Origin of the sequence: Amycolatopsis sp. NPDC049688 (assembly GCF_040674975.1) — a bacterium.
In the GTDB taxonomy this organism is placed as follows: domain Bacteria; phylum Actinomycetota; class Actinomycetes; order Mycobacteriales; family Pseudonocardiaceae; genus Amycolatopsis.
Genome location: NZ_JBFANY010000005.1, coordinates 55786 through 113456, shown reverse-complemented (window position 1 = coordinate 113456; position 57671 = coordinate 55786). Strand labels below are relative to the sequence as shown.

General features: G+C 71.9%; 51 protein-coding genes (1 of these 51 running past the window's edge). 22 read left to right on the top strand and 29 right to left on the bottom strand.

The window, feature by feature from the left end:
* Positions 1-61 carry the 5' portion of a hypothetical protein gene (locus tag AB0J55_RS19485; protein ID WP_364249843.1) on the bottom strand. The gene continues 386 nt to the left of window position 1, outside the view, so the window shows 61 of its 447 coding nt (coding positions 1-61); the start codon lies at positions 59-61; its stop codon lies off the left edge, out of view.
* Positions 62-102: 41 nt separating this feature from the next.
* Positions 103-1083: a heme o synthase gene (locus AB0J55_RS19480; RefSeq protein WP_364249840.1), complete on the bottom strand. Its 981-nt coding sequence runs from the start codon at positions 1081-1083 to the stop codon at positions 103-105.
* 283 nt (positions 1084-1366) lie between these two features.
* On the opposite strand from AB0J55_RS19480, the gene tkt reads away from it, so the two are divergent.
* The 6 genes from tkt to pgl are packed head-to-tail and all read left to right on the top strand — an operon-like array spanning position 1367 to position 9527.
* Positions 1367-3469, top strand: a complete 2103-nt coding sequence (gene tkt / locus AB0J55_RS19475) for a transketolase (RefSeq protein ID WP_364249837.1) — start codon at positions 1367-1369, stop codon at positions 3467-3469.
* Between the two features lie 14 nt (positions 3470-3483).
* Complete coding sequence (tal, locus tag AB0J55_RS19470) at positions 3484-4596, top strand: transaldolase (RefSeq protein ID WP_364249834.1); 1113 nt, start codon at positions 3484-3486, stop codon at positions 4594-4596.
* An 8-nt stretch (positions 4597-4604) separates the two neighbouring features.
* Complete coding sequence (locus AB0J55_RS19465) at positions 4605-6227, top strand: glucose-6-phosphate isomerase (protein ID WP_364249831.1); 1623 nt, start codon at positions 4605-4607, stop codon at positions 6225-6227.
* The gene (gene zwf / locus AB0J55_RS19460) at positions 6224-7747 is read left to right on the top strand and encodes a glucose-6-phosphate dehydrogenase (RefSeq protein ID WP_364249829.1); all 1524 of its coding nucleotides are present in this window, start codon (positions 6224-6226) and stop codon (positions 7745-7747) included. The genes AB0J55_RS19465 and zwf overlap by 4 nt, the downstream gene beginning before the upstream one ends.
* The gene (gene opcA / locus AB0J55_RS19455; RefSeq protein ID WP_364249827.1) at positions 7744-8751 is read left to right on the top strand and encodes a glucose-6-phosphate dehydrogenase assembly protein OpcA; all 1008 of its coding nucleotides are present in this window, start codon (positions 7744-7746) and stop codon (positions 8749-8751) included. The genes zwf and opcA overlap by 4 nt, the downstream gene beginning before the upstream one ends.
* A complete protein-coding gene (gene pgl / locus AB0J55_RS19450) occupies positions 8748-9527 on the top strand; it encodes a 6-phosphogluconolactonase (protein ID WP_364249824.1) in 780 nt (259 codons plus the stop codon). The genes opcA and pgl overlap by 4 nt, the downstream gene beginning before the upstream one ends.
* 143 nt (positions 9528-9670) lie before the next feature.
* On the opposite strand, the gene AB0J55_RS19445 is transcribed toward pgl, so the two are convergent.
* Positions 9671-10231: a TetR family transcriptional regulator gene (locus AB0J55_RS19445; protein WP_364249822.1), complete on the bottom strand. Its 561-nt coding sequence runs from the start codon at positions 10229-10231 to the stop codon at positions 9671-9673.
* Positions 10232-10357: 126 nt separating this feature from the next.
* On the opposite strand from AB0J55_RS19445, the gene AB0J55_RS19440 reads away from it, so the two are divergent.
* Both AB0J55_RS19440 and AB0J55_RS19435 read left to right on the top strand, forming a co-directional pair.
* Positions 10358-11446 carry an NAD(P)/FAD-dependent oxidoreductase gene (locus tag AB0J55_RS19440; protein WP_364249819.1) on the top strand — a complete coding sequence of 363 codons (1089 nt, stop codon included), beginning with the start codon at positions 10358-10360 and terminating at the stop codon, positions 11444-11446.
* A gap of 294 nt (positions 11447-11740) precedes the next feature.
* Positions 11741-12940 (top strand): histidine kinase, encoded by a 1200-nt coding sequence (locus tag AB0J55_RS19435; protein ID WP_364249816.1) that lies wholly within the window; start codon positions 11741-11743, stop codon positions 12938-12940.
* Positions 12941-13200: 260 nt separating this feature from the next.
* On the opposite strand, the gene AB0J55_RS19430 is transcribed toward AB0J55_RS19435, so the two are convergent.
* From AB0J55_RS19430 to AB0J55_RS19405, 6 genes are all read right to left on the bottom strand, one after another.
* The gene (locus tag AB0J55_RS19430; RefSeq protein ID WP_033262808.1) at positions 13201-13545 is read right to left on the bottom strand and encodes an RNA polymerase-binding protein RbpA; all 345 of its coding nucleotides are present in this window, start codon (positions 13543-13545) and stop codon (positions 13201-13203) included.
* Between the two features lie 108 nt (positions 13546-13653).
* A complete protein-coding gene (secG, locus tag AB0J55_RS19425) occupies positions 13654-13884 on the bottom strand; it encodes a preprotein translocase subunit SecG (protein ID WP_003071471.1) in 231 nt (76 codons plus the stop codon).
* 127 nt (positions 13885-14011) lie between these two features.
* Entirely contained in the window at positions 14012-14797 is a 786-nt protein-coding gene (gene tpiA, locus AB0J55_RS19420; RefSeq protein ID WP_364249812.1) for a triose-phosphate isomerase, read from the bottom strand.
* Positions 14797-16011, bottom strand: a complete 1215-nt coding sequence (locus AB0J55_RS19415) for a phosphoglycerate kinase (protein ID WP_364249809.1) — start codon at positions 16009-16011, stop codon at positions 14797-14799. Before AB0J55_RS19415 ends, tpiA begins: the two co-directional genes overlap by 1 nt.
* A gap of 4 nt (positions 16012-16015) precedes the next feature.
* Positions 16016-17020, bottom strand: a complete 1005-nt coding sequence (gene gap / locus AB0J55_RS19410) for a type I glyceraldehyde-3-phosphate dehydrogenase (protein WP_364249806.1) — start codon at positions 17018-17020, stop codon at positions 16016-16018.
* Between the two features lie 418 nt (positions 17021-17438).
* On the bottom strand, positions 17439-18635 hold the full coding sequence (locus AB0J55_RS19405; RefSeq protein ID WP_364249804.1) for a winged helix DNA-binding domain-containing protein: 1197 nt from the start codon (positions 18633-18635) through the stop codon (positions 17439-17441).
* Between the two features lie 72 nt (positions 18636-18707).
* On the opposite strand from AB0J55_RS19405, the gene AB0J55_RS19400 reads away from it, so the two are divergent.
* Positions 18708-19352, top strand: coding sequence for a LysE family translocator (locus AB0J55_RS19400; protein WP_364249801.1), 645 nt, complete (start codon positions 18708-18710; stop codon positions 19350-19352).
* Here the strand turns inward: AB0J55_RS19400 and AB0J55_RS19395 are convergent.
* A complete protein-coding gene (locus AB0J55_RS19395; RefSeq protein ID WP_364249798.1) occupies positions 19333-19677 on the bottom strand; it encodes a helix-turn-helix domain-containing protein in 345 nt (114 codons plus the stop codon). The genes AB0J55_RS19400 and AB0J55_RS19395 overlap by 20 nt on opposite strands.
* A gap of 119 nt (positions 19678-19796) precedes the next feature.
* Here AB0J55_RS19395 and AB0J55_RS19390 point away from each other — a divergent pair, with 119 nt between their 5' ends.
* Positions 19797-20195 carry a nuclear transport factor 2 family protein gene (locus AB0J55_RS19390; RefSeq protein WP_364250773.1) on the top strand — a complete coding sequence of 133 codons (399 nt, stop codon included), beginning with the start codon at positions 19797-19799 and terminating at the stop codon, positions 20193-20195.
* On the opposite strand, the gene AB0J55_RS19385 is transcribed toward AB0J55_RS19390, so the two are convergent.
* From AB0J55_RS19385 to AB0J55_RS19370, 4 genes are read right to left on the bottom strand one after another with little or no spacing between them, the layout of a single operon-like run.
* Positions 20192-20977 carry a TIGR03620 family F420-dependent LLM class oxidoreductase gene (locus AB0J55_RS19385; RefSeq protein ID WP_364249795.1) on the bottom strand — a complete coding sequence of 262 codons (786 nt, stop codon included), beginning with the start codon at positions 20975-20977 and terminating at the stop codon, positions 20192-20194. The two genes, AB0J55_RS19390 and AB0J55_RS19385, sit on opposite strands and share 4 nt — an antisense overlap.
* Before the next feature lie 37 nt (positions 20978-21014).
* A complete protein-coding gene (locus AB0J55_RS19380) occupies positions 21015-25475 on the bottom strand; it encodes a hypothetical protein (protein WP_364249792.1) in 4461 nt (1486 codons plus the stop codon).
* Between the two features lie 10 nt (positions 25476-25485).
* Positions 25486-26286: a hypothetical protein gene (locus AB0J55_RS19375; RefSeq protein WP_072477950.1), complete on the bottom strand. Its 801-nt coding sequence runs from the start codon at positions 26284-26286 to the stop codon at positions 25486-25488.
* Positions 26286-27761: a hypothetical protein gene (locus AB0J55_RS19370; protein WP_364249789.1), complete on the bottom strand. Its 1476-nt coding sequence runs from the start codon at positions 27759-27761 to the stop codon at positions 26286-26288. Before AB0J55_RS19370 ends, AB0J55_RS19375 begins: the two co-directional genes overlap by 1 nt.
* Before the next feature lie 62 nt (positions 27762-27823).
* Between AB0J55_RS19370 and AB0J55_RS19365 the strand changes: the two genes are divergently transcribed.
* The 3 genes from AB0J55_RS19365 to AB0J55_RS19355 all read left to right on the top strand — a co-directional run bounded on the left by AB0J55_RS19365 (position 27824) and on the right by AB0J55_RS19355 (position 32163).
* Positions 27824-28261 carry a PPOX class F420-dependent oxidoreductase gene (locus tag AB0J55_RS19365; protein ID WP_364249786.1) on the top strand — a complete coding sequence of 146 codons (438 nt, stop codon included), beginning with the start codon at positions 27824-27826 and terminating at the stop codon, positions 28259-28261.
* 39 nt (positions 28262-28300) lie between these two features.
* Positions 28301-29134 (top strand): coproporphyrinogen III oxidase, encoded by an 834-nt coding sequence (locus AB0J55_RS19360; protein ID WP_364249783.1) that lies wholly within the window; start codon positions 28301-28303, stop codon positions 29132-29134.
* 464 nt (positions 29135-29598) lie between these two features.
* Complete coding sequence (locus AB0J55_RS19355) at positions 29599-32163, top strand: PQQ-dependent sugar dehydrogenase (RefSeq protein WP_364249780.1); 2565 nt, start codon at positions 29599-29601, stop codon at positions 32161-32163.
* A 48-nt stretch (positions 32164-32211) separates the two neighbouring features.
* On the opposite strand, the gene AB0J55_RS19350 is transcribed toward AB0J55_RS19355, so the two are convergent.
* Together AB0J55_RS19350 and AB0J55_RS19345 are read right to left on the bottom strand one after the other, a co-directional pair.
* A complete protein-coding gene (locus tag AB0J55_RS19350; protein WP_004560651.1) occupies positions 32212-32580 on the bottom strand; it encodes a hypothetical protein in 369 nt (122 codons plus the stop codon).
* Between the two features lie 182 nt (positions 32581-32762).
* Positions 32763-33371 carry a TetR/AcrR family transcriptional regulator gene (locus AB0J55_RS19345; protein WP_364249776.1) on the bottom strand — a complete coding sequence of 203 codons (609 nt, stop codon included), beginning with the start codon at positions 33369-33371 and terminating at the stop codon, positions 32763-32765.
* A 69-nt stretch (positions 33372-33440) separates the two neighbouring features.
* On the opposite strand from AB0J55_RS19345, the gene AB0J55_RS19340 reads away from it, so the two are divergent.
* On the top strand, positions 33441-34301 hold the full coding sequence (locus AB0J55_RS19340) for a sterol desaturase family protein (RefSeq protein ID WP_364249773.1): 861 nt from the start codon (positions 33441-33443) through the stop codon (positions 34299-34301).
* Between the two features lies 1 nt (position 34302).
* Here AB0J55_RS19340 and AB0J55_RS19335 read toward each other — a convergent pair whose 3' ends face one another.
* Positions 34303-35262, bottom strand: coding sequence for a glucosyl-3-phosphoglycerate synthase (locus tag AB0J55_RS19335; RefSeq protein WP_364249770.1), 960 nt, complete (start codon positions 35260-35262; stop codon positions 34303-34305).
* A 161-nt stretch (positions 35263-35423) separates the two neighbouring features.
* Between AB0J55_RS19335 and AB0J55_RS19330 the strand changes: the two genes are divergently transcribed.
* Positions 35424-36290 (top strand): hypothetical protein, encoded by an 867-nt coding sequence (locus tag AB0J55_RS19330; RefSeq protein ID WP_364249767.1) that lies wholly within the window; start codon positions 35424-35426, stop codon positions 36288-36290.
* On the opposite strand, the gene whiA is transcribed toward AB0J55_RS19330, so the two are convergent.
* Genes whiA through uvrC form a run of 4 tightly spaced genes read right to left on the bottom strand, consistent with a single transcriptional unit; the run spans position 36256 to position 41091 of the window.
* On the bottom strand, positions 36256-37248 hold the full coding sequence (gene whiA / locus AB0J55_RS19325) for a DNA-binding protein WhiA (protein ID WP_043788299.1): 993 nt from the start codon (positions 37246-37248) through the stop codon (positions 36256-36258). The genes AB0J55_RS19330 and whiA overlap by 35 nt on opposite strands.
* Complete coding sequence (gene yvcK, locus AB0J55_RS19320) at positions 37248-38234, bottom strand: uridine diphosphate-N-acetylglucosamine-binding protein YvcK (protein ID WP_364249764.1); 987 nt, start codon at positions 38232-38234, stop codon at positions 37248-37250. The genes whiA and yvcK overlap by 1 nt, the downstream gene beginning before the upstream one ends.
* A gap of 1 nt (position 38235) precedes the next feature.
* Positions 38236-39093: an RNase adapter RapZ gene (rapZ, locus tag AB0J55_RS19315; RefSeq protein WP_003101350.1), complete on the bottom strand. Its 858-nt coding sequence runs from the start codon at positions 39091-39093 to the stop codon at positions 38236-38238.
* A gap of 42 nt (positions 39094-39135) precedes the next feature.
* Positions 39136-41091 (bottom strand): excinuclease ABC subunit UvrC, encoded by a 1956-nt coding sequence (uvrC, locus tag AB0J55_RS19310; RefSeq protein WP_364249761.1) that lies wholly within the window; start codon positions 41089-41091, stop codon positions 39136-39138.
* Between the two features lie 163 nt (positions 41092-41254).
* Between uvrC and AB0J55_RS19305 the strand changes: the two genes are divergently transcribed.
* On the top strand, positions 41255-41977 hold the full coding sequence (locus AB0J55_RS19305; RefSeq protein WP_364249758.1) for a trypsin-like serine protease: 723 nt from the start codon (positions 41255-41257) through the stop codon (positions 41975-41977).
* Positions 41978-42041: 64 nt separating this feature from the next.
* A complete protein-coding gene (locus AB0J55_RS19300; protein WP_364249755.1) occupies positions 42042-42818 on the top strand; it encodes an exodeoxyribonuclease III in 777 nt (258 codons plus the stop codon).
* 17 nt (positions 42819-42835) lie between these two features.
* On the opposite strand, the gene AB0J55_RS19295 is transcribed toward AB0J55_RS19300, so the two are convergent.
* From AB0J55_RS19295 to rpe, 5 genes are all read right to left on the bottom strand, one after another.
* On the bottom strand, positions 42836-43279 hold the full coding sequence (locus tag AB0J55_RS19295; RefSeq protein WP_191314254.1) for a PH domain-containing protein: 444 nt from the start codon (positions 43277-43279) through the stop codon (positions 42836-42838).
* A complete protein-coding gene (ribH, locus tag AB0J55_RS19290; RefSeq protein ID WP_364249752.1) occupies positions 43276-43782 on the bottom strand; it encodes a 6,7-dimethyl-8-ribityllumazine synthase in 507 nt (168 codons plus the stop codon). Before ribH ends, AB0J55_RS19295 begins: the two co-directional genes overlap by 4 nt.
* A complete protein-coding gene (locus tag AB0J55_RS19285) occupies positions 43779-45107 on the bottom strand; it encodes a bifunctional 3,4-dihydroxy-2-butanone-4-phosphate synthase/GTP cyclohydrolase II (protein ID WP_364249749.1) in 1329 nt (442 codons plus the stop codon). The genes ribH and AB0J55_RS19285 overlap by 4 nt, the downstream gene beginning before the upstream one ends.
* Positions 45104-45733 (bottom strand): riboflavin synthase, encoded by a 630-nt coding sequence (locus AB0J55_RS19280; RefSeq protein WP_364249746.1) that lies wholly within the window; start codon positions 45731-45733, stop codon positions 45104-45106. Before AB0J55_RS19280 ends, AB0J55_RS19285 begins: the two co-directional genes overlap by 4 nt.
* Before the next feature lie 80 nt (positions 45734-45813).
* Positions 45814-46485 (bottom strand): ribulose-phosphate 3-epimerase, encoded by a 672-nt coding sequence (rpe, locus tag AB0J55_RS19275; protein ID WP_364250770.1) that lies wholly within the window; start codon positions 46483-46485, stop codon positions 45814-45816.
* A 121-nt stretch (positions 46486-46606) separates the two neighbouring features.
* Between rpe and AB0J55_RS19270 the strand changes: the two genes are divergently transcribed.
* The 5 genes from AB0J55_RS19270 (at position 46607) to AB0J55_RS19250 (ending at position 54607) form a co-directional block, all read left to right on the top strand.
* Positions 46607-47806 (top strand): histidine kinase, encoded by a 1200-nt coding sequence (locus tag AB0J55_RS19270; RefSeq protein ID WP_364249743.1) that lies wholly within the window; start codon positions 46607-46609, stop codon positions 47804-47806.
* Positions 47803-48462, top strand: coding sequence for a response regulator transcription factor (locus AB0J55_RS19265; RefSeq protein WP_364249740.1), 660 nt, complete (start codon positions 47803-47805; stop codon positions 48460-48462). The genes AB0J55_RS19270 and AB0J55_RS19265 overlap by 4 nt, the downstream gene beginning before the upstream one ends.
* Positions 48463-48627: 165 nt before the next feature.
* Positions 48628-50022 carry an alkaline phosphatase gene (gene phoA, locus AB0J55_RS19260; protein WP_364249737.1) on the top strand — a complete coding sequence of 465 codons (1395 nt, stop codon included), beginning with the start codon at positions 48628-48630 and terminating at the stop codon, positions 50020-50022.
* Between the two features lie 102 nt (positions 50023-50124).
* The gene (locus AB0J55_RS19255; RefSeq protein WP_364249734.1) at positions 50125-51219 is read left to right on the top strand and encodes a serine hydrolase domain-containing protein; all 1095 of its coding nucleotides are present in this window, start codon (positions 50125-50127) and stop codon (positions 51217-51219) included.
* A gap of 418 nt (positions 51220-51637) precedes the next feature.
* Positions 51638-54607, top strand: coding sequence for a hypothetical protein (locus AB0J55_RS19250; RefSeq protein WP_364249731.1), 2970 nt, complete (start codon positions 51638-51640; stop codon positions 54605-54607).
* A 1-nt stretch (position 54608) separates the two neighbouring features.
* On the opposite strand, the gene AB0J55_RS19245 is transcribed toward AB0J55_RS19250, so the two are convergent.
* Genes AB0J55_RS19245 through fmt form a run of 3 tightly spaced genes read right to left on the bottom strand, consistent with a single transcriptional unit; the run spans position 54609 to position 57459 of the window.
* Positions 54609-55115: a flavoprotein gene (locus AB0J55_RS19245; RefSeq protein ID WP_364249728.1), complete on the bottom strand. Its 507-nt coding sequence runs from the start codon at positions 55113-55115 to the stop codon at positions 54609-54611.
* A complete protein-coding gene (locus AB0J55_RS19240) occupies positions 55112-56536 on the bottom strand; it encodes a transcription antitermination factor NusB (protein ID WP_364249725.1) in 1425 nt (474 codons plus the stop codon). Before AB0J55_RS19240 ends, AB0J55_RS19245 begins: the two co-directional genes overlap by 4 nt.
* On the bottom strand, positions 56533-57459 hold the full coding sequence (gene fmt, locus AB0J55_RS19235) for a methionyl-tRNA formyltransferase (RefSeq protein ID WP_364249722.1): 927 nt from the start codon (positions 57457-57459) through the stop codon (positions 56533-56535). The genes AB0J55_RS19240 and fmt overlap by 4 nt, the downstream gene beginning before the upstream one ends.
* Between the last annotated feature and the right edge of the window lie 212 nt (positions 57460-57671).

The window sequence follows — 57671 nt, the reverse complement described above, 5'->3', positions numbered from 1 at the left end:
AGTCGTCGCCGAGCAGTTCGGCCACCTGCTCGGGTGACCACGTGCGGTCGGCACCGAGCACGGTGCCGGACTCGACGACGTCCGCGAAGAACGCCGCCGGGCTCAGAACGGCAGGCCGAGGGTCGGCAGCCCGATGGCGGAGTCGACGGCCAGCGCCACGAACACGACCATCAGGTACGTGTTCGACCGGTGGAACAGCGCCATCGGCTTGGTCTCCTCGCCCCGCCGCACCGCCGCCTGCAGGCTGTGCGCGTAGAAGAGGAACCAGCCACCCGCGAGGATCGCGAACGTGCCGTACAGCCACGACGTCACGGGGAGCAGCAGCAGTGTCCACGCCACCATCACCCACGAGTAGATGACGATCTGGCGGGCGACGTGCTGGGCGGTGGCGACCACCGGCAGCATCGGGACGCCGGCGCGCTCGTAGTCGTCGCGGTACTTCATTCCCAGCGCCCACGTGTGCGGCGGGGTCCAGAAGAAGATCACGCCGAACATCACGAACGCCGGCCACTGGACCGTGCCGGTGACGGCCGCCCAGCCGATCACGACCGGCATGCAGCCCGCCGCGCCGCCCCAGACCACGTTCTGTGACGTGCGCCGCTTGAGGCCCAGCGTGTAGACGAAGATGTAGAAGAGGATCGTCGCGATCGCGAGGATCGCCGAGAGCAGGTTCACCGTGAGGTAGAGCACGGCGGCCGAGGCGACGCCCATGACTAAGCCGAAGATCAGCGCGCCGCGGCGGGGCACCGAGTCCTTGACCAGCGGGCGGCGCTTCGTGCGGTTCATCACCTTGTCGATGTCCGCGTCGATCACGCAGTTGAGCGCGTTCGCGCTGCCCGCGGCCATCGTCCCGCCGACCAGCGTGGCCAGGACCAGCCACGGCGACGGGATCTGACGGCCGGCGAGGAACATCGCCGGGATGGTGGTCACCAGGAGGAGCTCGATCACCCGGGGCTTGGCCAGCGCGGCGTAGGCGCCGACGACCCGGCGGAGGCTGCGCCGCTCACCGTGCGGTCGTTCCCCGGTCGGGTGCACGGCGCTGGTGTCTTCACTGCGTCCGTGCGCAGCGTTCACCGGCGACATTTCACTCCCTGCGTCAGGTTCGGGCGGGACCAGTCCGGGTAGCCGAAGAACCAGCCCTACTGAACCCTCGAACGATGTTAGACGTGGTGAATCCCGTGGGTGATCGCGGGTCCTCGACCGGCCCAAGCACTAGGCTGGCCGCGACGGGCCGCGATTGCCCCTGCGCATGGCCGCGAGCAGGAATATCGTCCCTTCGGGATCGATTGAGATAAGTAGCCGCGCGCACGGGTAACCGGAACGAGGAAGACCAGCCGCAACCATCATGACCGGGAGTTGGAGTTCAGTGTCCGAAACCGCCACTACCAGCGAGAACAACCCGCTCCTCCGGCGTAACGTCCCCGCCGACTGGACCGACACCGACACCCGCGCCGTGGACACCGTCCGGGTGCTGGCCGCCGACGCGGTCGAGAACTGTGGCAGCGGCCACCCCGGCACCGCGATGAGCCTGGCGCCGCTGGCCTACACGCTGTTCCAGCGCACCATGCGGCACGACCCGAACGACCAGCACTGGCCGGGCCGCGACCGGTTCGTCCTGTCGGCCGGGCACTCCAGCCTGACCCTCTACATCCAGCTGTTCCTCGCCGGCTACGGCCTCGAGCTCGAGGACCTCAAGCAGCTGCGCAAGTGGGGCTCCAAGACCCCGGGTCACCCGGAGTACCGCCACACCGACGGCGTCGAGACGACCACCGGCCCGCTGGGCCAGGGCCTGGCGAACGCCGTGGGCATGGCGATGGCCGCCCGCCGCGAGCGCGGCCTGCTGGACCCGGACGCCGCGCCGGGCGAGAGCATCTTCGACCACCACATCTACGTGATCGCCTCCGACGGCGACATCGAAGAGGGCGTCACCTCCGAGGCCTCGTCCATCGCGGGCCGCCAGGAGCTGGGCAACCTGATCGTCTTCTACGACGACAACAAGATCTCGATCGAGGACGACACCAACATCGCGCTGTCCGAGGACACCGTGAAGCGCTACGAGGCCTACGGGTGGCACACCCAGGTCGTCGAGGGCGGCGAGGACGTCGTCGCGATCGAGGAGGCCATCAAGGCCGCCAAGGCCGAGACGCAGCGGCCGTCGTTCATCGCGCTGCGGACCGTCATCGGCTACCCGGCGCCGAAGAAGATGGGCACCGGCAAGGCGCACGGCGCCGCGCTGGGCGGCGAAGAGGTCGCCGCGGTGAAGAAGATCCTCGGCTTCGACCCGGACCAGTCGTTCGTGGTCGAGGACGACGTGCTCAAGCACACCCGCCAGGCGGCCGAGCGCGGCCGGGCCGCCCACGCCGAGTGGCAGGAGAAGTACGACGCCTGGGGCCGGGCCAACCCGGAGCGCAAGAAGATCGGCGACCGGATGGCCACCCGCACGCTGCCCGAGGGCTTCGCCGACAACCTGCCGAAGTGGGAGCCGGACGCCAAGGGCATCGCGACCCGCAAGGCCTCCGGTGAGGTGCTCAACGCCCTCGCCGAGCCGCTGCCGGAGCTGTGGGGCGGTTCGGCCGACCTGGCCGAGAGCAACAACACGACGATGAAGGGCGCCGACTCGTTCGGCCCCGAGAAGGCCGCCACCGACATGTGGCAGGCCAACCCGTACGGCCGGACGCTGCACTTCGGCGTCCGCGAGCACGCCATGGGCTCGATCCTCAACGGGATCGCGCTGCACGGCGGCACCCGCCCGTACGGTGCGACGTTCCTCATCTTCTCCGACTACATGCGCCCGCCGGTCCGGCTGGCCGCGCTGATGAAGGCGCCGGTCACCTACGTGTGGACGCACGACTCGATCGGCCTCGGCGAGGACGGCCCGACGCACCAGCCGATCGAGCAGCTTTCCGCGCTGCGCGCGATCCCGGGCCTCAACGTCGTCCGCCCGGCGGACGCCAACGAGACCGCGTACGCCTGGAAGGCCGTGCTGGAGGACACCGACCACCCGTCGGGCCTGGCGCTCACCCGCCAGAACGTGCCGGTGCTCGAGGGCACCAGCGCCGAGGGCGTCAAGAAGGGCGGGTACGTCCTGGCCGACTCCGACGGCACCCCGGACGTGGTCCTCATCGCCACCGGGTCCGAGGTCCAGCTGGCGGTCGAGGCGAAGAAGACCCTGGACGCCGACGGCGTCAAGGCGCGCGTCGTGTCCATGCCGTGTGTCGAATGGTTCGACGCGCAGGACGCGGCCTACCGCGAATCCGTCATCCCGGCCGGTGTGAAGGCCCGCGTGTCCGTCGAGGCGGGGATCGCCCAGTCGTGGCACCGCTTCACCGGTGACGCCGGGGTGAACGTTTCGATCGAGCACTTCGGCGCCTCCGCCGATGCCGCCACACTGTTCCGTGAGTTCGGGTTCACCGCGGAAGCAGTCGTCGAGGCCGCCCGCCGCTCGATCCAGAACACCAAGAATTCCTGAAGGGGATGACACCAATGAGCAACGACAAGCTCGCGGCTCTGTCCGAAGCCGGCGTCTCGATCTGGCTCGACGACCTTTCGCGTGAACGCCTGAACACCGGCAACCTCGCCGGCCTGATCCGTGACAAGCACGTCGTGGGCGTGACGACCAACCCGACGATCTTCGCGAACGCGATGTCGAAGGGCGACGCCTACGACGAGCGGACCCGGGAGCTCGCCGCCCAGGGCGCCGACGTCGAGGCGACCATCCGCGACCTGACCACGACCGACGTGCGCAACGCCGCGGACCTGTTCCGCGACGTCTACAACGCGACCAACGGCGTCGACGGCCGCGTCTCGATCGAGGTCGACCCGCGGCTGGCCAAAGACTCCGACAAGACGGTCGTCGAGGCGCAGGACCTCTGGAAGACCGTGGACCGGCCGAACGTGCTGATCAAGATCCCGGCCACCCAGGAGGGCCTGCCGGCGATCACGAAGACCCTGGCCGAGGGCATCAGCGTCAACGTCACGCTGATCTTCTCGGTCGAGCGCTACCAGAAGGTCATCGAGGCCTTCTTCGCCGGCCTGGAGCAGGCGAAGGCCAACGGCCACGACCTGCGCGGCATCCACTCGGTGGCGTCGTTCTTCGTGTCCCGGGTGGACACCGAGATCGACAAGCGCCTGGAGGCCATCGGCACCGACGAAGCGCTGGCCCTGCGCGGGAAGGCGGCCGTCGCCAACGCCCGCCTCGCCTACGCGGCCTTCCAGGAGCTGTTCTCCTCCGACCGCTGGAAGGCCCTCGCGGCCGACGGCGCCAACGCGCAGCGTCCGCTGTGGGCCTCGACCGGCGTGAAGAACCCGGACTACTCCCCCACGCTGTACGTCGACGACCTGGTCGTGAAGGACACGGTCAACACGATGCCGGAGAAGACCCTCGACGCGGTCGCGGAGCACTCCGAGTTCAAGGGTGACCAGGTGACCGGGCGCGCCGCCGAGGCGCAGGAGGTCTTCGACAAGCTCACCGCGGTGGGCATCGACATCACCGACGTGTTCCTGGTGCTGGAGAACGAGGGCGTCGAGAAGTTCGAGAAGTCGTGGACCGAGCTTCTGGACACCGTGAACGGGCAGCTCGAGAAGGCGAAGGGCTGAAGCACGACATGACGACAGGCGAAAAGACCGGCGTCGAGATCGTGGACGCCGCACTGGCGGAGCGTGCGACACCGCTGGCCGAGCAGCTGGTCGCCGACCAGGCTGCTTCGAAGCTGGCGGCGCAGGACGCGACGCTCTGGGGGCCGGACGCCGAATCCGAAGCGTCGATCCGGCTGTCGTGGACGACGCTGCACAAGTCGTCGCGGCCGCTGATCGGCGAGATCGAGGCGCTGCGGACCGAACTGCGGTCCGAGGGCGTCGACCGGGTCGTGCTGGCCGGCATGGGCGGCTCGTCGCTGGCGCCGGAGGTGATCACCGCGACCGACGGCGTCGCGCTGACCGTCCTCGACACCACCGACCCGGGCCAGGTCGCGGACGCGCTCGCGGGCGACCTCGAGCGCACCGTGATCGTGGTGTCGTCGAAGTCGGGCGGCACCGTCGAGACCGACAGCCACCGGCGGATCTTCGCGAAAGCGTTCGCCGACGCGGGCATCGACGCGGCGCGGCGGATCGTGGTCGTCACCGACCCGGGCTCGCCGTTCCAGCAACTGTCCGAAAAGGAGGGTTACCGCAAGACCTTCCTGGCCGACCCGCACGTCGGCGGCCGCTACTCGGCGCTGACGGCGTTCGGGCTCGTCCCGGCCGGGCTGGCCGGCGCGGACGTCGCCCGGCTGCTCGACCAGGCCGCTTCGGTGGCCGAAGAGCTCGCCGCGGACTCCGCGGACAACCCGGCGGTCAAGCTGGCCGCCGCGTGGGCCGCCGCGCACGAGGCCGGCGCCGAGAAGGTCGTCCTCGCGGACACCGGCTCGGGCATCAAGGGCTTCCCGGACTGGGCCGAGCAGCTGATCGCCGAGTCCACCGGCAAGCAGGGCACCGGCCTGCTGCCGGTCGCGGTCGAGGGACCCGAAGCGGCCGGTTTCGTGGACGCCGGGGACGACGCCACGGCCACTGCGGTCGGTGCCCCGCAGGGCTCGGCGAAGATCGCCGTCACCGGCTCGCTCGGCGCGCAGTTCCTGCTCTGGGAGTTCGCCACGGCACTGGCCGGCCGGCTGATCGGGATCAATCCCTTCGACCAGCCCGACGTCGAAGCCGCGAAGAAGGCGGCCCGCGCGCTGCTGGACGACCCGGAGAAGCTGAAGGGCGGCGAGGAACCGTCCGGTGTGGACGGTCCGGTCGAGATCTTCGGCTCCGACGGGGTTTCCACCGACGGCAGCCTGACCGACGTCATCCGCGCGTTCTTCGCGTCGGTGCCGGACGCGGGCTACATCGCGGTGCAGGCCTACCTCGACCGGCTCGACGACGCGTCGACGGCGGTGCTGCGCGGCGAGATCGCCAAGCGCACCGGCAAGCAGACGACGTTCGGCTGGGGCCCGCGGTTCCTGCACTCCACCGGCCAGTACCACAAGGGCGGCCACCAGAACGGCGTCTTCCTGCAGCTCACCGGCGCCGTCGAGCAGGACCTCGACGTGCCGGACCGGCCGTACACGCTGGGGCAGCTGCAGCACGCCCAGGCCCTCGGCGACGGGCAGGTGCTCGCCGAGCACGGCCGCCCGGTGCTGCGCCTGCACCTGACCGACCGGGCCGCGGGCCTCGCGGCCGTCGTCCGCGCGGTACAGGAGGCAGGCGCATGACCTGGACCAATCCCCTGCGCGACCCGCGGGACAAGCGGCTCCCGCGGATCGCCGGGCCGTCCAGCCTGGTGATCTTCGGGGTCACCGGCGACCTGGCCCGCAAGAAGCTGATGCCCGCCATCTACGACCTGGCTAACCGCGGGCTGCTGCCCGCGGGCTTCTCGCTCGTCGGGTTCGCCCGGCGCGACTGGGAGCACCAGGACTTCGGCGAGCTCGTGCACGACTCGGTCAAGGAGCACGCGCGGACGCCGTTCAAGGAGTCGGTGTGGAACCGGCTCGCCGAAGGCATCCGGTTCGTGCAGGGCACCTTCGACGACGACGACGCCTTCGACCGGCTCGCGCAGACGGTCCGCGACCTCGACGCCGAACGCGGCACCGGCGGCAACACCGCGTTCTACCTGTCGATCCCGCCCGGCGCGTTCCCGGTGGTGACCAAGCAGCTGGCCCGCTCGGGGCTGGCGAACGCCGACGAGAACACCTGGCGGCGCGTCGTCATCGAGAAGCCCTTCGGGCACGACCTGAAGAGCGCCGAAGAGCTCAACGCGATCGTCAACGACGTCTTCCCCGAGGAGTCGGTGTTCCGCATCGACCACTACCTCGGCAAGGAGACGGTGCAGAACATCCTGGCGCTGCGCTTCGCGAACCAGCTGTTCGAGCCGATCTGGAACGCCAACTACGTCGACCACGTGCAGATCACCATGGCCGAGGACATCGGCCTCGGCGGCCGCGCGGGGTACTACGACGGCATCGGCGCCGCCCGGGACGTCATCCAGAACCACCTGCTGCAGCTGCTGGCCTTCACCGCGATGGAGGAGCCGCTGTCGTTCGAGCCGCGGGCCCTGCGCGCGGAGAAGATCAAGGTGCTCTCGGGGGTCACGCCGGTCGGGCCGCTGAGCAAGACGACGGCTCGCGGGCAGTACGCGGGCGGCTGGCAGGGCGGCACGAAGGTGCCGGGCCTGCTGCAGGAAGAGGGCTTCGCGAAGGATTCGAAGACCGAGACGTACGCGGCGGTCACCCTCGAGGTGCAGAACCGCCGCTGGGCCGGGGTGCCGTTCTACCTGCGCACCGGCAAGCGGCTCGGCCGGCGCGTCACGGAGATCGCCGTCGTGTTCAAGCGGGCGCCGCATCTGCCGTTCGACTCGACGTCGACCGAGGAGCTGGGGCAGAACGCCCTGGTCATCCGGGTCCAGCCGGACGAGGGCATCACGCTGCGGTTCGGCTCGAAGGTGCCGGGGACCACGATGGAGGTCCGCGACGTCACGATGGACTTCGGGTACGGGCACGCGTTCACCGAGTCCTCCCCCGAGGCCTACGAACGCCTGATCCTGGACGTCCTGCTGGGCGAGCCGTCGCTGTTCCCGGTGAACGAAGAGGTCGAGCTGTCCTGGAAGATCCTGGACCCGATCCTCGACCACTGGGCGAAGGAAGGCGCGCCGGAGCAGTACGCGCCCGGCACGTGGGGCCCGGCGTCCGCCGACGAAATGCTGGAGCGCACCGGCCGGAAATGGAGGCGCCCGTGATCATCGACCTGCCGTCCACGACGACTTCGGCACTCAACAAGAAGCTGGTGGAGATCCGCGAACAGGGCGGCCAGGTCGCGCTCGGGCGCGTCCTGACGCTGGTGATCGTGGCCGACGACGACGCCAAGCTCGAAGAGGCCATCGAGGCGGCCAACGGCGCCAGCCGCGAGCACCCGTCGCGGGTGATCGTGGTGGCCAAGGGCGCCCGCACCGCGGCCCCCCGCATCGACGGCCAGATCCGGGTCGGCGGCGACGCCGGCGCGAGCGAGGTCATCGTGCTGCGCCTGTACGGCCCGCTGGCCGCGCAGGGCCAGAGCGCGGTGGTGCCGCTGCTGCTGCCGGACGCGCCGATCGTGTGCTGGTGGCCCGGCGCCGGTCCGAAGGACCCGGACAAGGACCCGCTCGGCGAGCTGGCCCAGCGCCGGATCACCGACTCGGCCGCGGAGAAGAACCCGGTCAAGGCGCTGACCACCCGGGCGAAGGCGTACACCGAAGGCGACACCGACCTGGCCTGGACGCGCCTGACGCACTGGCGCGCCCAGCTCGTGTCGGCGCTGGACCTGCCGCCGTACGAGAAGATCACCGGCGCGACGGTGACCGGCGAAGCCGACTCGCCGTCGACGGAGCTGCTGGCGGCCTGGCTGGCCGAGTACCTGAAGGTGCCGGTCAAGCGGGTCAAGAGCTCGGGCGCGGCCGGGATCATCTCGGTGACGCTCGACCGCCGCTCGGGCCCGGTGGAGCTGCACCGCCCGGACGGCCGCGTGGGCACGCTGACCCAGCCGGGCCAGCCGACTCGCCGGATCGCGTTGCAGCGGCGCAGCACGCAGGACTGCCTCGTCGAGGAGCTCCGCCGGCTGGACCCCGACGAGGTCTACGAAGCGGCCCTGCAGGGTCTGGGCAAGATCACGTCGGGCACGAACGGCAAGACGGGAGCTCCGCCCAAGGCGGACGTGACGTCACCGGCTGCGGCCGCCGGTTCGGCTGCATCGGGTGCCACGAAATGAGCAAGACGGAAGTCGTCGTCTACGCGAACCAGGACCTCCTGGCGGCCGCGGCGGCGGCCCGGCTGGTCACCCGGCTGGTGGACGTCCAGGCCGCCAAGGGCTCGGCGTCCCTGGTGCTGACCGGCGGCGGCACGGGCATCGCGGTCCTGTCGGAGCTGCGGACCTCTTCGGCCCGCGACGCGATCGACTGGTCCCGGCTGGACATCTACTGGGGCGACGAGCGGTTCGTCCCGGCGGATTCGGACGAGCGGAACGAGAAGCAGGCCCGCGAGGCGCTGCTGGACCACGTCCCGCTCGACCCGAAGCGGGTCCACGCGATGGCCCCGTCGGACGGCGAGTTCGGTTCCGACGTGGACGCGGCGGCCGCGGCTTACGCTTCGGTGCTGGCGTCGAACGCGGGCCCGGAGGACCACGGCGACGTCCCGTCGTTCGACATCATGCTGCTGGGCCTCGGCGGCGAGGGCCACACGGCATCGGTGTTCCCGGAGTCCCCGGCGGTGTACGAGGCGGAGCGTTCGGTGGTGGCGGTGCGCAACTGCCCCAAGCCACCTCCGACGCGGATTTCCCTGACGCTGCCGGCGATCCGGCGGGCCCGCGACGTGTGGCTGATGACGGCCGGCGAGGCGAAGGCGGACGCGGTGGCGTTGGCTTTGGCGGGTGCCGGCGAGGTACAGCTGCCGGTGGCCGGGGCGCGAGGGCACCGGCGGACGTTGTGGCTGCTGGACCGGGCTGCGGCGGGGAAGCTGACGAAGGTGTACCAGCCGCCTACGGCCTGAGATTGCTTGTCGGGTGAAGGCCCTCTGCTTCGGCAGGGGGCCTTCACTCGTCGGCGAGTTCTCGCCAGGACGCGAGGGCGGCTCGTAGGCGACAAGCTCCGGCCGCAGGGACACGCCCGCCATCACCCCGGACGGAGCAGGTGTCACTCCGTCCGCCAGCCCCGCTCCAGGCGGGCGAAGATCTCCTCCGCCGCCCGCCGCCGGTGGGGGTGGGCGAGGATCAGCTCCCGGGACGCCAGCGCGAACCGCGCCAGGGCCGCGCATGCGATGTCGTCCTCCGGTGCGCCCGACTCCTGGGCGATCGCCCGGGCCAGGGCCGTCTCGTGGCGCATCCACATGCGCCTCGCGTAGTCGCGCAGGGCCGGGGTGCTTTCGATCAGCCGGATGAATTCCTCGCCGGGGCCGCCTTCGCTCACCCGCAGCATGTGCTCGCGCAGCGCGTCCACGATCGTGTGCGCCGGCGGGCGGCCGTGCACCGCCTGGACCAGCGCCGTCTCGATGTCGTCGTCCTGGTCGAACACCAGGGCTTCCTTGCTCGGGAAGTGCTTGAACAACGTCGTCACGGAAACGTCGGCCGCGTCCGCGACCTCCTTCACGCCGACCTGGTCGTAGCCGCGCTCCAGGAACAGGGCGAGCGCCGCGTCGGCCAGCGCTTGGCGGGTCTGCGCCTTCTTGCGCTCGCGGCGCCCGGTCACTTCCGTCATGGCCGCCAGCCTACGTGATGGTGGACTCACTTCAAAAGTTAAGTCATTGCACTTTTGTAGTCGCTATGGTTTTCTCGGGTCAGGCCGCCGGACGAGCCGGGGGCCCCGAACCTCCAGGGGGAAGCCATGAACTCCATCGCGATCGTCGGCGCCGGCCTCGGCGGGCTCGCCTGTGCGCGCGTCCTGCAGCTGCACGGCGTCGACGTCACCGTCTTCGAACAGGAAGCCTCGGCCGGCGCCCGGCCCCAGGGCGGCACCCTCGACATGCACGGCGACACCGGCCAGGTCGCCCTCCGCACCGCCGGCCTATACGAAGAGTTCCGCGAACTCGCGAGGCCGGAGGGCCAGCAGATGCGCGCCCTCGATCCGCACACCGGCGAGGTCGTCGTCGACGAAGCACCCGAGGGCGACTTCCGCCCCGAGATCGACCGCGGCCAGCTCCGTGGGATTTTGCTGGACTCCCTCACCCCCGGCACCGTCCGGTGGGGCCGTCCGGTCGTCGACGTCGCCAGGACCGGCGCCCGGCTGACGTTCGCCGACGGCACCTCCGCCGACTTCGACCTGGTCGTCGGCGCGGACGGCGCGTGGTCCCGCGTCCGGCGCGCGCTCACCGGCGTCCGGCCCGGGTACAGCGGCGTCACGTTCGTCGAGTTCGGCCTCGACGACGCGGATCGCCGTCACCCGGCGCTGGCCGCGCGGACGGGCCTGGGCACGATGATGACGAAGGCGGGCGGGAAGGCGATCGTCGCCCAGCGCACCAGCAGCGGGCACATCCGCTGCTACGCGACGTTCTACGCGCCCGAAGACTGGGCCACCGGCCTCGACTTCGATGACGCGTCCGCGGTGCGCGCGCACCTGCTGGAGCGCTACACCGGCTGGCACCCGGACGTGCTCGAGTACGTGCGGGACCACGACGGCGGGTTCGCACACCGGCCGCTGTACGTCCTGCCCGTCCCGCACGCCTGGACGACGACGTCCGGGCTCACGCTGCTCGGCGACGCGGCCCACCTGATGCCGCCGCTCGGGGTCGGCGCGAACCTGGCCATGCTCGACGGCACCGAGCTGGCGACGGCTCTGGCCACGGCGCCGAGCGTCGAGGAGGCGGTCCGGACGTACGAGACCGGAATGCTGCCGCGGTCGATCGAGACCGCGAAAGCGTGCGCGTCGGGCCTGCACGACCTGCTGAGCGACGACCTCCGGTCGATGGCGGCCTGAGAACTGTGCCCCAAAGGCGACCACATCGTGGGTAACATGTTTCCCACGATGTGGTCGTCTTGGCGCACCCTGGGAAACGAAGCTCCCACCCTGAGTAGCACCCCTCGCCGACGAACCCCCGGACGGCCCAGCCGATTACGGAATCCGGACGCCGGAGCACCGGCCGCGGGTGAAACTAACCGTCTCCGTACGCCACCTCGTTAGCATCCGCACATTTGTCGGCGGCCGCGCGTCCCGATCGGGCCCTGAGTGCCTCTCACCAACAAGTCCACAAGACGAATGGGGTCGCCAGCGATGAGTACAGAGGGACTCTCGATTCCAGGCATCTCGATCGCGAGCTCGGGGCCGTCGGCCGCCGAGCGGGTGCGAAAGCGCGGGCTGAGCGTGTTCGGCTCGGTTCCGCGCCCCGCTGTCGTCACGTTCGCCATCGAGGCGGCCGCGGTCATCCTGGCCGTGCTCGACGTCTGGCTGGTGATCCCCGAGAAGGCCCAGCCGTACTCGATCTGGCTGTCCGGCGCCGCCTGTCTCGCGGTGGTGTTCCGGCGCAAGTTCCCGTTCCTCGCCGTGCTCGTCGCGGTCCCCGGGTTCCTGGCCGGCTGGGCCCAGCTCGCGTCGATGATCACGCTCGGCATGCTCGCCACCCGCCGCCAGCTGCACTGGCAGGTCTGGGTCGGCGCGGCGCTGGTGTGGATGTGCCGGTTCGTGCAGTGGCCGCTGGAGGACTTCGCCCAGCTCAGCTGGCGCGAGCACATCCTCGACGGCATCTACGGCGTGCTGGTCGCCGGCATGCCGATCGCGATCGGCCTGCTCATCGGGGCGCGCACCGAGCTCGCGAACAAGCTCGCCGAGCTGGCCACGAGCCGCGACCGCGAGCGCCGCTTCCACGCCGACGCCGTCCGCGCGGAGGAACGCGCCCGGCTGGCCCGCGAGATGCACGACGTCGTCTCCCACCAGATCACGCTGATCGCCATGCAGGCGGGCGCGCTGCAGGCCCAGACCACCGACGACCGCGCGCAGGAGACGGCGCAGGTCATCCGGACGTTGTCGAAGCGGACGCTGGAGGAGCTGCGTTCCCTGCTGAGCGTCCTGCGCGCGGGCCCCGACGACGACGGCCCCCGGCCGGGCATCAACGACCTGGACCGGCTGATCCGGACCTCGGAGGTCCCGGTGCACCTGTCGGTGGAGCACCTCCCGGAGGCCCTCCCCAACCAGGTGTCGGCGGCGGCGTACCGGACGGTCCAGGAGTGCCTGACCAACGTCCACAAGCACGCCCCCGGCGCGACGGCGACGATCCGCATCCAGGGTGAGCACGGCGCGCTCAAGATCGAGGTCCGCAACGAGCGCGCGAACCGCCCGGGCGAAGCGTTGCCCTCGGGCGGCCACGGCCTGACGGGCCTGGCCGAGCGAGCGCGATTGCTCGGCGGAAGCTTCGAGACCTCGGGAACGGAGGACGGCGGCTTCCGCGTGCGGGCGCGGTATCCGCTGGACCGCTGACCTCCGGCCCCCGGTATCCAGCTTACCGGCGGGGACCGACGATTCCGGACTGCGCGCTGCCGCGAGCGGCGGATTCCGGTCGTTTCCGGCCGGAATCCGCCGTTCGCGGTGGTCGCCGCCCGGGAATTGTCGGTGCCGCCCGATAGCGTTGAAACCGGGGGCTGCTCAGCCCGCTGGATGCGTGCTGATACCGGGTTGAGCGCGCGAAAAGCCACCTCGACGGGGTCCGCATCCCTCGGGGTGGCGTTCGGCTGGAACGGTTAGATGATTTCCCGGCGCTTGCGCAGGCGGTCGAGCGCCTCCGCCAGGATGGCCTCGCCGTCGGCGTCGCTGCGCCGCTCCTTCACGTACGCGAGGTGCGTCTTGTAGGGCTCGGTCCGCGGCGCGGCCGGCGGGTTCTTCTCGTCCTGCCCGCCCGGGAGCCCGCAGCGGGGGCAGTCCCACTCGTCGGGGATCTCCGCGTCGAGCGCGAACGACGGGCGAGCCTCGTGCCCGTTGGCACACCAGTAGGAGATGCGGCGGCGCGGCGCCGACTCACCCCGTTCCGATTCGCCCGTAGGACCGGCACCCACCCGGGTGCCTCGAATCGCGTTACCGCCAACCATGAATCCTCACACCTAGGAATCGGCGGCGCGCCCCCCAATAGGCACGCCGAATCGCTGCGCCCCGCCGCCTGAGACCCGGTCGCGGCCGACGACGGAACGCCGGACGCCTCACACCTTGAGCAGCAGACCCAGGCCCACGATGCTGATCAGCCAGACCGCGCCCAGCAGCAGGGTGATCCGGTCGAGGTTCTTCTCGGCCACGCTCGACCCGGCCAGGCTCGACTGCATCCCGCCGCCGAACAGCGACGACAGGCCACCGCCCCGGCCGCGGTGCAGCAGCACGGCGACCACCAGCAGGACGCTGGAGACGATCAACAGGATTTGCAGGAACAGCTTCATGTCATCCTCTGGGCTCTAGGAGAATGCAGGGGTACGGCATGGTCGTTTCCGACCACCACCGTACCCCTGGACTCGTCCACTGCTGTGTGACGGACCGGATACACAGGCTACCCGGTCGTGGCCTCGATCAGGGCAGCGGCCCGCCCGCAGCGAGTGCGCAGAGTTTCGTGAACTCCTCGCCGTCGAGGCTCGCTCCGCCGACCAGGGCACCGTCGATGTTCTCGCAGCCCACCAGCTCGCTGATGTTGCCCGATTTGACCGATCCCCCGTAGAGCACCCGGACGGACGAAGCGACGTCGTCGCCGTACTTCTCCTGGAGGGTCGCCCGGATGGCCTTGCAGACCTCTTCGGCGTCCGCGGACGACGCGACCTTGCCGGTGCCGATCGCCCAGACCGGCTCGTACGCGATCACCACGTCCTTGACCTGTTCGGCCTTGAGGCCCTTCAGGCCCTCGATCAGCTGCGTCGTGGTGTGGTGGATGTGCTCGCCGGCCTCGCGGACCTCGAGCTTCTCCCCGATGCAGAGGATCGGCGTGATGCCGTGCTTGAGCGCGGCCTTGACCTTCTTGTTGACCAGTTCGTCGGACTCGGCGTGGTATTCGCGCCGCTCCGAGTGCCCGACCGTGACGAACTTGCAGCCCAGCTTGGCCAGCATCGGCCCCGAGATGTCGCCGGTGTACGCGCCCGAGTCCTGCGGCGCGAGGTCCTGCGCGCCGTAGGTCAGCGACAGCTTGTCGCCGTCGACCAGGGTCTGCACGCTGCGGATGTCGGTGAACGGCGGCAGCACCGCCACGTCGACCTTCGCGTAGTACTTCTCCGGCAGCGCGAAGGCGATCTTCTGCACCAGCGCGATCGCCTCGAGGTGGTTCTGGTTCATCTTCCAGTTGCCGGCGATGAACGGCTTGCGTGCCACTAGTTCTGTCCCTCCAGGGCCACGACGCCCGGCAGTTCCTTGCCCTCGAGGTACTCGAGGGAGGCCCCGCCGCCGGTGGAGATGTGCGAGAAGCCGTCCTCGGGCAGGCCCAGCTGCCGCACCGCGGCCGCCGAGTCGCCGCCGCCGACCACGGTGAACGCGTCGCTCTTCACCAGCGCCTCGGCCACGGCACGCGTGCCGCCCGAGAACGCCTCGAACTCGAACACGCCCATCGGGCCGTTCCAGAACACCGTCTGCGCGTCGGCCAGCTTGCTCGCGAACAGCTCGCGCGAACGCGGGCCGATGTCGAGGCCCTGGCGGTCGGCCGGGATCGCGGTCGTGTCGACGACCTCGTGCTCGGCGTCGGCCGAGAACTCCGTCGCGGCCAGCACGTCCACCGGCAGCACCAGTTCGACGCCGCGCTTCTCCGCCTCGGCGAGGAAGCCCTTGACCTGGTCGAGCTGGTCTTCCTGCAGCAGCGACTGGCCGACCTCGTGGCCCTGGGCCTTGAGGAAGGTGTACGCCATGCCGCCGCCGACGAGCAGCCTGTCGACCTTCGTCAGCAGGTTCGCGATGACGCCGAGCTTGTCGGACACCTTCGCGCCGCCGAGCACGACCACGTACGGCCGCCGGACGTCATCGGTCAGCTTCTTCAGCACGTCCAGCTCGGCCAGCACCAGGCCGCCCGCGTACGCCGGGAGCACCGAAGCGACCTCGTAGACCGAGGCCTGCTTGCGGTGGACGACGCCGAAGCCGTCGGAGACGAACGCGCCGCCCGGGACGAGCGCGCCCAGCTCGGCGGCCAGCTCGGAGCGGTCCACGGCGTCCTTGCTGGTCTCGCGCGCGTCGAAGCGCACGTTCTCCAGCAGGACGACCCCGCCGTCGGCCAGGCCGCCGGTCAGCGCCTTCGCGGACTCGCCGACCAGGTCACCGGCCAGCGCGACCTCGGCACCGAGCAGCTCGGACAGCCGCTTCGCGACGGGCGCGAGGGTGTACTTCGGGTCCGGCTCGCCCTTCGGACGGCCCAGGTGCGCGGTGACGACGACCTTCGCGCCCGCGTCGGCGAGCTTCTTGATCGTCGGCAGCGCGGCGCGGACCCGGCCGTCGTCGGTGATGCGCTCCCCGTCGAGCGGGACGTTCAGGTCGGAACGCACGAGGACGTACCGGCCCTGAACGCCCTCGCCCAGCAGGTCGTCGAGGTTCTTGACGCTCATCGGGTCAGGACAGCTTCGAACCGACGAGCTTGACCAGGTCGGCGAGGCGGTTGGAGTAGCCCCACTCGTTGTCGTACCAGCCGACGACCTTGACCTGGTTGCCGATGACCTTGGTCAGCGGCGCGTCGTAGATGCAGGACGCCGGGTCGGTGACGATGTCCGCCGAAACGATCGGGTCGTCCGAGTAGCGCAGGATGCCGGCCAGCGGGCCCTCGGCGGCGGCCTTGTAGGCGGCGTTGATCTCCTCGACCGTGGCGGCCTTGGACAGCGTCACGGTGAGGTCGGTGGCCGAGCCGGTCGGGACCGGGACGCGCAGCGCGTAGCCGTCCAGCTTGCCCTGCAGCTCCGGCAGGACCAGGCCGATGGCCTTGGCGGCGCCGGTCGAGGTCGGGACGACGCTCAGGGCGGCGGCGCGGGCGCGGCGCAGGTCCTTGTGCGGGGCGTCCTGCAGGTTCTGGTCCTGGGTGTAGGCGTGGACCGTGGTCATCAGGCCCTGCTCGATGCCGAAGGCGTCGTGGAGGACCTTGGCCAGCGGGCCGAGGCAGTTGGTGGTGCAGGACGCGTTCGAGATGATGACCTGCGAGCCGTCGTACTTGTCGTCGTTGACGCCGAGGACGACGGTCAGGTCCTCGCCCTTGGCGGGCGCGGAGATGATGACCTTCTTGGCGCCACCGGCGATGTGCGCCTTGGCCGCGTCGGCGTTGGTGAAGAAGCCGGTCGACTCGAGGACGACGTCGACGCCCAGGTCGCCCCAGGGCAGGTTGGCCGGGTCGCGCTCGGCGAGGGCCTTGATGGTCTTGCCGTCGACGACGATGCCCTCGTCGCTGACGCTGACCTCACCCGGGAACCGGCCCAGGATGGAGTCGTACTTCAGCAGGTGGGCCATGGTGGCGACGTCGCCGAGGTCGTTGAAGGCGACGACCTCGATGTCCTGGCCGCTGGCCTGCACGGCGCGGAAGAAGTTGCGGCCGATGCGGCCGAAGCCGTTGACACCTACGCGAACGGTCACTGCTGCCACTCCTCTGAGGATCGGCCGGCACTCCGGCCGTGATGACTTGCGGGCTCGCGGTCACCCTAGCGTGCGGGCATGCGCGTCCCTGACTGCCCTGACGAGACTTCCACCACTTGGCGAACGGGTCAAGAATCGATTAAGAAGCGACTCCGCTCCGGAGCGTTCCGGCCGGGTGGACCACGGCGGACCGGCCGGGGTGGCCGGACCGGCCGCCGGGACCGGTTCCGGCTGATCGCGCCGGGTGCGGCCCCGCGAACGGCGGCCGCGGCGCGGACGTTCTTGAGCGATTCAGCCCATTGGGTCCCCCAGACGGCTTCGAAGGCGCTGCGGGAGGCCGCTCCACGGCCGACGTGAGGTCGATGACTCGACCGATCCAGCGACCCGGCCCGGCCGCCTGCCGCCGGCGTCGACCCGGTCATCCGGCCAGCTCCCGTTCCAGCGGCGTGCGGAACCGCGGCACCGCGCGCACCTCGCCGAACCAGGCCGCGCACTTCGCCGCCTCCGCCTCGATCGCCGTCTCCGTCTCCGAGCCGACGTCCTCCAGGAGGCGGTACGCGATCTCCCCCGAGGGGCGTTGCGCCCAGCCGCCGACGATCCGCCCGGCGGCCCAGATCGTCGGGCCGACGTTGCCGCTCCGGTCGAACAGGGCCGCCCGGTGGGGGCCGAGGAACCAGTCGCGGTCCTGCCAGCCCATCGGCGTCGGGTCCAGGGCCGGCAGGAACGCCACCCACGGTGGTGGCGACGGCACCGGATCCACGTCGTCCGCCAGGACCACTCCCGGCACACCGTCGAGGTCGACCTCCGCCGGGGACAGCGCCGCCAGCGCCTTCTTCGTCTGGGCCGCCGTCCAGCCCGTCCACCACCGCAGGTCGGTGACCGGGGCCGGGCCGTACGCCCGCAGCCAGCGGCGGGCCAGCTCGGCCCGGGCTTCCTCCGGCTCCCACGCGCGCAGGCCGCCCCGGACCCATTCGTCGAGGGGGTGCCAGACGTACTGCGTGCTGGTCCACCCGCCGCGGGGCCGGCCCCGTGCGATGCGGCCGCCCGCGGCCAGCAGGAACAGCACGCGGCTCGTCACGTTGCCGATCGCCTCGTAGGGTTTGCCCGCCGCCATCAGCAGCTGCTGGCGCAGGCGGGGTTCGTCCTCGCTCAGCTGCTGCGCCGTCGCCGAGCCGCGGGCCCGCAGCGCCGCCTCGGCCGACGCCTCGACCTCCTTCAGCCACGCGGCCGGCTCCGGGACGTTCTCCGGGTACCCCTGCTGCCCCAGGTGCTGCTCCAGGAGCTTCCGCTGCTTCACGAGGATGTCCGCCGAGCAGCCCGCCTGCACGAGCGCCGCCGTGTCCAGGTCCGTCACGAACACCGTGCGGCGCATACCCAGCAGGCGCAACAGGGAACGCTCCTCGTACAGCGCCCGCTCGACGTCGGACACCGCGGGGCGGCCGAGCCGCGCCGACGCCGAAAGGTGGACGGTCGCCGGGTCGGTGGCGTGCAGCGCGACGACCCCGGCGACGGCGTCCGTCACCGAGGCCGCGGGCGCGGCCAGGTGGTGCCGGACGGCGAGGCGGGCCCGGCGCTGGCCGGTGCTGATCTCAAGACGGCTGATCTTCGGAGGCACCCGTTTTTCCTACCACCCGCCACCGACAAAAACGCCTGGTCGTGCCGGGCGACCAGGCGATAGCCTCGCGCCATGGTCTCCGGTGCGCATTTCGCGGCCTTCGCCGCGCTGACGTTCCTCATGGTCGTCGTCCCCGGGCCGAGCGTGCTGTTCACGATCAGCCGCGCGCTCACGGTCGGGCGGCGCGACGCCCTGCTCACCGTCGTCGGCAACGCCACGGGGGTGTACACGCAGGTCGTCGCGGTGGCGTTCGGGCTCGGCGCGCTCGTGACGACGTCGGCGGCGGTGTTCACCGCGATCAAGGTCGCCGGCGCGCTCTACCTGGTGTACCTGGGCATCCAGGCGGTGCGCCACCGCCGGAAGCTGACCGACGCGATGGCCGCGAAGGTGCGCGCGACGCCGGGACGCGTGCTGACCGTGCTGCGCGACGGCTTCGTCGTCGGCTTCGCGAACCCGAAGTCGATCGTGTTCCTGGCGGCGCTGCTGCCCCAGTTCGTCGACCCCGCCGCCGGTTCGGTGCCGGCCCAGATGCTGCTCCTCGGGCTGTGCCTGCCCGCGATCGCGCTGGCCACCGACAGCGCGTGGGCGCTGGTCGCCGGCACCGCCCGCGCGTGGTTCGCCCGCTCGCCGAAGCGCCTGGAAATGGTCGGCGGCACCGGCGGCCTGGTGATGATCGGCCTGGGCACCACCCTGGCCTTCACCGGCCGGGGTGACTGAGCACCAGGTCGAGCAAGCCGGGGAACGCCACGTCGAATTCGGGACGGCGCAGGCGGTTCAGCCGCCGCGGGCCTTCGTCGCGCTGTTCGATCAGGCCGGCCGCGCGCAGGACCCCGAAGTGATGGCTGAGCGTCGCCTTCGCGACCGGCAGGTCGAAGGTGCCGCACGCCTTCGTCCACTCCGGCACGGCCGCCAGCTCGCGCAGGATGCTGCGGCGCACCGGGTCGGCGACCGCGGCGAGCGCGTCCTGCAGGGTGACCTCGCCCGGCGGGACGTGGGTGAGCCCGCGCGCTCGCGCGGTGTTCGATGATTCTCGTACACTCATCTGGTCGACCTCCATCGAACACTCTAGGAGCACTCGTGCCGCGACTCCTCGACGCGACCTTCGGACTCGACGCGCGCAACCGGCTCGACGAGGCCGGGTAGCCGGGCCGCGAAGGCGCGCTGGCCGCGCTCGAAACCTTCTACTACGCCTTCAACCAGCGTGATCTCGACGTGTTCCGCCGCGTCTGGACGACCGATCCCCTGGCCCAGCTGAACAACCCGCTCGGCGGCATCCTCCGCGGCGGCGAAGCGATCACCGAGCTGTACGACCGCGTCTTCCACGGCCCGGCGCGCGTCACCGTCACGCTGGGGGACATCGTCGAGTACTCCGGTGACGGTCACGCGGTGTTCGCCGGCCGCGAGACCGGCGAATACCGCGTGACCGGAACCGTGCCGCTGAGCATCCGCACGACGCGGTTCTTCGCCTACGAGGACGGCCGCTGGGTGCAGGTCCACCACCACGGCAGCATCGACGACGCCGGCGCGCTCGCCGCGTACCAGCAGGCGATCCGCGGTTAGGCCAAGGCCTTCACCAGCTCCGGCCACCACTCCCGCGGCAGGCCGTCGAGCGGGACGACGACCTGGTCGGCGCCCGCGGCCCGGTACTCCCGCAAGCGCGCGGCGACGGCGTCGAAGCCACCCCACACGGTGAGGCCGTCGACCAGCCGGTCGGACCGGTCCGCGATGTCGGCGTCGGTGAAGCCCATCCGGCGGAAGTTGGCCGCGTAGCCCGGCATCCCGGCCAGGAAACCCAGCGAACCACCGCGCACGACCTCGCGCACCCGGGCCACATCGGTTTCCGCCACCACGTTGAGCAGCACCGCGAGCTGCCGGTCCGCGCCCAGGATCTCCCGCGCCGAGGCGACGTAGTCCGTCGTCACCAGGTACGGGTAGGCGCCCGAAGCGCGATCGCGCGCCAGCTCGAGCATCCGCGGGCCGAGCGCCGACAGGATCCGCGCGGACGGCGGCACGACGTCCTCGATCTCGTCGAGGTAGTCGCCGAGGGTGGCCAGCGGACGCGCCCCGTGCGCCCCGCCCAGGCCGACGACGAACCGCTCCGCGGGCAGCTCCGCGTACGCCGAGGTCACCGCGGCCGGCGGCACCCGGTCGACCGAGAGGATCCCGCTCGCCACCTGGATCCGCGAAGTCGCGCGGACGACCTCGGTGATCTGCGGCAGGTTGTTCCCCTGCCCACCGGCCAGCCACAGCGTGTCGTAGCCGAGCTCCTCCAGCTCGGCCGCCACGGCGGTGTCGGTGTCCAGTGCGGTGTGGGTGGCCCCCAGCGGCCCCAGTGTCGTCATGCGCCCGGCAACCACGGAACCCGGGAAGATGTTCCCGTCACGCGGTCTGTTCGTCCTCGGCGGAATCGGCGGGGGCTTCGGCCGCGCGCGTGAACATCCGGGTCGCCGACAGCCGCGCGACGCCGTCGGGCTCGCCCAGCTCCTCCAGCGAGTTCCGGATCGTCGAGTCGACCGACAGGTACTTCCGGCCCGCCCGCAGGTCGGCGTCGTTGCGCAGCCGCACGATGAGCGGGAACTCCGACAGCGCGCCCGCGTCGAACAGGCCCGTCGTGTAGATCAGCTGCACGCCCAGCGCCTCGGCCACCGCCCGCTGCAGCTCCAGGAGGTACCCGGCCGACGCGCGGCCGATCGGGTTGTCCAGGAACAGTACGCCCGAGTGCCGGTTGCGGACCTTGCCGCGGTTGTTGGCCCGCAGGGCGGCGAGGGTGCAGTACAGGATGATCGCCGCGGTCAGCTGCTGGCCGCCCGAAAACACGTCCCTGATCTCGGAGACGCGCTGGCGTTCGGTCCGCAGCACCGAGTCCGGCTTGAGCATGTCGACGCGGAAGCCCTTGGGCGCGGCGGCCCGGACTCCGCACAGCACCAGCGAAAGCCCGTCGCGCTTGACGTCCCGGCCGTCGGCCGTCTTGCCGACGGCGGCCTCGTCGACGACCTCGCCGAGCTTCTCGGTCAGCGCGTTGTCCTCCAGCTCGGTGAAGCGGATGCGGAGGAACTCCTGCCCGGACCAGTCGCCGAGGCCGTCCGGCAGCCGGGACACGCGCTGGGCCGAACGCAACGTCCGGAGCGCGCCGTCGACCATGCCCTGCAGCCGCGTGATGATGCCGCCGCGGTGCCGGTCGATCTGCGCGAGGTCGTCGGTGAGCGACCGCAGCCGCGGCCGCAGCGCTTCGGCCCACTCGCCTGCGTGCGCGGGCAGCTGGTCGCGTTTGACCGAGATGACCTGCTGCCGCACCGGCGTGCTCAGCTTCTCGAACCGCTTCTCCGTCGCGTACTGCGCGAGCTGGTCCGCGGCCGCGCGCACCCGCCGGTCGCCGGCGTCGGCGGCTTCCTGGGCTTCGGTGAAGGTCGTGTTCAACCGCGCGTGCTGGGCGCGCGCGGTCTCGACGTCGCCGTCGTAGGCGGCCGTGTCGGTGTCGGTCACCAGGTGGGCCATCGACTCCGCGAGCAGCGAGAACCCCGAGGCGGAACTGCGCGCGGACTCCAGGGTCGCTTCGGCCGCGGCCCGGCGTTCCTGCAGCTCTTCCCACTTCCGCGCGGCCGCCGAGGCCTCCAGCCCGGCCGCGTCGATCAGCTCCAGGCCGTGCTCGATGTCCCGCGGCTTTTCGCCGTTGACGCCGTTCTGCAGCGGCAGCGCGTCCAGTTCCGCGCGCCGGGTCGAGACGAGCCCGATGGCCTCGGTCCGCTCGTCTTCCAGGCCGTCGACGACCCGGCGGGCGCGGGCCAGCGCGGCCGCGCGGGCCGACGCGTCGGAGCCGTCGGGTGTCTCCAGGAGTTCGGCGGCCCGGGCCCGGACGGCCTCGTCCAGCGACTCGACGGCCGAGCCCGCGGCGGCCTCGGCGGCCTCGGCCTGTTCCAGCTCGCTGCGCAGGTCGCTGCCGACCTCCACCTTCGCGTAGGCGTCGGACGCCGACGCGTACGTCCGGCGCAGCGCGTCGACCGGCTCGGCCGGTGCCGGGCCGCCGGTGGCGTCGGCCGCTCCGGGCACTTCGGCGAGCTCGGCGCGTGCGGTGGTCGCGGTCCGGCGGTGGCCGTCGGCGGTGCGCTGCTCCTCCCCCGCCTGCTCCCGCAGCCGGGCGGCCTTGCCCGCCGCATCGGACGCCTGGAGGTCGGCCCGCTCGGCGATCTCGGTGGCGCGTTCGGCTTCTTCGGCCCACTCGGCGATCCGCGCGCTGCGGACGCCCAGTTCGCCGAGCCGCCGGGCCTTTTCCTCGGCCTCGGCGGCGGCCGCCCGCAGCTCCGGGACGCGCTCGCGCAGCGACGCGGCTTTTTCGCTCAACCGCGCGAACTCCGCCTCGGCCTGCTCCAGCGCGGTCCGGGCGGTCTCCCGCGCGGTCCGGGCGGCCTGGGCCTGCTCGGCGAGGGTCGCGACGGCGCCGGGCGGGTAGTCCTCGCGCCACGTCGTGAGCTTCCACGTCAAGGCGCCGTCGGCGGACAGCTTGGCGGACAACGCCTCCAGCCGCCGCTGCCGCTCGGTGTGCCGTCGCGCGACGGCTTCCCGCTCGGCGTCGGCGGCTTCTTCGTCGTACATCGCGGGGTTCGGCGGCACGAGGAACTCGACGCCGGGCGCGGACGGCACGTCGGCCTGCAGCGCCTCGGTCGTCCCGACGGCGATGATCGCGCTCGGCAGCAGCCGCCGCTTCGCCAGCACCTCGCGCGCGCGATCGGCGTGCGCGGCGTCGTTGAGCAGCACCCCGGAAACGAGCTGCGGCAGGCTCTCCAGCACCTCGGCGCGCCGGGAAGCGTCCAGTTTGGACAGATAGCGCCAGCCGGACCACGCGGTGATCCCGGCCTCTTCCAGGGCGTCCAGGGCCGCCTGGACGTCTTCGGGCGGCGGCAGGAGGCCACCGGAGCCCAGCGCGGCCAGGGCCCGCTCGTCGGCGGACTCCTCCATCCGCAGCGCGGTCTGCTCCTTCTCGACGGCCGCGCTCGCCTCGCGCAGCCGTTCCAGCAGCACCGGGAGGTCGCTTTCCAGGGTGACGTCGTCGGCGCCCAGCAGCTCGACCAGGCGGCCCTCGGCGGCGAGGGCGTCGGTCCGGCGGTGAGCCCGGTCGAGGTCCTCGGTGGCGCGTTCCAGGCGGTCCTGGGTGGTGCCGGCGAGCTGGTGCGCCTCGTTCACGGCCCGTTGCGCCGCCTGGAGGTCCGCCGCGACGCGGTCCAGTTCCTGCTCGCGCCGCGCGAGCTCGGCGGTGGCCGCTTCGGCGGCGCTACGGGCGGCGCGGGATGCTTCGGCGACATCGGCGCCCGAAGGCAGCAACCCGGCGCGTACGGCGGCCTGGACCTCTTCGCGCAGCTCCGAGATCCGCCCGGTGAGGCCCCGCGCTTCGGCTCGGCGGGCGGCCGCGAGGTTCGCGGCTTCGTCGCGCTCGGTCTGCGCCTTCTCGGCTTCGGCCCGCAACGCACCCGCGTGCGCTTCGGCCTTGTCGGCCTGCCGCTGGGCGTCCTGCGCCAGCGCGTGCAACCCGCGTGCCAGCGCCGAGGCAGCGTCGTTACGCGCCTTCAGAGCAGGACGCGCCTTTTCCTCGCGGCTGCCGACGAGCTCGCGCAGGTCCTTCGCCTTGCGCGCCGCGTTCAGCGAGTTGAGGACGGTCGCCGTCTCGCGCCAGGCTTCGGCCTCGGTCTTCGCCGAAGCGAGCTCGGCGTCGACGCGCTTGCGGGCCTCCTGGGCCTCGTCCAGGCGCAGCACCGCGACCAGGCGGCGCAGTTCGGTGACGGCCGCGGCGAGCCGCCGGTGGTCGCCCTCGGCGAGCTTCTCCGCGGACTTGACCTCGGTGACGTGCTCTTCGAGACCGGACAGCCGGGCGTTCTCGAGCTCGTTGCGCGCGACGACCCGGCCGGCCAGCTCGGCCATCGCGGCCTTGGCGGCCGCGGCGATCTTCCGCGACTCCGCGGCGACGCCTTCTTCGGCGGCCAGCGGGCCCAGCAGGTCCAGGGCGCCCGCGACGAAATCGCGTTCCGACAGCAGATCCCCGCGCTGGGCCAGGTTGTGCGCGTAGGTCGCGACGACCTCGGCGAGGTCCTTCGGCTCTTCTTCGGAGATCACCGCGCGCAGCAGGAACTCGACGAACGCGTCGTCGGTGCCGAAGGCGAACGCGTCCGCCGCCTCGCCTTCGCCGGCGTTCATCGCGCGCTGGTAGCGGAACAGCTCGGTGTCGAGGCCGAGGCTGTCGAGGCGGCCGGTCCACTCGTGGTGGCGGCGGGTCCAGGACAGTTCCAGCTCGGGTTCGGCCAGCTGGGCCGCGGTGAGCTTGTCGTGGAAGCCGGACATGGTGAGCAGCCGGCCGTCTTGGGTCATCGGCAGCGACTCCAGGCCGAGCGCGGCGGTCGGGCGGAAGCAGTACCAGGAGTCGACGAGGTTCTCGGAGTCCGCGGACACGACGTGGCCCCGCCATTCCGACACCTTGCCGGTGATGATCCGGTGGCCGCTTTCGACGTGCAGCCACTCCAGCACGACGTGCGAGACGTCCTTGGCGGCGACGAACTTCTCCAGGACCTTGGTGCTGGTGGTGCCGACGACCTGGCGGCGGCCGGGCAGCATCACCGAGAAGATCAGCTTGATGAGGACGGACTTCCCGCCGCCGTTTTCGAGGAACAGCACGCTCGCCGGGGACGGGCGGCGCAGCTCGGCCGGGCCGGTCGCGTGGATGCCCGCGCTGAACAGGGCGTCCTGCTTCGGCGCGGTGATCTTGGCGCCGACGCCGCTGAAGTCGAGCACGACGTCCTGGTAGCGGGCGCCCGCCGGGCCCACCGAGTGCAGGCGGACCCGCGAAAGCTCGTACATCGTTTCCCCTCTACAGCGTGTCGGACGCCGCTGCGCGCAGCGTGCCCCCGGCGTTCGCGACGGCCACGACGTCCAGGGCGAGCAGGTCGTCGAAGGCGGCGTCGGCGGCGAGTTCCCGCACCTGGATCTGGTAGCGCGGCGTGGTCCGGTAGGTGCCGCCCTGCTCGTCGCTCACCGGGACCAGGAAGCCCTGGTCGGCGAGGAAGCGCAGGGCGCGGCTGACCATGCCGCGGGTGGTGTCGGCGGCGAGCCTGCCGTCCTTGGTGGCGGCCGCCGCGGGACGGCGGGCGTAGGCGCGCCACGCCTGTTCCAGCTCGGGCGCGTCCGCCAGCGGGTCGTTGTTGGCCTCGGCCTGTGCGGCGCGTTCGTCGAGCATGCGGGCGGCTTCGCGGACCATCGCGTCGACCTGTTCGACGCTGACGCGGCCGATGTAGGTGTCGTTGGCGAGGTCGTCGGGACGCGGGTAGCCGAGCGCCGCGGTGGCGAGGTGGATCAGGCCGTGCAGCACCTTTTCGGTCTCGCGGCGCTCGCGGATCTTGGCCTGGCGGGCGTAGGAGTCCATCTTGATCTCGAAGACGGACTCGTCGGTGGCCGCGAGCACCGCGCCGGCCTGCTGGTTGACCTCGAGGACCATGAGGCCGAGCCCGGCGGCGACGGCGTGGGTGAGGGCCTTGAACGCGTTGTCCTCGCCGTAGCGGCGGACGAGGTCGCCGTAGACGACGTCACGCGCGGGCAGCTGCTTCGGCCGCATGCCGAAGGCGACCAGCCGGGCCGCGGCCTCGGCGTCCACGCTGCTGTGGGACAGCGCCATTACGCGACCTCCTCTTCTTCGTCGGCCCGCTCTACGGCGGCGGTGGACAGGAGCAGGTCGGCGCCGCCGAACTCCGGGTCGTCCAGGAGGGTGCCGTCGTCGACGGCGAGCAGGACCTGGCGGTCGCCCTGGCGGCGGGCCGCACCGACCCCGGGACTGTAGGCGTGGACCGCGCGCAGCGCGACCAGGGCGGCGAGGCCGGGCTGACGGCTGCGGCGGGCCTCTTCGAGCAGTCCGGACAGCCGCCGCGGCACCTCCGGCAGGTCGAGGAGCTCGTCGGCGGCGCGCCAGACGTCGTCGCCGAACTTGTCGGTGACCTCGGCGGGCATCAGCTCCGGTTCGGGGATTTCGCCCACCAGCTGGTCACGCTCGGGCGCGGGCCTCAGCAGCAGCGAGACCAGGGACGACAGCGACGGCACGACCGGCGCGGAAATGCCCGCGACGGCGTGGAAGAAGTGCTCGGCCGGGGCGACGGCGTCGGCCAGCGGCAGGCCGAGGGTGGGGACGAGAAGCTGGCCGAACAGGTCGATGGTCGCGCGCTGGGGCGGGCCGGAGAACTGCTGGCGGTCCTGCTCGGCGCGGAACACCGCGCCCGCGTCGGCCAGCCGGGACTGCAGGCGCGTGTGGCGGCGGATGCAGTCGCCGACGATGTCGACGAGCTCGGCGGCGCGGCGCTTCTTGTCGAGGTCCTCGGTTTCGTCGCGGGCGGTGGTGATGTTCTTGAGGATGGCGTTCTCGGCGCGGAAGCGGGCCTCGATGTGGCTCAAGGCGCTGTCCAGGAGCTCCGGGACCTCGCGTTCCCAGTCGACCGAGCGGACGTCGCGGCGGGTCGCGTCGAGCTTCGCGCGAAGGGTCTCGCCGTACTGGACGGTCCGATAGCGGGCCTGCTCGGCGGCGAGCTTCGCGTCGGCGAGGCGGCCGCGGTTGATCAGGTTCTCCAGCTTGACCTCGGCGGCGATCTGCGCGGACTCGACGTCGGTGTCGAGGGCGCCGACCAGGACGTTGATGGCCTCGTCGGTGGCGCGCAGGTAGACCTCGCCGTCCGGCGCGGCGAGCTCGACGAGCAGCTTGAAGTCGAACTGGCGCCGCTGGTAGCCGCCCGGCCCGATCGAGCCGTAGACGCGCCGGAAGCCGCGGTCGGTGGTGCCGACGTTGATCAGGTTGTCCAGGACCCACTTGGCCACCCGGACGTGCTCTTCGGGCATCCGCGAGGGCGCCTGCTGGGCGATGAACGGCAGCAGCCGGTCGATGACCTCGTCGTGGCCGGCGCCGGTGTCGAAGTCCATGGCGATGGTGACCTGGTCGATCGTGTGCAGCGCGATCTCGGCCATCTGGTAGACCGTGGCGTCGGCCCAGTCGAGCTTCGCCTTGCGCGCGTCGAGGTCGTGCAGCGGCGCGGTGCAGGCCAGCGCCTTGAGGCGGCGCGTCAGCCCCTCGTCGGCCAGGCCCGTCAGCCCGGTGTCGTCGTCTCGCACAGCAGGCCAGGCTAGTCGGCCACCCTCTGCGCACGCCCGGGTGACGGGCTAACGTCCTCCTCATGCGTGAAATGAGCCGTGAAGAGTGGTGGAAGTTCGCCTCCGAAGGCACCCGGACCGGCATGTTGGGCCTGGTCAGGAAGGACGGCTCCCCGATCGTCACCCCGATCTGGTTCCTGCTGAACGAGGGCCCGGACGGCGACGAGCTGATCTTCACCACCGGCACCGAGACGCTCAAGGGCAAGGCCATCGCCCGAGACGGGCGGATCTCCCTGGCCGTCGACGACCAGAAGCCGCCGTTCTCCTACGTCCAGTTCACCGCCGAGGCGCGGCTCACCCACGACCTGGACGACATGCTGACCTGGGCGACCAGGCTGGGCGGCCGGTACATGGGTGCCGAGCAGGCCGAGGCGTACGGCAAGCGCAACGCCGTCCCCGAGGAATCCCTCGTCCGGGCGAAGATCACCAAGGTGATCGCGCGGGCCGACATCGCCGGCTGACCCCGTTTCGCTGGTAATCTGCCCCCTGGGGGTGGGGGTATGCCTTCAGGGGACAGACGCGACGCCGCCAGGGCGATCGTCAGCGCGGGACAGCGTGAGCTGGTGGCCGAGCTGGAACGGCTCGACGGCGGCGCACGCTTCGGCCGGTCGGGCCGCACGCGGCGGCTGGAGAACGGGGACGTCTTCGAACGCGCCGTCGTGAGCGCGGCCTTCTCGGACGAGTTCTTCGCGGCCGGCCTGTGGGTGGTGCTCCACCCGCGCAACCCGTACGTCCCGGCGTTCCAGGCGCACTTCCGCTACCGCGAAACGGCGGACGCGTGGTGGTTCGGCGGCAGCGTGGACCTCCTCCCCTGCTACGGCTTCGCCGCGGACGCAACGCACTTCCACCGCGCCCTGAAGAGCCACTGCGACACGCTCGACCCGGCCTTCCACGCGCAGGCGAAACGGGCTTGCGACGACCGCTTCCGGCTCCCGCACCGCAACGAGGCCCGCGGAATCGGCGGCATCGCCTTCGACCACCTGCGCCTCCCCGGCCCCGACGGCTGGCGGCGCACGGCCGCCTTCATCGCGGCGGGCATCGCGACGATCGCCCCGGCGTACTTTCCCATCGTGCGGCGGCGGAAGGACGTGCCGTACGGCGAACGCGAGCGGCAGTGGCAGCTCTACCGCCGCGGCCGGTACGTGGAGTTCACCCTCGTCCACGACGCGGCGGCCGCGGCGCCGGCTGATGCGGAAGCGATCCTGATGGCGCTGCCGCCGCTGGCGCGGTGGGAGGCGGAGTTCACGCCCGAGCCGGGGAGCGCGGAGGCGGAACTGGCGTCGTTCCTCGTTCCGCGCGACTGGGCGGCCGAAACTGTCGGTGCCCACCGGTAGAGTCGAAAACGGGGGGCGCCCCGGCGGGCTCGGGCTGGTTCGCCGCCCCGGCGGGCTCGGGCTGGTTCGCCGCCCCGGCGGGCTCGGGCTGGTTCGCCGCCCCGGCGGGCTCGGGCTGGTTCGCCGCCCCGGCAGGCTCGGGCTGCTTCGCCGCCCCGGCAGGCTCGGGCCGGTTCGCCATCCCAGCGGCCTCCGATGAGCCGCTAGCGCCGGCGGGTCCGGCCGCTCGGGACCGGCGGAGCCAGCCGCCCCTCGCCAACGGCCCCGGCTGCTCGCAGCCGCCCCGCTGAGCGGGAAACCCTTGGCACGCCGGGTGAGCCGTCCCGTGGACTATTGACAGGGCCCGCTCCCAGGGTGTGTGATCTGTCCCATAGATAGGAAACTTTCCTAACTATCACCCCGGTGGTCCGCCGACCATTCCGCCCCGGTCACCCCCTGTCCCCCGACAACGCAGGAGGCTCCCAGTGGCACCCCGTCCACCGTGGCGCGCGGTACTGGCCGGTACCGCCGTTGCGGCGCTCGGCTTCACCGTCGTCAGTCCGGTAAGCGCTTTCGCCGCCGATACCGACTACGAGGCCGAGAACGCCACCATCTCCCAGGGCGCGGTCGAATCGAACCACGCCGGCTACAGCGGCACCGGCTTCGTCAACTTCGACAACGTCGTCGGCAGCTACGTCGAATACTCCGTGAACGCCGCCCAGGCGGGCACCCACACGCTGACCTTCCGCTACGCCAACGGAACCACCGACAACCGGCCGGTGAAGCTGACCGTCGACGGCGGTGACAAGGGCACCGTCGACTTCCCCGGCACCGGCGCGTGGACCACCTGGAAGACCGTCACCGCGACCGTCCAGCTGACCGCCGGCGTCAACAAGGTCCGCACCACCGCGACCACCGCCAACGGCGGCCCGAACGCCGACAAGCTCACCGACACCTTCACCGCGCCGGTGGACTCCGAACCGCCGTCGGCGCCGTCGAACCTCAAGGCCAGCAACATCCTGCCCACCGCGGCCATCTTCACCTGGACCGCCGCGACGGACAACGTCGGCGTCGTCCGCTACGAGATCAACCGCGGGGGCAACACCCTCAAGACCGTCGACGGCAACACCACGAGCGCGACGGTGGACAACCTGACCCCGAACACCGCCTACGACATCTCCGTCGGCGCGTTCGACGCGGCCGGGAACCCGTCGCAGCAGAGCAACGTCGTCACCTTCACGACGCCGCCGAGCAACGACACCACGCCGCCCAGCGTGCCCGGCAACCTGCGCACCACCGGCGTCACCGCGAACAGCGTCTCCCTGGCGTGGAACGCCTCCACCGACAACGGCGGGACCATCGCCGGGTACGACGTCTACCAGGGCGCCACGAAGGTCGCGACCACGACGTCCCTGAGCACGACGGTCACCGACCTGAACCCGAACACCTCGTACACCTTCACCGTCAAGGCCCGCGACCCCGACGGCAACACCTCCGCCGCCAGCAACGCCGTCACGGCGAAGACCAGCGCGCCGGGCGGCGCCGGGGGCATCCCGGAGTACGACCGGGACATCGCGAAGGTCGACCTCGGCTGGTCGGTGGACTTCCTGCCGAACGGCAACGCGCTGGTGACCGAGCGGGACCGGTTCGAGATCCTGCTCGTGACGCCGTCCGGCCAGAAGACCACGCTGGGCAAGGTGCCGGGCGCGGTCGGCACGAACGGCGAAGGCGGCCTCCTCGGCCTGGCGATCTCGCCGAACTGGTCGAGTGACCACGCGATCTACCTCTACCACACCGCGTCCGGGGACAACCGGATCGTGAAGATGACCTACGACGGCAGCACGCTGTCGTCGACGTCGACGCCGGTGCTCACCGGGATCGCGAAGAACCGCTACCACAACGGCGGCCGGATCAAGTTCGGCCCGGACGGCAAGCTGTACGCCACCGTCGGCGACGCCAAGAACAGCGACAACGCGCAGAACAAGAGCTCGCTGAACGGGAAGATCCTGCGGCTCAACCCCGACGGCTCGGCGCCGAGTGACAACCCGTTCTACGCCACCGGCGGCAACGCCCGGTACGTCTGGAGCTACGGCCACCGCAACCCGCAGGGCCTGGCTTGGGACTCCCGCGGTCAGCTCTGGGCGGCGGAGTTCGGCGAAAGCAGCCAGGACGAGCTCAACCTGATCCAGAAGGGCGGCAACTTCGGCTGGCCGAGCTGCGAAGGCACGCAGGGCAGCTGCAGCGGCTACATCGCCCCGAAGAAGACTTGGTCGACGTCGCAGGCCGGGCCGAGCGGGCTGGAGATCGTCAACGACTGGATCTACATCGCCGGCGTCACCGGCGAGCAGCTCTTCGCGACCCAGATCAACGCCGCGGGCACGGGTGTCGGCACGGTGTCGACGCTGTTCTCCGGCCGCTGGGGCCGGCTGCGCTCGGTCACGAAGACCCCGGACGGCGGGCTCTGGCTGACCTCGACGAACAACGACAAGAACGGCGGCACGCCGTCGGTGCTGGACAACGTGATCGTGCGGCTGAAGTTCCCCGGCGGCGGCACGCCGAGCGGGTTCAAGCTGACCAGCTCCGCCTTCGCCGATAACGCGACCATCCCGGACAAGTACACCTGCGCCGGGGACGGCACGGCGGGCCAGGACCCGTCGCCGCCGCTCGCGTGGGGTGCCTCCGACGGCGCCAAGGGCTACGCCATCGTGTTCGCCGACGTCGCCAACAGCGGCAACAAGCTGCACTGGGCGATCTGGGACATCCCGGCGGCCACGAAGTCGCTGCCGGAAGGCCTCGGGGCGGGGTACACCGTGCCGGACCAGGGTGGCGCGAAGCAGAAGGCGATGGGCAGCGGCGCGAACGCGCAGAAGTTCTTCGGCCCCTGCCCGGGCGGTTCGAGCCACCCGTACACGTTCACGCTCTACGCCCTGAACACCGCCACGGTCCCCGGCCTGACGTCGTCCTCGACGATGGCCCAGATCGAAACGGCGATCAAGGGCGCGTCGACGGCGAACGTCGTGCTGCGCGGCAAGTCCAGCGCAGCCGCCTGAAAGCCGCGGCAGGGGTGACCGGAGCGGCGCCGGTCACCCCTGCCGCCCTCACTGCGTTCCCGCCACCCGGCGCAGGTGGGCGTCGACGTCGAAGCCGTGTTCCTCCAGGCGGCGGCGGGCCAGCAGGAGCTCGTCGGGGGTGAACAGCTCGGCGTACTCCTCGCGGAGCATGACCGCCTCGGAGCTGCGGCCGAGCTGGTTCTTCTCCCAGAGCACGGTGAACCCGCCCGCGGTGCCGGCCCCGCGCAGCAGCAGCCGCGCCGCCTCGACGCCGCCGTGCTCGCGCACCATGCGTTCGAACTGGGCCGGCCGGTACCCGTAATCCTTCGCCAGGACCCGGCAGCCGTCGAGCAGATCCTCGGTGAACCGCGCGGCGAGCCGGGGATCGGCCGGGACGGATGCGGCTGGTTCGGGCATGGGACACCTCTCGACGAACGGCTTCCCTGATTAATCGCGAACCGGGCCGATTTCGCTACGCCGTTCGGGGAACGAATCTGCGACGACCACTCTGCGTGTCACCGGAACGAACAAACCGGGCGAAACCGCCGACATCTCCGCCCCACGACCGGCGAAGTCCACAATGGACACCGGACCGGTCCTCACCAGCCGAACAGGCCGCCCATGATCCGGGCGCAGCGGGCCGTCATCGCCCCGGCGTCCTCGTCCGGGCGATCGATCCACCAGCTGATCAGCGAGTCGACCACGCCCGTCCAGACCTGCGCGACGGCCTCGATGTCGACCGGGTCGGCCAAGCCGCGTGAGGTCAGCAGCTGCGTCGCGCCCAGCACCGCGAAGGCGTCGAGGCGCCGCCGGTAGTCCGCGGCCGCGGCGGCGATGTCCCCGGTCGCCGGCACCGTCGGGTCGCGCAGGAGGCGCCACGCGTAGCGGTCGTGGTCGAACGTCGTGAAGATCGCGGCGAGGACCTTCAGCGGCATCTGGTCGGGCTCGCCGCCGGCCGCCATGGTCGTCGCGACGCCCTCGGTGAGCCGGCCGCCGGCGCGGTGCAGGCAGGCCAGGTAAAGCCCGTCCTTCGAGCCGAAGTACTGGTACAGCAGCGGCTTGGTGACCCCGACCCGGCGGGCGATTTCGACCATCGACGCGCCCGCGTACCCGGACCGGCCGAACTCCTCGGTGCCGGCCACGACGAGCTGGGCCTCGCGCTCTTCGCGGGGCATCCCCTTGGTCCCGACCGGCCTTGACTCCGTCACGGGGGAGAGCCTACCGTGCGTAAAGTGACCCTAGGGTAAGTTACCGTCCGGTCAGACGAAGGAGGCGGCGTGGCCGAGTTCCTGGCGCACCTGCGCGACCCCGTGCTGTTCGCGGTGCCGGTGTTCCTGCTGTTCGTGACGATCGAGATCGTCGCCGTGCACGTGCTCGGCCACGACGACAACGTGGTCGGCTACAGCGTCGCCGACACCCGCACGAGCATGCTGATGGGCACAGTGGCGGTCGGCGTGAACGCGCTGTTCCGGCTGGTGATGCTGGTGGTGTTCGCGGCGCTGTTCGAGCTGGCGCCGGTGCAGTTCGACCCGCGCGACTGGTGGACGTGGGTGCTCATGCTGCTCGGCCAGGAACTGGTGTTCTACGCCTACCACCGGGCCAGCCACCGCGTGCGGCTGCTGTGGGCCGGGCACCAGGTGCACCACTCGAGCGAGCACTACAACTTCTCGACGGCGCTGCGCCAGAAATGGACGCCGTACTTCCAGCTGCCGTTCTGGTCGGTGCTGGCACTGTGCGGCATCCCGCCGTGGATGATCCTGACCGGGCTGTCGATCGACCTGGTCTACCAGTTCTTCGTGCACACCGAGAAGGTCGGCAAGCTGCCACGCTGGTTCGAGTACGTGTTCAACACCCCGTCACACCACCGCGTCCACCACGGCAGCGACGCGGAGTACCTGGACGCGAACTACGGCGGGATCCTGATCGTCTGGGATCGCCTGTTCGGCAGTTTCGTCCCGGAGGGCCGGCGGCCGACGTACGGGCTGACGAAGAACATCGGCACGTACAACCTGCTGCGCGTGGGGTTCCACGAGTACGGCTCGATCCTGCGCGACCTGCGCGGCGCCCGGACGTGGCGGGAGCGGGCGGGGTACGTGTTCGGGCCACCCGGCTGGCAGCCCGGACACGTGGCCGCCTGAGTTAGGCGATGTCCCGCAACCGGAGGCTCTTCAGGGGCGGGCGTTCCGGCGACGTCAGATCGGTCAGCACCAGTTCGCGGTCCAAGCCGTCCGAGGTCCCGCGCCGGAACTGGGCGAGCAGCGTCGCCGGCGGGACAGCCGTCACCAGGCGGCCGTAACGCTCCAGGCGGTCGAACAGCGTCTGCATGATCTGGCCCGACATCCGGCCCAGTGCCTGCGTGCTCTGGTGGCGGTGCACGCGGTGGCCGAGGTCGACCTGGGCGAGGGCGTCGAGGCCGCGCAGTTCCAGCAGGTCGATCAGGTGCCCGATCTCGACGCCGTAGTTCGCGACGAACGGGATGCTCTCCAGCACCTCGCGGCGGCCCGCGTACTCGCCGGCCAGTGGCTGGACGAAGCCGGCCAGCTCCGGCCAGAACATGTTGAGCAGCGGGCGGGCGACCAGCTCGGTGACCCGGCCGCCGCCGTCGGCTTCCGCGCCGAGGGGGCGGTGGTAGAAACCCTTGACGTAGGCGACCGACGGGTCCGTGAGCAGCGGGCCGAGCAGCCCGGTGACGTAGTCCGTGGTGAAGTCGTGGAGGTCACCGTCGACGAAGACGACCAGGTCGCCGCTCGTGGCCGCGACGCCCTTCCACAGCGCTTCGCCCTTGCCCGCCAGGCCGTCGAGCGCGGGGAAGACGGCGTCCTGCGCGACGACATCCGCCCCCGCGGCGGCGGCCACCTCGGCGGTGGCGTCGGTGGAGTGGCTGTCGACGACGAGGATCTCGTCGACGAGCACGCCGTACAGCCCTTCGCGGATCGCCGTGACGATCGCGCCGACGGTGGCTTCCTCGTTCCGGGCCGGGATGACCACGGACACCGTGGTCCCGCGTTTGGCCGCGACGAGGTCCCCGGTCGTCCAGTCCCCGGCCCGGCGGCTGCGCCGGGTGAGCCAGGTGCCGATTTCCGGCGAAACCTGCAGCATGCGCTTCCCCTTCCCTCGTTCCCTTCCGAGGTTCGAGGTGCCGCGTTTCGGCGACGGCGCCGGGGTGCTACCGGGGTGTTACGAGATGGCGGGCCGCGTTAAACCGGCTGACGGCGGCCCGGCCCCACGCCTAGGCTTCCGGTGAACCGAGGGGGATCACCGTGTTCGAAGCCGTCCGGCCGTTCCGCTGGGACCTCGTGCGCCCCGACCACCTCGGCTCCCTGCTCGACGGCGTCCCCGAGCCGGACCTGTGGTTCCTCGACGACCTGGTCGACTGCGCCGCGAAGGTCCTCGCGCGGTCGGGGGACGGCGAACTGTACTTCGTCGGCCGGTCCGCGGACTCCGTGTTCGACCTCCTCGGCGGGGCGCTCCCGGACCCGGGCCGGCTGCACCTGCTGCCCCTGTCCACCGGGTGGATCGACCACCCGCTGCTGGGCCCGCTCCACCCGGCGGAGGTGGCGCAGCTGCGGGCGAACCTGGCCGCCCACGGCCTCGCCCCGGACGAACTCGCCCGTGGCTCGCGGCCCATCACCTTCGCCGACGTCGTGTCCTCGGGTGGCACTTTCGGGCACCTGCTGGAGATCCTGCGCGACTGGGCCGCCGACGAACGAGCGGACTGGCCCGCCATCCGGCGGCGGATCCGGATCGTGGGCCTGACCTGGCGCCGGCCGACCAGCCCGAAGACCCACCGGTGGCACCAGCACGCCGAGTGGGTGCGGGACCTGCCCCCTGGCTCGATCCGGAACGTCTCGGTCGAGCCCGCGGTGCTGAGCTACCTCGCCGACCACCAGCCGAAGCTCACCCGGTCGTTCCGCCGTGACATGTGGGCCGACGAAGACGTCCGCTCACCCGCACACGACGACCCCACCCGCCGGGCGCTGGCCGAAGCCGTGGCGATCGTCGAAGCCGGCCGCTCCCCCGCGGTGCGGAAGCGGCTCGTCCGCGGGCTGACCCGGGAACCCGCGATCGCCGAGCCGTGGCTGCGGGACCTCGTCAGGCGTCTTCCTCTTCCAGCATCTCCGGCGTGACCGCGGACTCGGTGTCCGGGATGTTCAGGTCCTTGGCCCGCTTGTCCGCCATCGCCAGCAACCGCCGGATGCGGCCGGCCACCGCGTCCTTCGTCATCTGCGGGTCCGACAGCTGGCCCAGTTCCTCCAGGGACGCCTGGCGGTTGGACAACCGGAGCCGGCCCGCCGCCAGGAGGTGGTCCGGGGCCGTGTCGCCCAGGATCTCCAGCGCTCGCTCCACCCGGGCCGCCGCCGCCACCGCCGCGCGCGCCGAGCGGCGGAGGTTCGCGTCGTCGAAGTTGGCCAGGCGGTTCGCCGTCGCGCGGACCTCGCGGCGCATCCGGCGCTCTTCCCACTGCAGGACGCTCGCGTGCGCGCCCAGGCGGGTCAGCAGCGCGCCGATCGCGTCGCCGTCGCGGACCACCACCCGGTCCGCTCCCCGGACCTCGCGGGACTTCGCCTGGATGCCCATCCGGCGGGCGGCCCCCACCAAAGCCAAGGCGGCTTCCGGGCCCGGGCACGTCACCTCGAGCGACGACGAACGGCCCGGCTCGGTCAGGGATCCGTGCGCGAGGAACGCGCCCCGCCACGCCGCTTCCGCGTCGGCCACGCCCCCGGACACCACGGCCGCGGGCAGCCCGCGCACCGGGCGGCCGCGCTGGTCGATCAGCCCGGTCTGACGGGCCAGGCCCTCGCCGTCCTTGACCACGCGCACCACGTACCGGGTGCCCTTGCGCAGCCCGCCGCTGGCGGTGATCACGTGGACGTCCGAATGGTGGCCGTACAGCTCGTGGATCTCCTTGCGCAGCCGTCGCGCGACCGAGCCCGTGTCCAGCTCCGCCTCCACGACCACCCGGCCGGCCACGATGTGCAGGCCGCCGGCGAAGCGAAGCAGCGACGCGACCTCCGCCCGGCGCGGCCCGATCTTCGTGATCTCCAGCCGGCTCAGCTCGTCCTTCACCGCGGCGGTCATCGCCATTACTGCCCCTCCCTGCCTTTCGCTCCTCCCCCGTGCTCCCCGCCGAGACCGAGAGCCTCCCGCATGCACAACGCGAGCGCATCAGGATCATGCCGTCCCGGCACTTCGGGGTCGGCCACCGCCCCCAGGTGTGCCCGGCCGCCCAGCCGTTCCGCCGCGCGGCGGAGATTCGCCGGGTCGGGCACGGAATCGCGGTCCGCGATCACCGCGTCGACCCGCAGATCGGGCGCGTGCTCGAAGAGTACGTCGAGGTGGCGCTCCGGGGAGAATCCCGCGGTTTCCCCCGGCTGGGGGACAAGGTTGAGCACGAGCACCTTCGTCGCGGCCGTCCGCACCAGCGCGTCACGCAGCCCGGGCACGAGCAGGTGCGGCAGCACGCTGGTGAACCACGAACCCGGCCCGAGGAAGACGACGTCGGCGTTCAGCACCGCTTCGACAGCCTCGTCGCACGCCAGCGGCGGGCGCCCGGCCCGGCCCGGCGAGCGCAGGCTGACCCGGCGCACCTGACCGGGGGTGGTGGCCACCGCGACCTGGCCGCGGATCGTGCGCAGCGCCGCCGGATCCTCGCTGTCCAGGCCGCTGACCTGGCCCTCGATCTCCAGGGGCTCCGGCGACATCGGCAGCACGCGGCCCGAGACGCCCATCAGCCGGCAGGCTTCGTCGAGCGCGGCCACCGGGTCGCCGAGCACCTCGAAGAGCCCGGCCAGCAGCAGGTTTCCCACCGCGTGGCCGGCCAGGGCGCCGTCGCCGCCGAAGCGGTGCTGGAAGACCTCGGCCCACAGCGTGCCGCCGTCTTCCGCGGCGAAGGCGGCGAACGCCTGCCGCAGGTCGCCGGGCGGCAGCAGGCCGAGTTCGCGCCGCAGCCGGCCGGACGATCCGCCGTCGTCGGCCACGGTCACGACCGCGGTGACGTCGGGGGTCACCCGCCGCACCGCGGACAACGTGGCGTGCAGCCCGTGGCCGCCCCCGAGGGCGACCGCGCGCACGTTATTCACGACCAAGGTCGCGGTGCACCACCTTCACGGCCATACCGTCCTCTTTGGACAGACGCTGGGCGAGTTCGACGGACAGCGCCACGCTGCGGTGCTTGCCGCCGGTGCAGCCGACGGCGAGCGTCAGGTACCGCTTGCCCTCGCGCTTGTAGCCGGCGCCGATCAGCCGCAGCAGCTGGTGGTAGCGGTCGAGGAACTCCTCGGCGCCCTCCTGCGAGAGGACGTAGTTGCGGACCTCACCGTCGAGGCCCGTGTGTTCGCGCAGCTCCGGGATCCAGAACGGGTTCGGCAGGAACCGGACGTCCATCACCAGGTCGGCGTCCATCGGCAGGCCGTACTTGTAGCCGAAGGACAGCACGGTGACCCGGGTCTGGGTGCTCGCCTCGGAGCCGAACGCGTCCTCGATCTTGGCCCGCAGGTCGTGGACCGAAAGCGACGACGTGTCGAGCACCAGGTCGGCTTCTTCGCGCAGCGGCTCCAGCAGCGTCCGCTCCGCCGTGATGCCGTCGGCGAGCCGGCCGTCGCCCTGCATCGGGTGGCCCCGGCGGACGGCCTCGAAGCGGCGCACCAACACCGCGTCGGTCGCCTCCAGGAACAGCACGCGCGGCTTGTAGCCGCGGGCGTCGAGGTCCTTGATGACCGAGGCCAGGTCGTCGGTGAACGCGCGCGAGCGCACGTCCATGACCACCGCCACCTTCGTGATCGCGCCGCGCGCCTGCGCGCCCAGCTCGACCATGGTGGCGATCAGCTCCGGGGGCAGGTTGTCGACGACGAACCAGCCCAGGTCCTCCAGGCACTTGGCCGCGGTGCTGCGGCCGGCGCCGGAGAGCCCGGACACGACCGCGACCTCCATGCCGGACCCGCGGATCTCTTCTTGCGCACTCACTGTCTTCCCTTACTCCCCTGCTCCTGTGCCGTTGCTCGCGCCGGACTCCCCGGCCAGCGCGGCGACCACGGCCTCCGCGGTGCGCCTGCCGAAGCCGGGCACCGCCTCGATCTCTTCGACCCTGGCCTGCTTGAGCTTCTTCACCGAGCCGAAGTGCTTGATCAGCGCGGTGCGGCGAGCCTGCCCCAGCCCGGGCACACTGTCCAATTCGGACGTGATCAGCCGCTTGGAGCGCTTCTCGCGGTGGTAGGCGATGGCGAAGCGGTGGGCCTCGTCGCGCAGCCGCTGCAGCAGGTACAGCGCCTCCGACGTCCGGGGCAGGATCACCGGATCGGGATCGGCGGGCAGCCAGACCTCCTCCAGCCGCTTGGCCAGGCCGACCACGGAGATGTCGATGATGCCGAGCTCGGCCAGCACGTCCGCGGCCGCGGTGGCCTGCGGGCCCGCGCCGTCGACGACCAGCAGGTTCGGGGGGTAGGCGAACTTCTTCGGCCGGCCGGTCTCCGGGTCGAGCCCGGGTGTGCTCGACTCCTCCGAGGTTTCCTTGAGGTACCGGTAGAACCGGCGCCGGACGACCTCCGCGATCGAAGCGACGTCGCCCTCCGTGGCCGCCTCCCGCAGCGCGAAGCGCCGGTATTCGGACTTGCGCGCGAGGCCGTCCTCGAAGACGACGAGCGACGCCACGACGTCGCTGCCCTGGATGTGGCTGATGTCGATGCACTCGATGCGCAGCGGCGCGGTGTCGAGCCCGAGGAACTCCTGCAGCTCGGTGAGTGCCGCCGAGCGGGCCGTGAGGTCGCCGGCGCGGCGCAGCTTGTGCTGGGTGAACGCCTCCCCGGCGTTGCGCTGGACGGTCTCGGCCAGCGCCTTCTTGTCACCGCGCTGCGGCACCCGCAGCTGGACGCGCGACCCGCGCAGCCCGGTGAGCCACTCCGCCACCGCGTCCGCGTCGGCGGGCAGCTCGGGCACCAGGACCTCGCGCGGCACGACCGGGCCGGCGTCGACGTCGTCGCGGGCGTCGAGCTCGGCCTCGTCGCCGTAGAACTGGGTGAGGAAGTGGTCGACCAGCGCCGGGACGTCCATCTCCTCGGCCTTGTCGATGACCCAGCCGCGCTGGCCGCGGACCCGGCCGCCGCGCACGTGGAAGACCTGGACGGCGGCTTCGAGCTCGTCGTGGGCGAACGCGACGACGTCGGCGTCCGTGCCGTCGCCGAGCACCACGGCCTGCTTCTCCATGGCGCGGCGCAGCGCGCCGAGGTCGTCGCGCAGCCGGGCCGCGCGCTCGAACTCCAGCTCCTCGGACGCCGCCGCCATCTCGGCTTCGAGGCGCTTGATCATGACGTCGGTCTTGCCGGCCAGGAAGTCGCAGAAGTCCTCGACGATGTCGCGGTGCTCGTCGGCCGAGACGCGGCCCACGCACGGCGCCGAGCACTTGTCGATGTAGCCGAGCAGGCAGGGCCGGCCGATCTGGCCGTGCCGCCGGAACACCCCGGCCGAGCACGTGCGCGCCGGGAAGACGCGCAGCAGCAGGTCGAGCGTCTCGCGGATGGCCCACGCGTGCGCGTACGGGCCGAAGTACCGGACGCCCTTCTTGCGGGCGCCGCGGTAGACGTGCAGCCGCGGGAACTCCTCGTTCAGCGTCACCGCGAGCACGGGGTAGCTCTTGTCGTCGCGGTAGCGGACGTTGAACCGGGGGTCGAACTCCTTGATCCAGTTGTACTCGAGCTGGAGCGCCTCGACCTCGGTGGTGACGACGGTCCATTCGACGCTCGCGGCCGTGGTGACCATCTGGCGGGTGCGCGGGTGCAGGCCGGAGAGGTCGGCGAAGTAGGAGTTCAGCCTGCTGCGGAGGCTCTTCGCCTTGCCGACGTAGATGACCCGCTTGGTCGCGTCGCGGAACTTGTACACGCCAGGGGCATCCGGGATGCTCCCCGGCGAGGGACGGTAGGTGGTCGGGTCAGCCACCCCCCCAGCGTATTTGGCACCACCGACAGTTCTCGCACGCCCCCGTTCGGGCCCGCCGGAAGTAGGGTGATCACCGGCTTCCGACCTTCGTCGGTGTCCGCGTGGGTGACCCGGTGGTTACTTTCCGACGGCGATCCGGTCCCCCACCGAAAGGATCACCGTCGTGAGCTTCCTCCGCTCCCTCGGCGCCGTCTCCGCGGCCGCCGTCGCCCTCACCCTCGCGGGCGGCGCGGTCGCCACCGCGGGCGTCCAGCCGAACATCGTCGGCGGCAGCACTGCCCCCACGGTCTCCTGGGGCGCCCAGGTGTACGTGAACACGCCCGGCCGCGACTACCAGGGCTTCAACTGCTCCGGCACGGTCATCGCCAGCCGCTGGGTGCTGACCGCGGTGCACTGCCTCGACTCCGACGGCTCGGGCATGTACGTCCGGGTCGGCAGCAACACGCTGCTCTCGGGCACGAAGATCGCCGTCGACAACGAGTACGAGTCCCCGAACGGCGACATCGCGCTCCTGCACCTGGCCTCGGCGACGAGCACCGCGCCGATCTCCCTGGGCAGCTCGGACCCGGCGACCGGCAGCACCAACCAGATCTACGGCTGGGGCCGCACCACCCCGACCGGCCCGCCGGCGACGTCGCTGAAGACGGCGAACGTCCAGGTGACCGGCCGGTCCACGGACGCCTACGGCGGCCGCGCGATCCAGAGCGTCGGCATCAACGGCTCGGCGTGGAAGGGCGACTCGGGCGGGCCGGAGGTCGCGAACGGCGTCCAGGTCGGCGTCGCGTCGACGGTCCAGAACCAGAGCGGCTCGAACACGCGCGGCACGAACAACTACGCGAGCGTGGCGGCGAGCCGGTCCTGGATCCGGACGACCGCGGGCGTGTGACGTCCCGGGGCGGCGCTCCGGCGCCGCCCCGGTTTTGTCGCCTGTGTGTGGGATGCTCGCGGGCATGCGGATCGCCACCTGGAACGTGAACTCGATCGTCCCCCGCCTGCCGCGGGTGCTGGGTTTCCTGGAGGAGACGGCGCCGGACGTGCTGTGCCTGCAGGAGCTGAAGACCACGACGGAGAAGTTCCCGCTGGCCGAGGTCGAGGCGCTCGGGTACGAGGTGGCGGCGTACGGGCTCGGGCGCTGGAACGGCGTCGGGATCCTGTCGCGGGTGGGGCTGACCGACGTGGTGCGCGGGCTGCCGGGCGAGCCTTCGTTCGAAGGCGCTGCCGAAGCGCGCGCGGTGGGCGCGACCTGCGGTGGGGTGCGGGTGTGGTCGGTGTACGTGCCGAACGGGCGCGAGCCGGACAACCCGCACTACGCGTACAAGCTGGAGTGGCTTTCGTCCCTGCACTCGCTGGTGGCTTCGGAGATTTCGGCCGGGCCGTTCGCGGTGCTGGGCGACTTCAACGTGGCCCCGACGGACGCGGACGTCTGGGACATCGCCCTGTTCGCGGAGTCGACGCACGTGACGAAGCCGGAGCGCGACGCCCTGGCCCGCCTGCGGGACCTCGGGCTGTCGGACGTCTTCCCGCGGCCGCTGAAGTACGACCACCCGTTCACGTACTGGGACTACCGGGCCGGGAACTTCCCGAACAACAAGGGCATGCGGATCGACCTGGTGTACGGGAACGAGGCTTTCACCTCCGCGGTGACGGATTCCTATGTGGACCGGAATGCGCGGAAGGGGAAGGGGCCTTCGGACCACGCGCCGATCGTGGTCGACCTGAACCTCTGACCCGCCCGAAGCTCCGGTCAGCCGCCGGTGGCTGCGCGGTGCAGCTTCCGCAGCGCCCGCACCGCCTCCACCGCCCGGTCCCGGTCCACCGCCTGCACCGCCATCACCGCGTGGTACTCGTCGTCCGGCAGCTCCAGCCGCGCCCACGACGCCCCGTCCGGGAAGCTCACCGACAGCACCTCGCTCCACGCGAACCGGCGGGTGATCAGCACGTTCCGCACCTCGATGCCCTCGGCATCGGCCCGCACCCGCGCGATCGCGAACAGCATCACGCCGCACGCCAGCAGGATGCCGATACCCACCATCGCCGCCTGGTCGGAGCGCTGGAAGCGGACGCCGGTGTCGCCGTTGCGCAGCAGGACCGCCACCACGACGAACACCGCGAGCAGCGCCACCGCCAGCACGCTGCACATGATCATCGCCCGGCGGGGGCGGATCACCAGCGAAGTCGCGACGCTCACTGGAAACCCCGCTCGGTCCACGGCTGGCGCAGGCTCCGCAGCACGTGCGCGGAGTCCAGGGCCGCCACCGTCGCCTCGTAGCCCTTGTCCTCCTTCGACCCCGGACGGCCCGACCGGTCGACCGCCTGCTCGTGCGTGTCGCACGTCAGGACGCCGTTGCCGACCGGCGTGCTCTCGTCCAGGGCGACCCGGGTCAGGCCCGCCGTCACCGCGTCGCACACGTACTCGAAGTGCGGGGTGCCGCCGCGGATGACCACGCCGAGCGCGACCACCGCGTCGTGGTTGCGGGCCAGCGCCTGCGCCACCACCGGGAGCTCGACCGCGCCCGCGACGTGGACGACCGTCGGCTCCTCCTCCAGCTCCGCTTCCTTCGCCGCCACCAGCGCCCGCTCCAGCAGGACGTCGGTGATGTCCGCGTTCCAGCGGGTGGCGACGATGCCGAGCTTCAGCGACTTGCAGTCGGAAAGGTCCAGTTTGACGTCGGGACGGCCCACGCCGCTCACTGTGCTCCTCCATCCGCGTGCTCGGTGCCCGCGCCGACCTGGTCGTAGTGCTCCAGCTGGGCCAGGTCGTGGCCCATCCGGTCGCGCTTGGTCCGCAGGTAGCGCAGGTTCTCCGGGTTCGGCGAGATCGGCAGCGGCACCCGGCCGGTGACGCGCAGGCCGTAGCCCTCCAGGCCGATCCGCTTGGCCGGGTTGTTCGACAGCAGCCGCATGGTGCGAACGCCGAGGTCGCAGAGGATCTGCGCGCCGGTGCCGTAGTCGCGGGCGTCGGCCGGGACGCCGAGCGCGAGGTTCGCGTCGACGGTGTCCGCGCCGTCGTCCTGCAGCTGGTAGGCCTGCAGCTTGTGCAGCAGGCCGATGCCGCGGCCTTCGTGGCCGCGGATGTAGAGCACGACGCCGCGGCCCTCGGTGGCCACCGCTTCCAGCGCCGCCTCCAGCTGCGGGCCGCAGTCGCAGCGCAGCGAGCCGAAGACGTCGCCGGTCAGGCACTCGGAGTGCACGCGGACCAGGATGTCCTGGCCGTCGCCGATCTCGCCGTAGACGAACGCGACGTGCTCGATACCGTCCAGCAGCGAGTCGTAGCCGACCGCGCGGAACGTGCCCGCGGCCAGCGGGATCCGGGCCTCGGCCACCCGCTCGACCTGCTTCTCGGTGCGGCGGCGGTAGGCGATCAGGTCGGCGATGGTGATGATCGCCAGGTCGTGGTCGGCGGCGAACACCTCGAGCTCGTCGCGGCGCGCCATGTCGCCTTCGTCCTTCTGCGACACGATCTCGCAGAGCACGCCCGCCGGCGCGAGCCCGGCCATCCGGGCCAGGTCGACCGACGCCTCGGTGTGCCCGGGCCGGCGCAGCACGCCGCCCTCCTTCGCGCGCAGCGGCACGACGTGGCCGGGGCGGCGGAAGTCCTTCGCGGTCGACGCCGGGTCGGCCAGCAGCCGGATCGTGTGCGCGCGGTCGGCCGCGGAGATGCCGGTGCTGATGCCCTCGGCGGCGTCGACCGTGACGCTGTACGCGGTCCCGCGCGCGTCCTGGTTGGTGTGGTACATCGGCGGCAGGTCCAGCCGGTCCGCTTCGGACTCGGTCAGCGCCACGCAGACGTACCCCGAGGTGTAGCGGACCATGAAGGCCAGCAGCTCCGGCGTCGCCTTCTCGGCGGCGAAGATCAGGTCGCCCTCGTTCTCGCGGTCCTCGTCGTCGACCACGACGACCGGGCGGCCCGCCGCGATGTCCGCGATCGCCCGCTCGATGGCGTCGGCGTCGAACACCGCGCCGGTGCCGCACGGGGTCCAGCCCGCCTCGGGCGTGGGCGCACTCGTCTCACTCATGACCGCTCCTCCGTGCCGCCGTCCCGATTGTGCACCTGGTCGCGGATGTGGGCCTCGGCCAGTTTTTCCACGTACTTCGCGACCACGTCGACCTCGAGGTTGACCAGGTCGCCCGCTTCCCGGCGGCCGAGGGTGGTCGCTTCGAGCGTGGTCGGGATCAGCGCCACCGAGAACCGGTCGTCGCCGATCGCCGCGACCGTCAGCGAAACGCCGTCGACCGCGATGGAGCCCTTCTCGACCACGTACCGGGACAGGTGCGCCGGCAGCCCGAACGTCGTGACGCCGTTTTCGTCGCGGCCGAGGAACACGCCGGTCCCGTCGACGTGGCCCTGCATGATGTGCCCGCCGAGCCGGCCGCCCGCCGGCGTCGCGCGCTCGAGGTTGACCCGGTCGCCGGTCGCGACCTTGGCCAGGCTCGAGCGCTGCAGCGTCTCGTCGACGACGTCGACGGTGAACTCGCCGCCGGCCACCTCGACGACGGTCAGGCACACCCCGCTGACCGCGATCGAGTCGCCGTGCCCGGCGTCGCTGGTGACCAGCGGGCCGCGGACGCGCAGCCGGGCCGCGTTGGTCAGCTGCTCGACGGCGGTGACTTCGCCGATCTCCTCGACTATGCCGGTGAACACGTGCGCTGCCTCCTAGTGAGCCGGTCCTTCCATCCAACACCCGCCGCGGCCCGGTGGCTTCTCCGGTGCCGCCGCGAGCGTCAGCCGGCCCGGCCCCGGGCCGCCTGTTCGCGCAGCGCGGCGACCGCCTTGCCCGGGTCGGCCGCCCCGTAGACGGCGGATCCGGCGACGAAGCAGTCGACGCCCGCTTCGGCGGCCTGCTCGATGGTGTCGGCGTTGATGCCGCCGTCGATCTCGACGACCAGCGTCAGGTGCCCGGTGTCGACCAGCCGCCGCGCGGTGCGGACCTTCTCCAGGACGTCCGGGATGAACGACTGCCCGCCGAAGCCCGGCTCGACCGACATGACCAGCAGCGTGTCGTAGTGCTTGAGCGCGTCGAGCCACGGCTCCAGCGCGGTGCCCGGCTTGATCGACAGGCCGGCCTTGGCGCCCGCGCCGCGCAGGTTCTTCGCCAGCGCGACCGGGTCCTTGGCGGCCTCGGCGTGCACGGTGACGTTGTAGGCGCCGGCCTCGGCGTATCCGATCGCCCAGCGGTCCGGGTCGTCGATCATCAGGTGGCAGTCGATCGGCAGGTCGGTGCTGTCGATCAGGGCCTTGGCCACGGGCAGGCCGAGGGTCAGGTTCGGCACGAAGTGCGCGTCCATGACGTCGACGTGGACCCAGTCGGCTCGGGCCTCCCCGTCACCGGCGACGGCGGCGATCTCGTCGCCGAGCCGGGCGAAGTCCGCCGCGAGGATGCTGGGTGCGATCAAAGGTCGGTCTGCCACGTTCCGAGTGTAGGAGGACGGCGCTAACGCCTGCTAACCGGTTGTGACCAGGATCTGGCTCCGGAGAGGGAGGTCACGGGACCCGGATCGCCCTAACCTCGGCCACATGTCCGGATTCCTGGTGTCCCTGGCGCGGATCGGCAGCTACCGCAGCCTGCCGTACGCCGTCGCTTGTGCCGTCCTCACCGTCCCGATCTCCCCGTTCGCCTTCGCTGTCGCGGTGTCGGTCGACACCGACTCGCGGGTGCGAGCCCTCCTCGCGTTGCTCGCTCTGGCGGTGCTGATGGGGCTGCTGGGTCTGCTGGGGCCGGTCCGGCGGCTCGGCATCGGCCTGGCGAACGTCCTGCTCGGCACGGCCATCCCGGCGCCGGCCGGGCGCCCCGACGCCGGTTCGCGGCTGCGTTCGGGGCTGTGGCTGGCGCTGCACACGGCGCTGAGCGGCATCCTGCTCACCGTGCTCGCCTTCCTCGGCCTGGGCCTGCTCGTCCCCGCCGTGTGGCTGACCGGCGGCCAGGACAGCATCAGCCTGTTCTGGGACGACGTCCCGCTCGGCGGGTGGACGGTGCCGTTCGGGATCGTGCTGCTCGCCGTGGCCGTGGTGCTGTCCGCGGGGGCCACCCGCGGTTTCCGGACCGGCGCGGAAGCGTTGCTGGGCCCGTCCGAGAGCGAACGCACCGCGCAGGCCGAACGCCGTGCCGCGGTACTGTCGCAGCGCAACCGCCTCGCCCGGGAGCTGCACGACTCGATCGGCCACACGCTCACGACGTCGACGATCCAGGCCGCCGCTGCGGCCGATCTGGTCGAGGCCGACCCGGCCCAGGTCCGCCGCGCGCTCGGCACGATCGAAGAAGCATCTCGAAGCGCCCTCGAGGACCTCGACCACGTCCTGGGGCTGCTGCGTGAGGAGCCGGCCGCGAAGGCGCCGACGCGCACGCTGGCCGAAGTCGACGTCCTCGCCGTCCGCGCCCGCGAAGCCGGGCTCGACGTCCGGCTGGCCGTCACCGGGCCGGTCGCGGCGCTGCCCGCCACGGTGTCGCGGGAGGGCTACCGGATCGTCCAGGAGGGGTTGACCAACGCGTTGCGCCACGCCGGTCCCGGCGCGGTCGACGTGCGTGTCGAGGCCGGACCGGACCGCCTCGGCATCGCGGTCGTCAACGCGCTGCCCGGCGACGGGCCGCGGACCGGGCGGCGCGGGCTGGCCGGGCTCGCCGAGCGCGTCGAAGCCCTGCGCGGCGAGCTCGACGCCGGCCCGGACGGGCAGCAGTGGCGGCTGACCGCGTCCATCCCGCTGCGGGCGGGCGCGTGACGCCGTCGGTGCTGCTCGCCGACGACGAGCCGCTGGTCCGCACCGGGCTGCGGGCGTTGCTGGAACAGCAGGGCCTGCCGGTGGTCGGCGAGGCGGCCGACGGCGGCGAGGTCCTCGAGGCGGTGCGGCGGACGCGGCCGGACGTCGTGCTGATGGACGTCCGGATGCCCGGCGTCGACGGCATCGAAGCCACCCGGCAGGTGCTCGCGGCCCTGCCCGACCCGCCGAAGATCCTGGTCGTCACGACCTTCGACAACGACGACTACGTGCACGACGCCCTGCTGGCCGGGGCCAGCGGATTCCTGCTGAAGCGGGCGCGCAAGGAGGAGATCGCGCACGCCGTGCGGACGGTCGCCGCGGGCGAGTCGCTGCTGTTCCCGGAGGCGATCCGGCGGCTGGTGAGCGGCCGGGTCGCCGGCGGGAAGCACGCGCGGGCGGCGAGGACCCTCACCCGCCGCGAAGCCGAGGTGCTCCGGCTGATCGCCACCGGACTGTCCAACCAGGACATCGCGGCGGCGCTGGTGATCAGCCTCGAGACGGTGAAGACCCACGTGGGCAACATCTTCGCGAAGCTCGGGGCCGGGAACCGCAGCCAGGCCGTGGTGATCGCCTACGAAGCCGGGGTCGTCAAGCCGGGGCACCTCGCCGGTCAATAACCGACGTGCTCCCGGTCACCCGCGGGAAGCCATGAGTTCGGCCAGCAGCCACGCTCCGGTCACCTTCAGTCCCTCCGCGGCACACATGCAGGAGGACTAATAGCCCGTGTCCGAAATCCGGGCCGTAACCCCCGAAGTCCCCGAAGTTCGCGAATGAGGAGAAACATGGCTTCGCTGTTCACCGGCCGCCGCCGGTGGCTGGTCGCGGGCGCGCTCGGCGCCGCGCTGGTCGCCGCCGCCCCGGTCGCCCTGGCCACCAACGGCTCCGACAACGTCGACGCCCGTTCGTCGGCCGGCACCGGTGACCGCACCGCCGACGTCCGCGCCGCGATCCAGGGCGGCCACGCCCGCAACGTCATCCTGTTCATCGGTGACGGCATGGGCCAGTCGGAGATCACCGCCGCCCGCAACTACGAGCGCGGCGCCGCGGGCCGGCTCGCGATGGACGAGCTGCCGCTGACCGGTGACTACACGACCTACGCGGTCGAGCAGAACAACCCGGCGAAGCCGAGCTACGTGACCGACTCGGCCGCGTCCGGCACCGCCTGGGCCACCGGCACCAAGACCTACAACGGCGCGATCTCCGTCGACGCCTACGGCAACGACGTCCCGACGATCCTGGAGCTGGCCAAGCGGGGCGGCCTGCGCACCGGCGACGTCACCACCGCCGAGGTCCAGGACGCGACCCCGGCCGTGCTCGGCTCGCACGTGGTCAACCGCGACTGCAAGGGCCCGGTCGAGACGACCGCCAAGTGCGCGAAGAACGCCAAGGAGAACGGCGGCCTCGGCTCGATCGCCGAGCAGCTGGTGCAGACCCGCCCCGACGTCCTGCTGGGCGGCGGCGCGAAGTACTTCAACCAGCAGGTGACGGCGGGCAAGTTCAAGGGCAAGACCGTCCTCGACCAGGCCAAGGCGGCCGGCTACAACGTCGTCAACACCGCCGCCGACCTGGCGAAGGCGCCCAAGGGCAAGCCGGTGCTCGGCCTGTTCGCCGACGGCAACATGCCGGTGAACTGGACCGGTCCGGCGGCCGTGCACGGCGGCACCGCGCCCACCCGCTGCGCCCCGAACCCGAAGCTGCCGCCGACCCAGCCGAAGCTGGCCGACCAGACCCGCAAGGCGCTGGAGCTGCTCGACGACCGCCGCAGCGACAAGGGCTTCTTCCTGCAGGTCGAGGGCGCGAGCATCGACAAGCAGGACCACGCGGCCGACCCGTGCGGCCAGATCGGCGAGACGATCGACTTCGACGCGGCGATCGCGGCGGGCACGGCGTTCGCCCGCAGCCACCCGGACACGCTGGTGCTGGTGACCGCCGACCACGGCCACAGCAGCCAGATCGTCGAGCCCACCGCGACGCCGGGCCTGACCGCGACCCTGGTCACCAACGAGGGCGCGAACATGACGCTGGCGTACGGCACCGCGGAAGCGGGCGGCTCGCAGTCGCACACGGGGACGCAGGTGCGCATCGCGGGCCTGGGCCCGCAGGCGGCCAACATCGTCGGCCTGACCAACCAGACCGACCTGTTCGGCACCCTGAAGCGCGCCCTCAAGCTGCGCTGAGTGGTGGGGTGCACCCCCGGGTCCGCCCGGTGGTCTCCCCCATCCCCCCTGGTGTCCGGTGCCCCTAGCGTGGGGAAAACCGAGACACCAGGGGGTTTTCTCATGCGGAAGTCATTGCGCGTCGTCACCGCCGGCACGCTCGCCGCGCTGCTCGCCGCCACCACGGCGGCACCGGCACTGGCGGCGGCGAACCCGGTCCAGGCGAGCCTGGACGTGCTGACGGCCCAGGACGGCGTACCGGGGGCGGCGGCGGTGGTCCAGGACGGCGGGCGCACCCGGGTCACCCGCAGCGGCGTGGGCGACGTGGCGACCGGGAAGCCGTTCCCGCGCAACGGTTCGTTCCGCGCGGGCAGCGTCACCAAGACGTTCGTGGCGACGGTCGTGCTGCAGCTGGTCGCGGAGGGCCGGGTGCGGCTGGACGCACCGGTGGCGCGGTACCTGCCGGGGCTGCTGCCGGACGAGCGGATCACCGTCCGGCAGCTGCTGCAGCACACGAGCGGGCTGTACAACTACACCGACGACCTCGACCGGACCGACCCGGAGGCCCTGCGCCACCGCGGAGCCGAGCCGGCCGAGCTGGTGGCGATGGCGCTGAAGCACCCGGCGCTGTTCCCGCCGGGAACGAGCTGGTCGTACTCGAACACGAACTACATCGTGGCGGGGATGCTCGTGGAGAAGGTGACCGGGCACGCGCCGGCGGCCGAGATCGCCCACCGGATCACCCGGCCCCTGGGCCTGCACGACACGTACCTCCCCCGCCGCGGCGACGAGAAGCTGCCGTCCCCGCACGCGGTGGGCTACCTGCCGTTGAACGGGAAACTGGTGGACTTCAGCGACTTCGACGCCACGATCGCGGGCGCGGCGGGCGGCCTCGTGTCGACCCCGGCGGACCTCGACCGGTTCTACGGGGCGTTGCTGGGCGGCCGGCTCCTGCGCCCGGCCGAGCTGGCGGAGATGCGGCGGACGGTGCCGGCGAACCTCGGCATCCCGGGCGCGGGGTACGGGCTCGGGCTGGGCAGCGTCCCGGTGTCGTGCGGGGTGTTGTGGGGGCACGAAGGAGGCATCATCGGGTTCACGAACTTCGCAGGCGTGGGGCCGGCGGGGCGCCGGGTGTCGGTGGTGCTGAACGAGAACCCGACCCCGGCCGAGACGAACCCGCACCTGCTCGCGGCGGTGGACGCGGCGGCTTGTTCCTAGTTCGGTGACAGGAACCCGCTCAGGCCGGACGGCCCTCGTCCGAGTGAATGCTTCGGGCGGTGAAGGGTGGTCTGCGATGCCCGCCCCCGGCAGGGTGGGAGCCGGCGCCGTTGTCGCAGGTTGGCGACACTTGCGACCACGGTGGACGGCATTGACCAGCGCAAACGGGTGCACGATCGGGTGAAAACTGTCACAAGAGCTAACGAACTGCGCGGTGATCGTCGTCGCGGCGGCGGGACCGCTCGGCGCTTCGGGCGCTGCGGCGATGGACCGGACGGCGTGGAAGGACCACGGTCGGGACAGCAGGGGGACGGGGTGCCGGGCGCCCTGCTCGAGCCGCTCGACAGAAGGATCCGTGAACCCGCAAGTGAATGTCCGTCCACACGCTGCGACGCGCAAAGCAGCCGCCGTCAGCCGCTTGGCCCTCGCGCTTTCCGAGTGCACTCCCAAGCAGCTGGAGATCGCGTCGCTGCGGAGCGAGGCCGGTGACGCCGCCTTGCCCGTCCTGACCCCCTACGTCGCCAGGGAACACGACAAGCTGCTCGTCGACCTGGTCGAGCGCGCGGCGGCCGGAGCCGGCGGGATCGCCTCCCTGATCGGGGAGCCCGCGACGGGGCGGAAACGGGCCGCCTGGGAGGCGATGCACCACCGGGCGGCCGGCGCGCGCGAACCGTTGCTGAGCTCCTGGTACGTCTGGCCCGGAACGAGCCCCAGCGATCCCGTCACGTTGCTCGCGGAGCTCGCGAAGATCCCGCCCAAAACCGTGTACTGGCTGGTGGACGCCCACCGCTACTTCGTCAACGCGGGACCGGAAACCGGCAACGAGGTCGCGCTCGCCCTCCGGAGCCTGCTCGCGGATCCGACGCGGGGACCGAACCTGGTCATCTGCACGTTCACCCCGCAGGCCTGGCAGTCGCTCACGGCCGTGCCGCCGGCCCTCGGACCCGACGAATACCAGCAGATCCGGCTGTTGCTGGAAGACAGCCGGATCATGGTGCCCGACAGCTTCACGGAAGCGGAAGCCAGGAAGGCGGCCGAGTCGGGAGACCCGCGCCTGGCCGAAGCCGGCGCCAGGGCGGCGTATCGCCGGGTCATCCAGTACCTGGCGGCCGCACCTTGGCTGGACGGCGCCTTCGAGACGGCGACCCCGGCCGCGCGTGCGGTCCTGCGGTGCGGCTTCGCGGTCCGCCGGCTCGGTCACGGCCGCTGGATCCCGCGGAACCTGCTGGAACGCGGTGCGCTGGGTTTCTTCACCGAACCGGAACTGGAGGACCTCGACGAGAACTGGTTCTCTGTGGCGCTGGAGGAACTGACCCGCCGCGGGACCGGCGGTGCCAGCCTGCTGACCGGCCGGGCGGCCCCGAACGCCGACGGCGCGCACGGGCCGTCGTTCCGGCTGGACGAACACATCGATCGCCGCTTCGTCAAGGACGACAAGGTGCCGCAAGCCGCCGATGCGGGACTTTGGGCGGCGCTGGTGGAATCCGCGGCCACCGACAGCCTGATGGTGCTGGCGGCCGAGTGCCGCCGTCGCCGCCTTCTGCTCCAGTGCAACCAGTTCTACCGCCGGGCCGCCGACGAGAACGTCCCGGGCGCCACCGAAGCGCTGATCGACCTGTTCCGCGAGGCAAGACGGGTCGACGACGTGGTCGAGGTCTACGCCGAACTGGCCGCGGCCGGCAACGACGAAGCGCGTCTCGACGCGGCCGAGGCCCTGATCGCCGCGCAGCGCCGGGTCGAGGCCATGCGATGGCTGGAGCCGGTGGCCGACTCCGGCGACCGCGCCCGCGTCCTGATGGCGATGGCGCTCGCGGACGCCAAGAAGCCGGCCTCGGCGGTCGACGGCTACCAGGCGCTGGCGGAGGAAGGCGTGCTGAGCGCGGCCGGGGCCGCCGCGGACCTGATGACCGACAAGAAGTCCGACGGCGGTCTGTGGGACGGCCACTCGGGAAACCGGTACGAACCCGCGATCGAGTGGCTGACCGGACTGCTGGAGCAGCCCGGGATCGACACCCGCGGCAAGATCATCGAGCTGATGATCGCGCGGGACGAAGGCCGGATCGAAAACGTGACCCGCTGGCTCCACGAGCGTGGCCAGGACGGCGATCACCTGGCCTACCTCTACGGTGCCCGCCTGCTCGCCGAGCACGATCGGGCCGAAGACGCCCTTTCGTGGTGTGACACCGCGGTCGAATACGGGGTCGACGGGGCGCGCCCCGCGATGGCGATGGTCTACGCGCAGGCCGGCTTCCTCGACGCCGCGTTCCAGCACGCGAGGGCCGCCGCCGAGGAGGACCCGGCCGTGCTGACGGCCATCTCGGAAATGTTCGCCCGCAAGGGGTTGCTGCAGCGGGCGCTGGAGGGCTTCCGGTGCGCTGCCGACCTGGGAGACGTGGCCGCGTGGGCCCGCGCTGCCGAAGCAGCCGCCGAAGTCGGCTGGGGCGCCGAAGCGGGAGACTTCGTGAAGCGCGCCGAGCGGCTCGGGATGGCCTCCGCCGCCCTCCGGCAGCGGGTCGCCGGGGCGATGTGCCGCTCGGGGAAGGCCCGGGAGGCGATCGAGTGGTACCTCGGCGGCGTCGACCTGGCCGACCCCGGGGTGCTGGACCCGATCAGCGACTTCCTGCTGGTGGACGAGACTTTTCACGCCGCCGCGGAGAAGTACGCCCGGCTGGTCCACGTCAGCCGGGGGGAAGCGCTGAACTGGGTGGCCGAAAGCCTGCTCACGATCGGGTACCGGGAGCTGGAGGTGCAACGCCGCCAGGTCGCCAACACCGGCTCGAGCCTCTGGCCCAGGTCCAACGACAAGATCGTGATCGCCGTCGAGTACTGGCTCCCCGAGGCGGCCGCGGCGGGACACGAACCGGCGTGGCTGCGTACCGTCGACGTCCTCCTCGATCTGGGGCGTTACGAGTCAGCCGCCCGCCGGCTCCGGAACGCCCGGGAGGAAGCGAACATCCGCAGCGAGGTCCACGAGGTGATCGTCCTCGCCCTGGCGCACAAGGACAACGCCGACCGGGTGGTGGAGGTCGTCGAGGACCAGATCGAGCGCGGGATCACGACGGCCGTGGCGCGGACCGCGGTCGCCCTCCTGGGGCAAGAGAAGACCGAGCACGCCGAGCGGGTGCTCATCCGCGGGCGGGATGCCGGCGACCTGCCGTCGCGGGTGGCGCTGGCCGACTTCTGGTGCCGGCACGAGAACCCGGCGAAAGCCCTCGACGAGTACTTCGTCGCCCTGGCGTCCGGCTGCGACGTGCAGCAGAAGATCGAGCAGACCATGCACGTGGCGCGCAACAAGGAAATGCTCGACGACTTCCGGAGGTACGGGGTGACCCCGAACGGTGAGCCGGCGAAGCCCTGGGCTGCCGCCACCTCCAGGCTCCCCCGGTAGCTCACTGAGCTGAAGGCAGCAGGTCCAGCGCTTCCGTCCACGGCCGCCGGACGTCCAGGCGGTGCAGCGTCACCCCGGCGCCCTCCAGGGTGTCGAGGTGGCGCTGCCACGCCGGGTGGTGCGCCCGGGTGTCCTGGATCTGGTACGCCACCACCACCGTGATCCCCGGCGCACCCAGCACGTCGCCGAGGACCGTCAACGCCTGGTTGTCCGCGATGCCCAAGGCCAGCTTCGCGACCGAGTTGGCCGAGGCCGGCGCGAACAGGAACACCGAGGGGTCCGGGTGCGGCCGCGGTTCGCCCGGCAGCCGCGACACACTGCGGACCGGCAGGTCCGTGCACGCCGCGACCTCGTCGAGGCCGCCGGTGGACTCCAGCCAGCGCATCGCGGTCGGGGTCAGCGTGATCGCCGGGCGCCAGCCGCGTTCAGCCGCCGGGCGGGCCAGCTCGGCGGCGAACCGGACGTCCAGCCCGCCGCACGAGCCGGCGACCAGCCCGAGGTCTCTCACGGTTTGCGCAGGACGGCGCAGAACATCGCGTCGGTGCCGTGGCGGTGCGGCCAGAGCTGCACGTACGGGCCGTCGCCGAGCTGGGGCACGTCCGGGAAGAACGCGCGCGCGTCCAGCACCTCCGCCTTCAGCCGCCGGGCCGTCTCGCCGAAGACGCCTTCGGTCTCGGCCAGGTGCGGCGAGCAGACGACGTAGGTGAGCGCGCCGCCCGGCCGCAGCAGGTCGTAGGCCGCGGTGATCAGCTCGCCCTGCAGCTTCGTCAGATCCGCGACGTCGGACGGCTGACGCCGCCAGCGCGCCTCCGGCCGCCGCCGCAGCGCGCCGAGCCCGCTGCACGGCGCGTCGACGAGGATCCGGTCGTAGCCCGGTTCCAAACCGCTCTCGCGCCCGTCGCCGACGTGCACCTTCACCGGCAGGCCGCTCGTGGCCTTCTCGACGAGGTTCGCGCGGTGCGGCGCCTTCTCGACGGCATCGACGGTCGCCCCGCTCAACGCCGCCAGCGCGCCGAGCAGCGCGGCCTTGCCGCCGGGGCCCGCGCACAGGTCGAGCCAGCGCTCGTCGGAGCCATCCAGCGGCACCTTCGTCGCGGCGATCGCGCACAGCTGGCTGCCCTCGTCCTGGACCGCGGCCAGGCGCTCGCGGACGGGCTCGGCGTCGGCCGGGTCGCCGGCGCCGGCGGGCAGGCGCACGCCGTAGGGCGAGTAGGGCGCCGGGTCGCCGCCGGTGATCGCGGCGAGCTCGTCGGCGCTGATTTCGCCGGGGCGGGCGACGAGGTGCACCTCGGGCCGCGCGTCGTCGGCTTCCAGGGCGGCCTTGAGCCCGGCGCCCTTGTCGCCGAGCGCTTCGGCGAACGACCGGGCGATCCAGCGCGGGTGCGCGGTGCGCAGCGCGTAGGCGCCGATCGGGTCGGCCGACTCGTCCGGCGCGAGCTCGTCGAGCCACGCCGCTTCGTCCTTTTCGGACACCTTGCGCAGGATGGCGTTCGCGAAACCCGTGGCCCACGAACCGGCTTCGGCGCGCACGAGGTCCACAGTGGACGTCACGGCGGCGTGCTCGGGAATGCGGGTGCGCAGCAGCTGGTAGACGCCGAGGCGCAGCGCGTCGAGCACCGCCGGGTCCGTCTGCTTGAGCGGGCGTTCGGCGCAGGACTCGATGATCGCGTCGAGCAGGCCCTGCGCCCGCGACGTGCCGTAGGCGAGCTCGGTGGCCAATGCGGCGTCCCGGCCGGTGATCCGCCGCTCGCGCAGCAGGTCCGGCAGGACGAGGTTGGCGTAGGCGTCCTTGGTCCGGACGGCCGCGAGGACGTCGAACGCGGCCTGCCGGGCCGGATCGACCTCCGGCGGGCGGCGCGGCCCTTCCTTGCGCGGGGCCGGCCGGCCCCGCTGCGGCCGTGACGGACGTCGTTCCCTGTGGTCGTTCACCGGAGGCGCTCTCCCTGGTCGATCCTCGTACCGCGCGCCCAGTCGGTGGCCGCCATCCGTTTCTTGCCGGGTGCCTGGACTTCGCCGAGCCGCAGCGGCTTCGTCGCCGTCCCGACCAGCACCCGTTTGCGTTCGACCACGATCTCGCCCGGCGGCGGGCCGGGTTCGTCGAGCACCGTGACCGGGCCGAGCTTGAAGCGTTCCCCGCGGAACTCCGCCCAGGCACCCGGGTCGGGGGTGACCGACCGGATCTGCCGGTCGACGGCCGACGCGGGGTCGGCGAAGGACACCCGCGCGTCCTCGACCGTCACCTTGGGCGCGTAGCTGACCCCTTCGGCGGGCTGCTCCCGCGCGACGAGGCTGCCGTCGGCGAGACCGTCCATGGTGGACAGCAGCAGCTTGGCCCCGGACTCCGCGAGCCGCCCGAGCAGGACACCGGCGGTGTCGGTGGCGCCGATCGCCTCGGTGACGACGCCGTAGACGGGGCCGGCGTCGAGTTCCTTGACGATCCGGAAGGTGGAGGCCCCGGTGATCTCGTCCCCGGCGCGGATCGCGGCCTGCACGGGCGCGGCGCCGCGCCACGCGGGCAGCAGCGAGAAGTGCAGGTTCACCCAGCCCAGCCGCGGGATGTCGAGGGCGGCCTGCGGCAGCAGCGCCCCGTAGGCGACGACGGGGCAGGCATCCGGCGCGAGCTCGGTGAGCCGCGCGAGAAAGGCGGGGTCCCCGGCGCGCGAGGGCGTGAGAACCTCGATGCCGTGTTCGTCGGCGAGCGCACCGACGGGCGACCGGACGACCCGCCGGCCACGCCCGGCCTGCGCATCGGGCCGCGTGACGACGGCAACGACCTCGTGCCGCCCGGAATCGAGCAGGGCGCGCAGGGCGGGAACCGCGGGATCGGGGGTGCCGGCGAAGACGAGCTTCATCGGCCCACCCCCGGCGGAAGCAGGGTTTCAGGTGGCTGGAACATCGGACCCGAGTCTAGAAGGCCCCCTCGGCCAGGGCGCGCTCAGCTCGGGCGTGGGTGTCCACAGGGTAACCGTGATGTGGACAACCGGGCCCGAGCTGCGGCTTTTCCGGGGGTTTCGTCGGGGGGTGCCGATAGGCTGGACAAGGGCACGCCCCCCAGGGAGGGCGG

Coding starts and splice junctions, on each gene's coding strand:
- tal (WP_364249834.1), top strand. CDS start 3,484: ATGAGCAACGACAAGCTCGCGGCTCTGTCCGAAGCCGGCGTCTCGATC.
- AB0J55_RS19395 (WP_364249798.1), bottom strand. CDS start 19,677: ATGAGTGTACGAGAATCATCGAACACCGCGCGAGCGCGCGGGCTCACC.
- AB0J55_RS19255 (WP_364249734.1), top strand. CDS start 50,125: ATGCGGAAGTCATTGCGCGTCGTCACCGCCGGCACGCTCGCCGCGCTG.
- AB0J55_RS19270 (WP_364249743.1), top strand. CDS start 46,607: ATGTCCGGATTCCTGGTGTCCCTGGCGCGGATCGGCAGCTACCGCAGC.
- AB0J55_RS19360 (WP_364249783.1), top strand. CDS start 28,301: ATGCCTTCAGGGGACAGACGCGACGCCGCCAGGGCGATCGTCAGCGCG.
- AB0J55_RS19285 (WP_364249749.1), bottom strand. CDS start 45,107: ATGAGTGAGACGAGTGCGCCCACGCCCGAGGCGGGCTGGACCCCGTGC.
- AB0J55_RS19435 (WP_364249816.1), top strand. CDS start 11,741: ATGAGTACAGAGGGACTCTCGATTCCAGGCATCTCGATCGCGAGCTCG.
- AB0J55_RS19385 (WP_364249795.1), bottom strand. CDS start 20,977: ATGACGACACTGGGGCCGCTGGGGGCCACCCACACCGCACTGGACACC.
- AB0J55_RS19365 (WP_364249786.1), top strand. CDS start 27,824: ATGCGTGAAATGAGCCGTGAAGAGTGGTGGAAGTTCGCCTCCGAAGGC.
- AB0J55_RS19440 (WP_364249819.1), top strand. CDS start 10,358: ATGAACTCCATCGCGATCGTCGGCGCCGGCCTCGGCGGGCTCGCCTGT.
- AB0J55_RS19335 (WP_364249770.1), bottom strand. CDS start 35,262: ATGCTGCAGGTTTCGCCGGAAATCGGCACCTGGCTCACCCGGCGCAGC.
- phoA (WP_364249737.1), top strand. CDS start 48,628: ATGGCTTCGCTGTTCACCGGCCGCCGCCGGTGGCTGGTCGCGGGCGCG.
- fmt (WP_364249722.1), bottom strand. CDS start 57,459: ATGAAGCTCGTCTTCGCCGGCACCCCCGATCCCGCGGTTCCCGCCCTG.
- AB0J55_RS19465 (WP_364249831.1), top strand. CDS start 4,605: ATGACGACAGGCGAAAAGACCGGCGTCGAGATCGTGGACGCCGCACTG.
- pgl (WP_364249824.1), top strand. CDS start 8,748: ATGAGCAAGACGGAAGTCGTCGTCTACGCGAACCAGGACCTCCTGGCG.
- AB0J55_RS19445 (WP_364249822.1), bottom strand. CDS start 10,231: ATGACGGAAGTGACCGGGCGCCGCGAGCGCAAGAAGGCGCAGACCCGC.
- AB0J55_RS19350 (WP_004560651.1), bottom strand. CDS start 32,580: ATGCCCGAACCAGCCGCATCCGTCCCGGCCGATCCCCGGCTCGCCGCG.
- AB0J55_RS19300 (WP_364249755.1), top strand. CDS start 42,042: ATGCGGATCGCCACCTGGAACGTGAACTCGATCGTCCCCCGCCTGCCG.
- AB0J55_RS19480 (WP_364249840.1), bottom strand. CDS start 1,083: ATGTCGCCGGTGAACGCTGCGCACGGACGCAGTGAAGACACCAGCGCC.
- whiA (WP_043788299.1), bottom strand. CDS start 37,248: ATGGCGATGACCGCCGCGGTGAAGGACGAGCTGAGCCGGCTGGAGATC.
- AB0J55_RS19415 (WP_364249809.1), bottom strand. CDS start 16,011: ATGAGCGTCAAGAACCTCGACGACCTGCTGGGCGAGGGCGTTCAGGGC.
- AB0J55_RS19400 (WP_364249801.1), top strand. CDS start 18,708: ATGGTCTCCGGTGCGCATTTCGCGGCCTTCGCCGCGCTGACGTTCCTC.
- AB0J55_RS19380 (WP_364249792.1), bottom strand. CDS start 25,475: ATGTACGAGCTTTCGCGGGTCCGCCTGCACTCGGTGGGCCCGGCGGGC.
- secG (WP_003071471.1), bottom strand. CDS start 13,884: ATGAAGCTGTTCCTGCAAATCCTGTTGATCGTCTCCAGCGTCCTGCTG.
- rapZ (WP_003101350.1), bottom strand. CDS start 39,093: ATGGAGGTCGCGGTCGTGTCCGGGCTCTCCGGCGCCGGCCGCAGCACC.
- AB0J55_RS19375 (WP_072477950.1), bottom strand. CDS start 26,286: ATGGCGCTGTCCCACAGCAGCGTGGACGCCGAGGCCGCGGCCCGGCTG.
- zwf (WP_364249829.1), top strand. CDS start 6,224: ATGACCTGGACCAATCCCCTGCGCGACCCGCGGGACAAGCGGCTCCCG.
- AB0J55_RS19430 (WP_033262808.1), bottom strand. CDS start 13,545: ATGGTTGGCGGTAACGCGATTCGAGGCACCCGGGTGGGTGCCGGTCCT.